Annotated in this window: 51 protein-coding genes, 1 tRNA gene and 1 other RNA gene; 18 read left to right on the forward strand and 35 right to left on the reverse strand. The window is 62.4% G+C overall.

From position 1 onward, the window contains the following. Positions 1–36: 36 nt before the first annotated feature. The 5 genes from nrdE to ACOQFP_RS02485 form a co-directional block, all read right to left on the reverse strand. The gene (gene nrdE / locus ACOQFP_RS02465; RefSeq protein WP_206489983.1) at positions 37–2,199 is read right to left on the reverse strand and encodes a class 1b ribonucleoside-diphosphate reductase subunit alpha; all 2,163 of its coding nucleotides are present in this window, start codon (positions 2,197–2,199) and stop codon (positions 37–39) included. 29 nt (positions 2,200–2,228) lie between these two features. After that, positions 2,229–2,690, reverse strand: coding sequence for a class Ib ribonucleoside-diphosphate reductase assembly flavoprotein NrdI (gene nrdI, locus ACOQFP_RS02470; protein ID WP_421583332.1), 462 nt, complete (start codon positions 2,688–2,690; stop codon positions 2,229–2,231). Positions 2,691–2,710: 20 nt separating this feature from the next. Beyond that, positions 2,711–2,944: a redoxin NrdH gene (locus tag ACOQFP_RS02475; RefSeq protein WP_206489981.1), complete on the reverse strand. Its 234-nt coding sequence runs from the start codon at positions 2,942–2,944 to the stop codon at positions 2,711–2,713. 406 nt (positions 2,945–3,350) lie between these two features. After that, positions 3,351–3,473, reverse strand: a complete 123-nt coding sequence (gene ykgO / locus ACOQFP_RS02480; RefSeq protein WP_037189801.1) for a type B 50S ribosomal protein L36 — start codon at positions 3,471–3,473, stop codon at positions 3,351–3,353. A gap of 43 nt (positions 3,474–3,516) precedes the next feature. After that, positions 3,517–4,083 carry an NAD(P)H-dependent oxidoreductase gene (locus ACOQFP_RS02485; protein ID WP_421583333.1) on the reverse strand — a complete coding sequence of 189 codons (567 nt, stop codon included), beginning with the start codon at positions 4,081–4,083 and terminating at the stop codon, positions 3,517–3,519. A 104-nt stretch (positions 4,084–4,187) separates the two neighbouring features. On the opposite strand from ACOQFP_RS02485, the gene ACOQFP_RS02490 reads away from it, so the two are divergent. Then, positions 4,188–4,787 (forward strand): TetR/AcrR family transcriptional regulator, encoded by a 600-nt coding sequence (locus tag ACOQFP_RS02490; protein WP_206489978.1) that lies wholly within the window; start codon positions 4,188–4,190, stop codon positions 4,785–4,787. A 22-nt stretch (positions 4,788–4,809) separates the two neighbouring features. Here the strand turns inward: ACOQFP_RS02490 and ACOQFP_RS02495 are convergent, their stop codons facing one another. Beyond that, positions 4,810–5,598, reverse strand: a complete 789-nt coding sequence (locus ACOQFP_RS02495) for a fructosamine kinase family protein (RefSeq protein ID WP_421583355.1) — start codon at positions 5,596–5,598, stop codon at positions 4,810–4,812. A 60-nt stretch (positions 5,599–5,658) separates the two neighbouring features. Here ACOQFP_RS02495 and nadE point away from each other — a divergent pair, with 60 nt between their 5' ends. Then, a complete protein-coding gene (nadE, locus tag ACOQFP_RS02500; protein ID WP_341244710.1) occupies positions 5,659–6,504 on the forward strand; it encodes an ammonia-dependent NAD(+) synthetase in 846 nt (281 codons plus the stop codon). Between the two features lie 32 nt (positions 6,505–6,536). Here nadE and ACOQFP_RS02505 read toward each other — a convergent pair whose 3' ends face one another. Together ACOQFP_RS02505 and moaA are read right to left on the reverse strand one after the other, a co-directional pair. Next, positions 6,537–6,821, reverse strand: coding sequence for a MoaD/ThiS family protein (locus ACOQFP_RS02505; protein WP_206489975.1), 285 nt, complete (start codon positions 6,819–6,821; stop codon positions 6,537–6,539). Continuing rightward, on the reverse strand, positions 6,814–7,869 hold the full coding sequence (moaA, locus tag ACOQFP_RS02510; RefSeq protein ID WP_421583356.1) for a GTP 3',8-cyclase MoaA: 1,056 nt from the start codon (positions 7,867–7,869) through the stop codon (positions 6,814–6,816). The genes ACOQFP_RS02505 and moaA overlap by 8 nt, the downstream gene beginning before the upstream one ends. Positions 7,870–8,055: 186 nt before the next feature. Here moaA and glp point away from each other — a divergent pair, with 186 nt between their 5' ends. From glp to ACOQFP_RS02525, 3 genes are read left to right on the forward strand one after another with little or no spacing between them, the layout of a single operon-like run. After that, positions 8,056–9,246 (forward strand): gephyrin-like molybdotransferase Glp, encoded by a 1,191-nt coding sequence (gene glp, locus ACOQFP_RS02515; protein WP_421583334.1) that lies wholly within the window; start codon positions 8,056–8,058, stop codon positions 9,244–9,246. Then, complete coding sequence (gene moaCB, locus ACOQFP_RS02520) at positions 9,234–10,253, forward strand: bifunctional molybdenum cofactor biosynthesis protein MoaC/MoaB (RefSeq protein ID WP_421583335.1); 1,020 nt, start codon at positions 9,234–9,236, stop codon at positions 10,251–10,253. The genes glp and moaCB overlap by 13 nt, the downstream gene beginning before the upstream one ends. Then, positions 10,246–10,659, forward strand: coding sequence for a molybdenum cofactor biosynthesis protein MoaE (locus ACOQFP_RS02525; RefSeq protein ID WP_206489973.1), 414 nt, complete (start codon positions 10,246–10,248; stop codon positions 10,657–10,659). The genes moaCB and ACOQFP_RS02525 overlap by 8 nt, the downstream gene beginning before the upstream one ends. Before the next feature lie 3 nt (positions 10,660–10,662). Here the strand turns inward: ACOQFP_RS02525 and ACOQFP_RS02530 are convergent, their stop codons facing one another. Further along, positions 10,663–11,721, reverse strand: a complete 1,059-nt coding sequence (locus ACOQFP_RS02530; RefSeq protein ID WP_421583336.1) for a CobW family GTP-binding protein — start codon at positions 11,719–11,721, stop codon at positions 10,663–10,665. A gap of 11 nt (positions 11,722–11,732) precedes the next feature. Further along, positions 11,733–12,815 (reverse strand): N-acetylmuramoyl-L-alanine amidase, encoded by a 1,083-nt coding sequence (locus ACOQFP_RS02535; RefSeq protein WP_341244708.1) that lies wholly within the window; start codon positions 12,813–12,815, stop codon positions 11,733–11,735. 499 nt (positions 12,816–13,314) lie between these two features. Here ACOQFP_RS02535 and ACOQFP_RS02540 point away from each other — a divergent pair, with 499 nt between their 5' ends. Beyond that, positions 13,315–13,659, forward strand: a complete 345-nt coding sequence (locus tag ACOQFP_RS02540; RefSeq protein WP_206489944.1) for a histone-like nucleoid-structuring protein Lsr2 — start codon at positions 13,315–13,317, stop codon at positions 13,657–13,659. A 147-nt stretch (positions 13,660–13,806) separates the two neighbouring features. On the opposite strand, the gene ACOQFP_RS02545 is transcribed toward ACOQFP_RS02540, so the two are convergent. The 19 genes from ACOQFP_RS02545 to prfB all read right to left on the reverse strand — a co-directional run bounded on the left by ACOQFP_RS02545 (position 13,807) and on the right by prfB (position 31,561). Beyond that, positions 13,807–13,879, reverse strand: a tRNA-Ala gene (locus ACOQFP_RS02545). A gap of 125 nt (positions 13,880–14,004) precedes the next feature. Then, the gene (locus ACOQFP_RS02550) at positions 14,005–14,751 is read right to left on the reverse strand and encodes a DsbA family protein (RefSeq protein ID WP_421583337.1); all 747 of its coding nucleotides are present in this window, start codon (positions 14,749–14,751) and stop codon (positions 14,005–14,007) included. A gap of 25 nt (positions 14,752–14,776) precedes the next feature. After that, the gene (locus ACOQFP_RS02555; protein WP_206489910.1) at positions 14,777–16,015 is read right to left on the reverse strand and encodes an MFS transporter; all 1,239 of its coding nucleotides are present in this window, start codon (positions 16,013–16,015) and stop codon (positions 14,777–14,779) included. Further along, entirely contained in the window at positions 16,012–17,652 is a 1,641-nt protein-coding gene (pgm, locus tag ACOQFP_RS02560; protein WP_421583338.1) for a phosphoglucomutase (alpha-D-glucose-1,6-bisphosphate-dependent), read from the reverse strand. Before pgm ends, ACOQFP_RS02555 begins: the two co-directional genes overlap by 4 nt. Before the next feature lie 88 nt (positions 17,653–17,740). Then, the gene (locus ACOQFP_RS02565) at positions 17,741–18,472 is read right to left on the reverse strand and encodes a DUF1295 domain-containing protein (RefSeq protein ID WP_241256884.1); all 732 of its coding nucleotides are present in this window, start codon (positions 18,470–18,472) and stop codon (positions 17,741–17,743) included. 56 nt (positions 18,473–18,528) lie between these two features. After that, complete coding sequence (locus ACOQFP_RS02570; RefSeq protein WP_341244860.1) at positions 18,529–19,854, reverse strand: cyclopropane-fatty-acyl-phospholipid synthase family protein; 1,326 nt, start codon at positions 19,852–19,854, stop codon at positions 18,529–18,531. Next, positions 19,851–21,164, reverse strand: a complete 1,314-nt coding sequence (locus tag ACOQFP_RS02575; RefSeq protein ID WP_241256827.1) for an SAM-dependent methyltransferase — start codon at positions 21,162–21,164, stop codon at positions 19,851–19,853. Before ACOQFP_RS02575 ends, ACOQFP_RS02570 begins: the two co-directional genes overlap by 4 nt. Then, positions 21,161–21,940, reverse strand: coding sequence for a DUF1365 domain-containing protein (locus ACOQFP_RS02580; RefSeq protein WP_421583339.1), 780 nt, complete (start codon positions 21,938–21,940; stop codon positions 21,161–21,163). The genes ACOQFP_RS02575 and ACOQFP_RS02580 overlap by 4 nt, the downstream gene beginning before the upstream one ends. Beyond that, positions 21,931–23,202 (reverse strand): NAD(P)/FAD-dependent oxidoreductase, encoded by a 1,272-nt coding sequence (locus ACOQFP_RS02585; RefSeq protein WP_421583340.1) that lies wholly within the window; start codon positions 23,200–23,202, stop codon positions 21,931–21,933. Before ACOQFP_RS02585 ends, ACOQFP_RS02580 begins: the two co-directional genes overlap by 10 nt. Beyond that, positions 23,199–23,891, reverse strand: a complete 693-nt coding sequence (locus ACOQFP_RS02590) for an alpha/beta hydrolase (RefSeq protein WP_421583341.1) — start codon at positions 23,889–23,891, stop codon at positions 23,199–23,201. The genes ACOQFP_RS02585 and ACOQFP_RS02590 overlap by 4 nt, the downstream gene beginning before the upstream one ends. Positions 23,892–24,010: 119 nt before the next feature. Further along, positions 24,011–24,381, reverse strand: a transfer-messenger RNA (tmRNA) gene (ssrA, locus tag ACOQFP_RS02595). A gap of 65 nt (positions 24,382–24,446) precedes the next feature. Then, positions 24,447–25,904, reverse strand: a complete 1,458-nt coding sequence (locus ACOQFP_RS02600) for an SDR family NAD(P)-dependent oxidoreductase (RefSeq protein WP_421583342.1) — start codon at positions 25,902–25,904, stop codon at positions 24,447–24,449. A 31-nt stretch (positions 25,905–25,935) separates the two neighbouring features. Then, positions 25,936–26,790: a DMT family transporter gene (locus ACOQFP_RS02605; protein WP_341244753.1), complete on the reverse strand. Its 855-nt coding sequence runs from the start codon at positions 26,788–26,790 to the stop codon at positions 25,936–25,938. Positions 26,791–26,798: 8 nt separating this feature from the next. Further along, entirely contained in the window at positions 26,799–27,272 is a 474-nt protein-coding gene (gene smpB, locus ACOQFP_RS02610; RefSeq protein ID WP_206489902.1) for an SsrA-binding protein SmpB, read from the reverse strand. 83 nt (positions 27,273–27,355) lie between these two features. After that, entirely contained in the window at positions 27,356–28,261 is a 906-nt protein-coding gene (gene ftsX / locus ACOQFP_RS02615) for a permease-like cell division protein FtsX (protein WP_206489901.1), read from the reverse strand. 66 nt (positions 28,262–28,327) lie between these two features. After that, positions 28,328–29,017 carry a cell division ATP-binding protein FtsE gene (gene ftsE / locus ACOQFP_RS02620; protein ID WP_206489900.1) on the reverse strand — a complete coding sequence of 230 codons (690 nt, stop codon included), beginning with the start codon at positions 29,015–29,017 and terminating at the stop codon, positions 28,328–28,330. 86 nt (positions 29,018–29,103) lie between these two features. Next, a complete protein-coding gene (locus ACOQFP_RS02625; protein ID WP_421583343.1) occupies positions 29,104–29,547 on the reverse strand; it encodes a hypothetical protein in 444 nt (147 codons plus the stop codon). Next, the gene (locus tag ACOQFP_RS02630) at positions 29,544–30,443 is read right to left on the reverse strand and encodes a mechanosensitive ion channel family protein (protein WP_341244751.1); all 900 of its coding nucleotides are present in this window, start codon (positions 30,441–30,443) and stop codon (positions 29,544–29,546) included. Before ACOQFP_RS02630 ends, ACOQFP_RS02625 begins: the two co-directional genes overlap by 4 nt. A gap of 5 nt (positions 30,444–30,448) precedes the next feature. Further along, positions 30,449–31,561 (reverse strand): peptide chain release factor 2, encoded by a 1,113-nt coding sequence (prfB, locus tag ACOQFP_RS02635; RefSeq protein ID WP_206489897.1) that lies wholly within the window; start codon positions 31,559–31,561, stop codon positions 30,449–30,451. Positions 31,562–31,786: 225 nt separating this feature from the next. Between prfB and ACOQFP_RS02640 the strand changes: the two genes are divergently transcribed. Together ACOQFP_RS02640 and hisN are read left to right on the forward strand one after the other, a co-directional pair. Then, on the forward strand, positions 31,787–32,278 hold the full coding sequence (locus ACOQFP_RS02640; RefSeq protein ID WP_421583344.1) for a beta-class carbonic anhydrase: 492 nt from the start codon (positions 31,787–31,789) through the stop codon (positions 32,276–32,278). Between the two features lie 59 nt (positions 32,279–32,337). Further along, entirely contained in the window at positions 32,338–33,129 is a 792-nt protein-coding gene (hisN, locus tag ACOQFP_RS02645) for a histidinol-phosphatase (RefSeq protein WP_341244752.1), read from the forward strand. Positions 33,130–33,139: 10 nt separating this feature from the next. Here the strand turns inward: hisN and ACOQFP_RS02650 are convergent, their stop codons facing one another. Further along, positions 33,140–33,508, reverse strand: coding sequence for a DUF1304 domain-containing protein (locus tag ACOQFP_RS02650; protein ID WP_421583345.1), 369 nt, complete (start codon positions 33,506–33,508; stop codon positions 33,140–33,142). A gap of 142 nt (positions 33,509–33,650) precedes the next feature. Here ACOQFP_RS02650 and ACOQFP_RS02655 point away from each other — a divergent pair, with 142 nt between their 5' ends. The 4 genes from ACOQFP_RS02655 (at position 33,651) to ACOQFP_RS02670 (ending at position 38,165) form a co-directional block, all read left to right on the forward strand. Next, on the forward strand, positions 33,651–35,060 hold the full coding sequence (locus ACOQFP_RS02655) for an acyl-CoA dehydrogenase family protein (RefSeq protein WP_341244754.1): 1,410 nt from the start codon (positions 33,651–33,653) through the stop codon (positions 35,058–35,060). 44 nt (positions 35,061–35,104) lie between these two features. Further along, complete coding sequence (locus ACOQFP_RS02660) at positions 35,105–36,325, forward strand: acyl-CoA dehydrogenase family protein (RefSeq protein WP_421583346.1); 1,221 nt, start codon at positions 35,105–35,107, stop codon at positions 36,323–36,325. Positions 36,326–36,509: 184 nt separating this feature from the next. Then, the gene (locus ACOQFP_RS02665; protein WP_008717629.1) at positions 36,510–36,854 is read left to right on the forward strand and encodes a YciI family protein; all 345 of its coding nucleotides are present in this window, start codon (positions 36,510–36,512) and stop codon (positions 36,852–36,854) included. A gap of 30 nt (positions 36,855–36,884) precedes the next feature. Beyond that, positions 36,885–38,165 carry an RNA polymerase sigma factor gene (locus tag ACOQFP_RS02670; protein ID WP_421583347.1) on the forward strand — a complete coding sequence of 427 codons (1,281 nt, stop codon included), beginning with the start codon at positions 36,885–36,887 and terminating at the stop codon, positions 38,163–38,165. Here the strand turns inward: ACOQFP_RS02670 and ACOQFP_RS02675 are convergent. After that, entirely contained in the window at positions 38,138–38,683 is a 546-nt protein-coding gene (locus ACOQFP_RS02675) for a GNAT family N-acetyltransferase (protein ID WP_421583348.1), read from the reverse strand. The genes ACOQFP_RS02670 and ACOQFP_RS02675 overlap by 28 nt on opposite strands. 69 nt (positions 38,684–38,752) lie before the next feature. Here ACOQFP_RS02675 and ACOQFP_RS02680 point away from each other — a divergent pair, with 69 nt between their 5' ends. Then, on the forward strand, positions 38,753–38,941 hold the full coding sequence (locus tag ACOQFP_RS02680; RefSeq protein ID WP_042939873.1) for a hypothetical protein: 189 nt from the start codon (positions 38,753–38,755) through the stop codon (positions 38,939–38,941). On the opposite strand, the gene ACOQFP_RS02685 is transcribed toward ACOQFP_RS02680, so the two are convergent. Beyond that, positions 38,904–39,491, reverse strand: coding sequence for a putative immunity protein (locus tag ACOQFP_RS02685; RefSeq protein ID WP_008717634.1), 588 nt, complete (start codon positions 39,489–39,491; stop codon positions 38,904–38,906). The two genes, ACOQFP_RS02680 and ACOQFP_RS02685, sit on opposite strands and share 38 nt — an antisense overlap. Before the next feature lie 51 nt (positions 39,492–39,542). On the opposite strand from ACOQFP_RS02685, the gene ACOQFP_RS02690 reads away from it, so the two are divergent. The 4 genes from ACOQFP_RS02690 to ACOQFP_RS02705 all read left to right on the forward strand — a co-directional run bounded on the left by ACOQFP_RS02690 (position 39,543) and on the right by ACOQFP_RS02705 (position 42,798). Further along, complete coding sequence (locus ACOQFP_RS02690) at positions 39,543–39,875, forward strand: helix-turn-helix domain-containing protein (protein ID WP_421583357.1); 333 nt, start codon at positions 39,543–39,545, stop codon at positions 39,873–39,875. Between the two features lie 114 nt (positions 39,876–39,989). Continuing rightward, positions 39,990–40,835 (forward strand): RCC1 domain-containing protein, encoded by an 846-nt coding sequence (locus ACOQFP_RS02695; protein WP_421583349.1) that lies wholly within the window; start codon positions 39,990–39,992, stop codon positions 40,833–40,835. Positions 40,836–41,797: 962 nt separating this feature from the next. Continuing rightward, positions 41,798–42,106, forward strand: coding sequence for a helix-turn-helix domain-containing protein (locus ACOQFP_RS02700; protein WP_421583350.1), 309 nt, complete (start codon positions 41,798–41,800; stop codon positions 42,104–42,106). A gap of 383 nt (positions 42,107–42,489) precedes the next feature. Continuing rightward, positions 42,490–42,798, forward strand: a complete 309-nt coding sequence (locus ACOQFP_RS02705; RefSeq protein WP_421583351.1) for a DUF2834 domain-containing protein — start codon at positions 42,490–42,492, stop codon at positions 42,796–42,798. A 21-nt stretch (positions 42,799–42,819) separates the two neighbouring features. Here ACOQFP_RS02705 and ACOQFP_RS02710 read toward each other — a convergent pair whose 3' ends face one another. The 3 genes from ACOQFP_RS02710 to ACOQFP_RS02720 are packed head-to-tail and all read right to left on the reverse strand — an operon-like array spanning position 42,820 to position 44,600. Further along, positions 42,820–43,341, reverse strand: a complete 522-nt coding sequence (locus ACOQFP_RS02710) for a hypothetical protein (RefSeq protein WP_421583352.1) — start codon at positions 43,339–43,341, stop codon at positions 42,820–42,822. Positions 43,342–43,347: 6 nt separating this feature from the next. Then, positions 43,348–44,037, reverse strand: coding sequence for a hypothetical protein (locus ACOQFP_RS02715; RefSeq protein ID WP_421583353.1), 690 nt, complete (start codon positions 44,035–44,037; stop codon positions 43,348–43,350). Further along, positions 44,034–44,600, reverse strand: coding sequence for an abortive infection family protein (locus tag ACOQFP_RS02720; RefSeq protein WP_421583354.1), 567 nt, complete (start codon positions 44,598–44,600; stop codon positions 44,034–44,036). The genes ACOQFP_RS02715 and ACOQFP_RS02720 overlap by 4 nt, the downstream gene beginning before the upstream one ends. 145 nt (positions 44,601–44,745) lie before the next feature. Between ACOQFP_RS02720 and ACOQFP_RS02725 the strand changes: the two genes are divergently transcribed. Then, positions 44,746–44,908: transposase (locus ACOQFP_RS02725; protein WP_421583358.1), on the forward strand; the 163-nt coding region annotated here is incomplete at its 3' end.

Genomic DNA, 44,908 nt, shown 5'->3' on the forward strand with positions numbered 1-44,908 from the left:
CCTCCAGGTACGCAAAAGGCGCACGACGGGAAAGCGCTAGAGCATGCAGGACACGCAGCCCTCGACCTCGGTGCCCTCGAGAGCCATCTGCCGCAGACGGATGTAGTACAGCGTCTTGATGCCCTTGCGCCATGCGTAGATCTGCGCGCGGTTGATGTCGCGAGTGGTGGCGGTGTCCTTGAAGAACAGGGTCAACGAAAGACCCTGATCGACGTGTTGCGTTGCAGCAGCGTAGGTGTCGATGATCTTCTCGTAACCGATCTCGTATGCGTCCTGGTAGTAGTCCAGGTTGTCGTTGTCGAGATACGGTGCCGGGTAGTAGACGCGGCCGATCTTGCCTTCCTTGCGAATCTCGATCTTCGACGCCACCGGGTGGATCGACGAGGTGGAGTTGTTGATGTACGAGATCGAACCCGTCGGTGGCACGGCCTGCAGGTTCTGGTTGTAGATGCCGTGCTCTTGCACCGAGGCCTTCAACGCAGTCCAGTCGGCCTGTGTCGGGATGGCGACGCCGGAATCGGCGAACAGCTTGGCCACCTTGGGTGTTGCCGGCTCCCAGACCTGATCGATGTACTTGTCGAAGAACTCACCCGATGCGTACTTGGAGTCGGGGAAGCCCTTGAAGTACTGACCGCGCGCCTTCGCCAGCTGGTTCGATGCCTGGATCGCGTGGAACACGACGGTGTAGAAGTAGATGTTCGTGAAGTCGATGCCCTCGGTCGATCCGTAGTGAATACGCTCGCGCGCGAGGTAGCCGTGCAGGTTCATCTGCCCCAGGCCGATCGCGTGAGAATCGTTGTTGCCCTGCTCGATCGACGGCACAGAGAAGATGTGGGTCTGATCCGAGACCGCAGTCAGACCACGGATGGCCACCGCGATGGTCTTACCGAAATCGGGCGAGTCCATCGTTTTGGCGATGTTGAGCGAGCCCAGGTTGCACGAGATGTCCTTGCCGACATGGCTGTACGAGAGATCGTCGTTGAACGTCGACGGCGTCGAGACCTGAAGGATCTCCGAGCACAGGTTCGAGTGAGTGATCTTGCCCTTCACCGGGTTCGCGCGATTGACGGTGTCCTCGTACATGATGTACGGATAGCCGGACTCGAATTGCAGTTCGGCCAGAGTCTGGAAGAACTCGCGCGACTTGATCTTGGTCTTGCGGATCCGCTTGTCGTCGACCATCTCGTAGTACTTCTCGGAGACGTTGATGTCTGCGAACGGCACGCCGTAGATGCGCTCGACGTCGTACGGCGAGAACAGGTACATGTCCTCGTTCTTCTTGGCCAGCTCGAACGTGATGTCCGGGATGACGATCCCGAGCGAGAGCGTCTTGATGCGGATCTTCTCGTCCGCGTTCTCACGCTTGGTGTCGAGGAACTTGTAGACGTCGGGGTGGTGCGCGTGCAGGTACACCGCGCCCGCACCTTGACGGGCACCGAGCTGGTTGGCGTACGAGAACGAATCCTCGAGCAACTTCATGATCGGGATGACACCCGAGGACTGGTTCTCGATGCGCTTGATCGGAGCCCCGGATTCGCGAATGTTGCTCAGCAACAGTGCAACTCCGCCGCCGCGCTTGGACAGCTGCAGCGCGGAGTTGATCGACCGACCGATGGACTCCATGTTGTCCTCGATACGCAGCAGGAAGCAGGACACGGGCTCGCCGCGCTGCTTCTTACCGGAGTTGAGGAAGGTGGGCGTCGCGGGTTGGAACCGGCCGGCGATGATCTCGTCGACGAGATCGGTGGCCAGCGCCTCGTCTCCGGCCGCGAGCGTCAGGGCCACCATGCAGACGCGGTCCTCGAAGCGCTCGAGGTAACGCTTGCCGTCGAATGTCTTGAGCGTGTAGGAGGTGTAGTACTTGAACGCACCGAGGAAGGTGGGGAATCGAAACTTCTTCGAGTACGCGTGGTTGATCAGGAACTTGACGAACTCGCGCGAGTACTGATCCAGCACCTCGGGTTCGTAGTAGTTCTCCTCGACGAGGTAGTCGAGCTTCTCGTCCAGATCGTGGAAGAACACGGTGTTCTGGTTGACGTGCTGCAGGAAGTACTGATTGGCAGCCTCGCGATCCTTCTCGAACTGGATCTCGCCGTTGGGGCCGTAGAGGTTGAGCATCGCATTGAGCGCGTGGTAATCCATGTCGCCGCCGCCGTGGACGGTGGGCGCTGGTGCTGCGTCGGTGATGGTCGGTGCCACGGCGAGTGCTCCTAATGTTGCGTGGTGGGCTAGTGAGTGTGGGCGGCGCGACGAACCTCGCGCTCCCAGAAGTCTTCGAGTCCCTCGCGAACCCGAAGAACGTCCTCCGGGGTACCCATCAACTCGAACCGGTACAGGTACGGGACTGCACATTTCTGCGAGATGACATGTCCCGCGAAACAGAACGAATCACCGAAGTTGGTGTTTCCGGCAGCGATGACCGCTCGAATCAACGACCGATTGTGCTTGTCGTTGAGAAACTTGATCACGCGCTTGGGGACGTAGTTGGTGTCGCGCCCGGTGTAGGTGACCCCTCCCCCGTACGTCGGCACGATGAGAACGTAGGGGGAATCGACACGGAACGTGCCTTCCGGATCACGGAGCGGAATTCGTGTTGCAGGAATGTCCAGTTTCGAGACGAAGCGATGCGTGTTCTCCGAAGCGCTGGAGAAGTACACCAGTGAGTTGGAGGATCGCGGTTCCACGCTCACCGCTCACTTTCTCGCTCTGTTCAAGCGGCGTTCACGGCGAGGGCCTTGATGCGATCCGGGCGGAATCCGGACCAGTGATCCTCACCGGCGACGACGACGGGAGCCTGTAGGTAGCCGAGAGCCATGACGTAGTCGCGGGCCTCGGGGTCCTGGGAGATGTCGACGACGGAGTACTCGATTCCCGCCTTGTCGAGAGCGCGGTAGGTGGCATTGCACTGAACACAGGCAGGCTTGGTGTAAACGGTGATGCTCATGGGTGTCCCTCTTTCCCTTGTCGCCATCGGATGCACCGATGGCGACCGATGTGCTCTGCGTGTGGCACCGAGAACATCCCCCACTCAGGGCGACTTCGACCTGCTCGAACCCGCATTCTCAGGCTCTTCGAGTTGTGGCCTCTCGGTCGGACAAACACTACACCTTGTGTCCGACATCTGCCTACAACACGACATGTTGCGAACAACATTCATGGTATTCGCTGGTCACAGGGTTGCTCACGGGAAAAAATCGCGTCAGTTCGGCGTGTCGTACGTCACAGTCGAGGCATGTTGTCCATCACAACGAGAGTCGACGCACATAGTGACGATCGTCATCGCGGTGAACCGTGCACGACGAGGGCCCCCGGATCATATCCGGGGGCCCTCGTCGTCGATGACGTTCGCGTCAGCGCTGCCGGGCCTTGAACCGCGGCTCCTTCTTGTTGATCACGAACACCGTGCCGCGGCGACGAACCACCTGCGCGCCGGGCTTGTTCTTGAGCGATTTCAGAGAATTTCTCACCTTCATGAGCCGAGACTACATGAAAACGATTCCCGATACCATTTAGGCGTCAGGCGCTGACGAGTTCATTCGAGGCCTTGACCAACTCGGCCACCACATGGCCGATTTCTCCGGACACCTCGGCGTTCTCGCGCGGGTGAGCCGAACCGAATTTGTCGCCGGTGCCGCCGATGGAGAGCTGTACGTCCTCGAGCACCGATCCACCGGCGATACGGACCGCTTTGCTCGCGTCCTCGTGTGCCCACTTGGCCCCGTTGCCACTCGGCGATGCGCTGATGACGACGACCGGCTTGCCGACCATCGCGCCGGCTCCGTAAGGACGCGAGAGCCAGTCGATGGCGTTCTTCAAGACGGCAGGAATGGTGCCGTTGTATTCGGGCGTGACCAACAGCAGGGCCGACGCCTTCTCGGCCGCTGCGCGCAGATCGAGCGCGGCGGCGGGGACGGCCCCCTCCACGTCGACATCCTCGTTGTAGAAGGGGACATCTCCCAGACCGTCGTACACCACGACCTCGGCACCGGAGGGTGCCACGGTGACGGCGGTCTCGGCGATCTGCCTGTTCATCGATTCGGCACGCAAGCTGCCGACGAGAACGAGTACCTGAGCGTCTGACATGAGATCTTCCTTCGAAAGTTCGGATGACGTGATCGTCTGATCGATTCTAACCATGAAAACGGACTGTGGTCCATTTATGTTCCCGCCGGGGTAAGCTGATCACTGTGACCCGCCCCATGCTGCCCATTGCGGGTGAAGACACCGAGCGATGCGACGCAGCACGCAACCGCCGCCTGCTGCTCGATGCCGCAACGGATCTGGTGGCGACCATCGGGGCCGACGCCATCACCATGGACGCGGTGGCGCACCGGGCCGGCGTGGGCAAGGGCACAGTGTTTCGCCGCTTCGGCAACCGGGCCGGGCTGATGCGAGCCTTGCTCGACCACACCGAGCAGAAGTTGCAACACGCCTTCATGTTCGGCGACCCGCCACTGGGCCCCGGTGCCGATCCGGTCGACCGGCTCGTCGCCTTCGGACGGGCGCGCCTCGAATTCGTCAGCACCCAGGGTGAAATACTCCGCGCCGCCGAGACATCGGCCGACGGTCGATACTCCGCCCCGGCGCACATGGTGAACTTCACGCACGTGGTCTCGCTGCTCCGCGCCGCCGGCGTGGACGGAGACATCCCGCTGCTCGCACATTGGCTCCTCACACCACTGGAAGCAACGTTGGTGTTGCACCAATACCGCGATCTCGGAATGACCAAGGAGCGGCTGGCCGACGGCTGGGAAGACTTGGTACGCAGAGCAACTCGCGTCGGCTAGCCCCGCGGATCGACAGTCGGATTCACAGTCTCTCGACTGCGACGGCCGCAGCGTGCAGCGCCTCACCGTAGGAACGGCCGTGTCCGGCAGCGTGAATGGCGAGCGGGTGAAGCTGATGCAGTGGGATGCGCTCGCGCCAACCGCCTCGCAGTGACCGAACGTCGTGGTAACCCTCGATGACCGCGTCCAGTCCCGGACATCCGAACAGGGCCAACATCGCCAGATCGGTCTCGCGATGCCCGCCGTGGGCCGCCGGATCGATCAGCACCACGCCCGCCTCGGTCCAGAACACATTGCCGTTCCACAGATCCCCGTGCAGCCGACTCGGCGGTTCGCCATCGTCGAACTCCCCCGCTGCCACCCGTGCGCAGGCCGATTCGACCGTCGACGCCTCCGCCGCAGTGACGTTCCCGGCATCGACAGCGATGCGCAGAAAAGGCAGGACTCGTTCTGCTGCGTAGAAGGCTCCCCACGTGCGATGCACCGTGCTGCTCATGGGACGGGAGCCGATGAACAGTTGCCCGGGGAACGGTGTCCCGTCGGAGCCTGTCGGCGGGGCACCGAAACCGAGCGCTCCCGCAGCGTGCACGCCTGCCAGCTCTCGCCCGAATCTCTCGGCGGCGGAGCGCGTGGGACGGGCCGCAACCAGGCGTTCGAGCTCGATGTACGTCGGTCCGAGCCCGAGCACCCGCACGACCGGCGCACCTGCCTCGCCGAGCCAGCGCAGCCCGGTCGCCTCGGCCGCGAAGAAGTCCGGATGCGCGTCGGGGTCACGTTTGACGAAGATGTCGGAGGGTGCGCTCACGAACACCGACACTACGCACGGCGCGGGTGCGGGCGGCTCCCGTGCACCCGTCATTAGGATGACGTGATGGGACTCATCAACTCGGAACTGCGGACCGGAATCATGCGCGAGCTGGCTGTGCAGTCGACCATCGACCCGGTCACGGAGGTCCGCCGGCGGGTGGATTTCCTCAAGGACTATCTGACGTCGACGCCGGCCTCCGGATATGTGCTCGGGATCAGCGGCGGACAGGACAGCACACTCACCGGCAAGCTCTGTCAGCAGGCCGCAGCGGAGCTGCGGGCCGACGGTCACGAGGCCGAGTTCGTTGCCGTTCGACTCCCCTACGGCGTGCAGGCCGACGAGGACGATGCGGCCATCGCACTGCGGTTCATCGAACCGGACCGGACGGTCACCGTGAACATCAAGGAAGCGGCCGATGCCGCCGCAGCTGCGACGGCAGACGCGTTGGGCACCGCTGAGGTGCGCGATTTCGTGCGCGGGAACGTCAAGGCCCGGCAGCGAATGGTTGCGCAGTACGCCATCGCAGGCGAGCTCGGCTACGTCGTCGTCGGTACCGACCATGCCGCCGAGGCGCTCACCGGCTTCTTCACCAAATTCGGCGACGGCGGCGTCGACCTGACGCCGCTGACGGGCTTGAGCAAGCGGCAAGGAGCCGCTCTGCTGCGCGAGCTCGGCGCACCGGAGAGCACGTGGCGAAAGGTCCCCACCGCCGATCTCGAAGACGATCGCCCGGCTCTACCGGACGAGGAGGCGCTCGGTGTGACATACGAGCAGATCGACGACTACCTCGAAGGCAGAGAGGTCGCCGACGAGGTGGCCGAGAAGCTGGAGAAGATGTTCATGGCGACCCGTCACAAGCGCGCGGTACCGGTGACGCCGTTCGACGATTGGTGGAAGACCGGCCGCTGAGCGCTGCGGCAGGTGGCTGAACCGAGCGCAGGTCAGCCACCTGCGAACGGCGGCAGGACATCCACTCTGCTGCCGATCGCACGATCGAGATCGCGGGTGAGATCGTCACCGACGAGATACGCCGATACTCGCAGGATCGGCTCCATCGGCGCACCGTGACGCGATCGGATCTCGTCCCGCAGATCCTTCAGAGTTGCCCCGGAAGGCACGGTGATGTACTCGCAGTCGCAGCCCGAGGCATCCACCGCGGCGGCGAAATAGCGCACCTCGACACGGGTCGACGGCACGGCATCGCTCGTCGACTGCAGATCACCCACCGATTGCCCCCATACTGCGAGCGGGCGGAACGAAGCCCTCGGCGTCGATGCCGTGGCCCGCCCACTTGTTCCACATCGCTCCGCGCCACACGTCGGCCAACTCGTCATCGGTGGCACCGCCGCGAAGTGCTGCGCGCAGATCGGTCTCGTCGTCACTGAACAGGCACGACCGAATGGTCCCTTCGGCGGTGACCCTCGTTCGGTCGCAGTCCCCGCAGAACGAGCGCGTCACCGACGCGATGATGCCGACTGTGGCGTCCGTACCGTCGACGCTCCACTCCTCGGCGGGCGCGGACGGATCCGCGCGACCCACGGAGCGCAACTCGAACGCCGTCGACAACTCGTCGATCAGAGTCTGGGCGTCGATCATGTTGTTGCGGGCCCATTCGTGATCCGCGTCGAGCGGCATCTGCTCGATGAAGCGAAGCGCCACCCCTTCGTCGAGACACCACCGCAGCAGATCGACTGCCCCGGACAACGTGTCGTGCATCAGAACTGCGTTCACCTTGACCGGCCCGATGCCTGCTCGCTTGGCTGCTCGGATGCCTGCGAGCACCGAGGGCAACCGGTCTCGACGGGTCAATCGCGCGAAATCCGCCCGGTCGACCGAATCCAGAGAGACGTTGACCCGGGTCAACCCGGCGTCGGCCAGGGAGCTCGCCCGATGCTCGAGTCCGACCGCGTTGGTCGTCATCGACAGTGGCACGCCTGCCGCCGCATCGGAGCACAACCGCAGGATCTCGTCCAGGTCGCGGCGCATGAGCGGCTCGCCTCCGGTGAAACGCACGTCGCGGATACCCAGCAGACGCACCGACACCGAGACCACGCGGGCAATTTCGGCAGGGGTGAGAAGGTTCGCTGCAGGAATTGCCGGAAGACCCTCCTCCGGCATGCAGTAGGTGCAGCGAAGCGAACACTTCTCGGTGATGGAGATACGTAGATCTCGTGCGACGCGCCCGAAGCGGTCGATCAGATGGGGTACGTCCGGTCGATCCTCCACGGAATTCGCCTGCCCGGGCGAACTGCCGCGCGCAGTTCCCCCGATCACCGGGATTCCGAGCGAGGTGACACTGTCCACCGTCACCTCGTACCTCGCCTTCGTCGATCTCGATCACGCCTGCCGTGAACCTGTCTACCCAGTATGCCGCAGCCCACACTCGACGGTCTGATCGGCGTGCTTAGGATGGTCACCCATGACGGCTCAGCACACCTGCGCGATCACCGGACCTGCGCAGTGAGCGCCACTTCCGTCGAGGAGCACGCCGCGGCCGTCGAGGCTCTGCTCGCGGCACTGGCGACCAGACCTGCGCAGCGCATTCCGCTGGCCGAGGCACTGGGTCGAGTCTGCTTCGAGGACGTACGTTCGCCGGTCGATCTGCCCCTGTTCCGCAATTCGCAGATGGACGGTTACGCAGTCGATTCACGTTCGGTGAGCACGACTCCGGTGACTCTCCCGGTCTCGACCGTCATCGCGGCGGGGCCGGCGGCATCGGCCGTGCTGGCCTCGGGTAGCGCGGCGAAGATCATGACCGGCGCACCGATTCCCGAGGGAGCCGACGCCATCGTCCCCGTCGAGGACACCACGGTGACCACCGAGGGCTCGGTGACGATCGAACGAGGCCGCGCCCCAGGTGAATTCGTTCGCGAACAGGGCAGCGACGTTCGCATCGGAACAGTGCTGGTCGAGGCGGGTCGAGTGCTCGAACCCCGGCACATCTCGGTGCTCGCGGCCGTCGGCTACGCCGAGGTCGACGTCCGCTCACGCCCGCGAGTGGCTGTGGTGACCACCGGTGCAGAACTCGTCGATGCCGGATCGACGCTCACCCCCGGCCAGATCTACGACTCGAACGGCATCACTCTGGCCGCGCATCTGCGAGCCAGTGGTGCCGAGGTGGTCATGGTCGCGCGCAGCTCGGACGATCCGAGCCGATTTCGACAGGTTCTCGACGAGGCAACACAGTCGGCGGAGCTGATCATCACCTCCGGCGGAGTCTCGATGGGCGACTTCGAGGTGGTCAAGGACGTGCTGCGCCCACTGGGCGGCACCTTCGGTTCGGTCCGCATGCAACCGGGCGGGCCGCAGGGCATGACGATGTTCGACGGCGTTCCTGTCCTCAGCTTCCCCGGCAACCCCGTCAGCACGGTTGTCTCGTACATCATGTTCGCGCGCAACATCGTTCGCAGGGCCGCAGGCCTACCTCCGATATCGTCCGGTACGGCGCTGCTGCACGACGCGATCGTGTCCCCTCCGGGCAGACGACAGTTGCTGCGCGGCAGGCTACGCGACGACGGACGAGTCGAGCTCGTGGCGGGCCCGGGCTCTCATTTGGTCGCTGCACTGGCCTGGGCCGATGTTCTGATCGACATCGACTCCGAGACAACCGAACTCGCGGCGGGATCCAACGTGGAAGTATGGCCACTGTGACCACCGATGCCTCGCACTCCCACCTGTCCCATCTCGACGATCAGGGCCGCGCTCGCATGGTCGATGTTGCACACAAGAAGCAGACCTCCCGAACGGCCGTCGCTGCCGGGGAGTTCGTCACCACCGCCGAGGTCATCGCGCTCGTGCGCGCAGACGATATGCCCAAGGCCGATGTCCTGGCCACAGCGCGCATCGCGGGCATCTCGGCGGCGAAGCGAACCTCGGAGCTGATTCCTCTGTGTCATCAGCTTGCGCTCTCCTCGGTGAAGATCTCGTTCGGATTCACCGACTCGACCATCACGGTCGAGGCCACAGCGCGCACCACCGGCCGCACCGGAGTGGAGATGGAGGCACTGACGGCCGTCGCGGTGGCCGGGCTGACCTTGCACGACATGGTCAAGGCAGTCGACCCTGCCGCAACGATGAACGGCGTTCGGCTGATCACCAAGGACGGCGGCAAACACGGCCATTGGCAGCGCGATCAGGAGCAGGGCTTCGCTCCTGAGTCGGCCGCACCGAGGGCGGAGTCGGCACGATCGGCAACGGTGTTGGTGGCTTCCACCGGTGGCGCGCGGGGAACACGACCGGACACCACCGGCCCGGCGATCGCCGGCTGGTTGACCGATCGAGGCTTCACCGTGCGGGGGCCGCTGGTGTACGCCGATGCCGATATCGCGGCCGGACTGCAGGACTCGCTACGCGGGGAACCGTCGTTGATCATCAGCACCGGAGGCACCGGAGTCTCCCCGACCGACGCGACGCCGGAGGCCACGGCAGCGCTCCTCGATACGGACATGCCCGGAATCGCCGACGCGATCCGGACCCGCGGAACATCTGCGACGCCGCACGCGGTGCTCAGCCGAGGTGTGTCGGGGCTGATCGGACGCACGCTGATCGTCAATCTGCCGGGTTCGCCCGGCGGCGTCAAGGACGGTCTCGCCGTACTCGATCCATTGCTGGACCATGTGTTGGCCCAGATCGCCGGAGGAGGACCCCACGATGAGTGAGCTCGTTGCACGAATTTCCAGTGAACCACTCAGTAGCGCCGAAGTAGAAGCGGCAGTGCAGGATTCACGTCACGGCGCGGTTGTGCTGTTCAGCGGGATCGTGCGTGATCACGACGAGGGCCACGCCGTCGAGACCCTCGAATACCGCGCCCACCCCGACGCGGAGCGCTTCTTGAGCCGATGCTGCGCGGAGGTCTCGGCCGAGACCGGTCTCACCGTGGCGGCGGTACACCGTGTCGGCGACCTGCGGGTCGGCGATCTCGCCCTCGTCGCTGCCGTCGGTTCGGCTCACCGCGCCGAGGCCTTCGCGGCCTGCGCCCGTCTGGTCGAGCGCATCAAGGCCGAGGTTCCGATCTGGAAGCGGCAGGGATTCGAGGGCGGACGTACCGAGTGGGTCGGACTGTAGGAGCTACGCCGTGTCGAGGTAGCGATGGACCGGGAGCATCGACGAGGCATCGCAGCGCTCGGCCGGTTCCCGCACGCAGGCCCGCAGCCGTTTCTCCACTACCGATGTGTCGAGTTCGGTACCGATCAGCACCAGCGAGGTCTGTTCGGTCTCACCCCTCGACCACGACGTCGCTTCGAGCCGAATGTGGCGGCCCACGGTATGGACGATGAATTTCTGCATGTAGCCCGGTATCGCGAAGTACACGACACCTTTGATGCGGTAGAGATTTCCCGAGGGATTCTCCAGGAACTCGATCAACCGTCGCGGTTCGATCGGATCTGTGGTCACGAACTCGGTGTGCGAGTACTGCGCGTGTAGGTGGTGGTCGCAGTCGTGGTGTTCGTCGTCATGCTCGGAATGCTGCTGACGGAGGAGCTCGTCGAGTGACAATTGCACGGCGATCGTCGACTCGACAGCACGATCCTCACGACGGTCGAACAGCAACAGTGGGTCCACCCGACCGAAGGCGACCGGTACGACGGGCACCTCACCTACAACGCCGCGCACCGTGGACTCGAGTTCGGAGCGTTCGGATGCCGAGACGGCGTCGGACTTGTTCAACACCACGAGGTCGGCCAACTGCAGGTGCTGGTCGATTTCGGGGTGCAGTACACGGGTCTGTGGGAACTCCACGGCGTCGACCACTCCGACGAGCCCGCCGTAGACGATGAACTCGTTCTCGCTGCCGCGCACCATTCGAATCAGGTTGCGGGGTTCGGCCAGCCCACTTGCCTCCACCACGATCACGTCGATGCTCGAACGCCGATGTGCGAGCGCATCGAACATCGCATCCATGTCGTCGAGATCGACCGCGCAGCAGATGCATCCGTTGCCGAGCGAGATCATCGAATCGACCTGCCCTGCCACCAGCATGGAATCGATGTTGATGGCCCCGAAGTCGTTCACCACGACGCCGATTCGAATCCCGGCGTCGTTGCGCAGCAGGTGATTGAGCAGAGTCGTCTTCCCGGCGCCGAGGAAGCCCGCGATGATCACCACCGGGATTCGTCGACGCGTCACGGCGTCCGAGCCTACCGGTCGGCGAGCATCTGCTTCAGCAGGCCTTGCGCGAAGTTCGACACACTGGCGACGTTGTCCTGGGTCACCAGCGAGGCCAAACCGTCGACCCCGAAGGAGTCGATGTACGGAGAGACGCTCTCGAGCAATCGCGACAACGCACTACGGCCCTCGACGGCAGTCCCCGCTCCTGTGGGCGAGGATGTCGCCGGTGCCGGGGTGTCGGTGCTCGTCGTACCGGCCGGTGCAGCTGCCGGGCTCGCTGCGGTCGTAGCGGACGTCTCGGCACCGAGCAGGTAATCGATGATCCCGGTCGATATCGCGATCGCGTGCTCGAGCTGGCCTTCCGAGCTTTCCAGAAGTGCCGCATCGTCCGGGTTCGATCCGTTGCCCATTTCCACGAAGACGAGGGGCACCGTGGTCAACGCCGGGCCGGCGACATCGGATCGCTCCTGAATTCCGTCGTCGACGCCTGCGTAGTTGGCCGGATCGAATCCGGCACGCACGTACGAATCTCGCATCAGCTTCGAAGCCGTGCGCCCACCTCCGGACTGGGCTGCATCGGCCGCCGCGTTCGGAATCGGTAGCGTCGGAACGATCAGATGAAATCCGTGCTTACCGGTATCGGTTGTGGTGCTCGTGGAATCCGCGTGGATGCTCACGGCGAGATCGGCCCCGGACTCGCTCGCAGCGCGTGCTCTGTCGTCGACGCATCCGCCCCACCCGGTGTCGTCCGCTCGGCTCGTCTTCACCGTCGCACCCAGACTTTCCAGGCTGGATCGAACCAGTTCACTGACTTTCCAGTTGATGGTGTGCTCGGGCACGCCGTCCAGTGTGGTCATGCCGGTGGTCTGACAGTCCTTGGTTCCGCCGCGGCCATCGTCGACCTGACGCTGCAGATTCTCCGAATGCCCGGTGCCTTGGTGGCCGGGGTCGAGAAAGACGGTCTTACCCGACAATTCGCTTCCGGCCGCGGCCGATGGACTATCCGTGGCAGGTGCCGCCCCGGCCGGTGCGGATACCAGGATGCCCGCGCCGAGAATTCCGGCACACATCAGTGCTGTCGTTGCAGACCTGGAGATTCGTGCTGATTTCATACAGTCCTTTGGCACCCCGTGACGCTGGCGGGCGCTACTCCCCTCTCGACCCTCGTATGCCACTGATCGGACGTGTCACCGAACTCACGGGACATCAGACGTCACAGCAGACACTTGCGCCTCAAGTGAAGCAGAGATTGCAGATCGAACGCAGCGGTCCATCTTTCGTTAGCGAAACGACTGCGTTTCGTAACCGGTTCGTTGCCGAACAGCGTCGGTAATCCCATCGAAAACGAACCAGCGTCAGGACGGCAAAAGAAATGCAAACCGGTCAGTTCGTCCGTCCATTCGAGAAAAGACAAGTATCCCGACGCGTCGATTGCTACTCGCGCACAACTCTCCGGATTCGGTGAACGATCGATCCGATTCCGCGGCAATTCTGCGAATCGAGTAACAATCCCCCGGCCTGCATGGATAAACACTTTGTCGGGCCGTATAGTCGGGTCCGTTCGATCTGGACATCCCCGCATCATTCCCTGCATCATTGGAGAGTTTCAGCATGGCCAGAAAAGTCTATGTGCAACTAGTCGACGACATCGACGAAAAACCGATCGAATCCGGTGGCGAACACATAACCTATTCGGTCAACGGAGTCAGCTACGAAATCGACCTGAGCGACAAGAACGCCAAGGAGTTTCACCGCAAGCTCGACTATTACATCGAACACTCCACCAAGCTCGGTGGAAAGCGGACGAAGAAGTCGGGTGCCTCGGCGGCCGGCGCAAAGCGCGACGCGAATCAGACCAAGGCCATCAGAGAATGGGCGAAGGCGAACGGCCACACCATTTCCGCGCGCGGGCGAATCCCCGCAGAGGTGGAGCAGGCTTTCGACGCGGCGCACTGACGCGTAGACACAGACGCTACAACGAAAAAAGCGCCGCTCGAGAGCGGCGCTTTTTTCGTGACTTCCACGGATGGTCGACCACGCAGATCAATTCGGTCGAGCCAGTCCATCGGTGGAGCTTGAACATCGGTGGAGCTCTTACATCGGTGGAGCTAAGGGGACTCGAACCCCTGACCCCCACACTGCCAGTGTGGTGCGCTACCAGCTGCGCCATAGCCCCGAGTTACTGCATGCTCCCGCTCATGCGGTTGCTCGAACGAAGTTACACCATCGGTCGCAGCAGCAACAAATCACCTGGTGCGGACGGTTCGAAGACCTCGCGACCGACCGCACCTGCCCGGGTTCTCAGTTGATGTTCGCCAACCACTCCGAGTCACCCAATGCGTCGATCACCTGACCATCCACCAGCACCCCCGGCGTCCCACGCGCACCCGACGCCGCCAGCGCCTCACGTCCGGTGTTCGAGTCCGCTATCGCAGCATCACGCTGCGCGCCGCTGACGATGCACTCCTCCGTCGGATCGCCTGCGCCGTTCGTTCGAGCGAGATCGGCGAGATCTGCGTCACTTCGGTCGGAGTCACCGCCTTCCTCGGGGCGAAATTCCGGGTCGAACAATCCGGCGTGAAAAGCCGAGTACACGCGCGCATTCTCCGATGCCGCCACGCAGTGCGACGCTGCGACAGCACGCGTCGAATAATCACCCGAAGCCGACCGCCCGTCCAGAAAGTTGACCAGGTGGTAATTCACCCCGACAACACCGTCGTCAATTTTCTGAGCCAACTCCTGACCGTGTTTCACTTCCAGATCTCCGCAGAAGGGGCACATCGGGTCCTCGAACACATCGATCACATGTTGCGCTCCTGGACGCGCCAACTGGACCACGCCGTCACCCGGTAAGGACAATTCGACCTCGGGGTTCTTCACGGTCCCGTAGCCGTCGTTGCGGGGCGCGTCGGATCCGCTCTGCCAGCGGATTGCGACCACGATGACGACCACCACCACCAGAAACGCGATGCCGCCCAATACATAGGTCACCGTGTTCGATGTGGCCTGCGGCGTATGTTTCGTGCTCGATATCTTCTTCTGGCTCACACAGCGAATACTACGGTCGCCGCCGTCAGGTGCGCTCGCGCTCGAGGGTGTCCGGAACACGTGACCACCACAACCCGGCCAGCAGAAGCAGTGCCCCCGTGACAGCGAAGGCCGGTCCGAACGAGGACTTCTCCACGATCAACCCCGCCATGATCGGGCCGATGACCGCGCCGACATCGGAGGCCATCTGGAAGACAGCCAATACCGGCCCGCCCCGCGCAGTCGATCCGATCACATCGGCAACCGATGCCTGCTGCGCAGGACTCATCAACCCCGATCCGATTCCGGCGATCAATGTCACAGCAAGAAAGAGCACTGGATCGTGGACGTATCCCATCACCACGGTTCCCAGACCGCACACGGCCAAACCGCCGACCACGAACGGCTTGCGCCCGCGCACATCGGACAACCGACCGGCGCTGGTGAGCACAATTGCATTACCGACCGCGAATACCGTCAGCGCAATACCGACGAACACTTCGGATTGTTGCATCGCTTCGACGACGAACAACGGGACCAGCGCTACTCGAACGCCGAACACCGCCCACCCGTTGGCGAAGTTCGACGCCAATGCGGCTCGATAAGTCGGAATACGCAGCCCGGACCGCAGGGACATCGTCGGCGGGGCCGATCCCTTCTCCGGCCGGACGAGATCGGAATTACCCAGGGTGAAGTACACGACAGCAGCGGCGATCACGAGGGCGATTGCGTAGATGACGAACGGTACCCGCAGACCGAACCCGACCAGCGCGCCGCCGACCAGCGGACCACCGATGGTTCCCAGTAGAAACGCGGTGGCGTAGAGACCGGATATGCGGCCCCTGCTCGTGGGTGGACTGATTCTGATCAGCAATCCCAGGGCCGACACCGAGAACATCGTCGACCCGATTCCGCCGAGCCCGCGAAACACCAGCAGCTGCCAGTACGTCTGGGCCAGAGCGCATGCACCGGTGGACGCCGCGACGATCAGCAGTCCGATCAGATACACCGGCCGTTCACCGAGCTTCTGTACCAAAGATCCGCTCACCGGTGCGAACAACAACCGCATCAACGCGAAAGCACTGATCACGGCAGACGCGGCCGCCACTCCCACCCCGAATTCACGGGCGAACTGCGGCAGAGCAGGAGCGACGATGCCGAATCCGAGGGCGATGACGAACGCCGCCGACACCAACACCCAGATCTCGGGTGGTAGAGCGTTCCCTGACTTCGGTGTCGGCTCGGAGCTCGAACTGTCGTGATCGGGTGTCGGAGTATCGGTCACGAGCTCTCGAGCGCAGAAGACACCAGAGCACGCGCCGCATCCTGCACCTCGGCGAGGTGCTCCGCACCGTGGAACGATTCCGCGTAGATCTTGTACACGTCCTCGGTTCCGGACGGCCGAGCCGCGAACCAGGCGCTGTCCGTGGTCACCTTCAGCCCGCCGAGCGCGGCTCCGTTTCCGGGGGCCTCGGTCAGCGTCGCCGTGATCGATTCGCCGGCCAACTCGGTGGCGGTGATCTGATCGGGCGACAACTTCGCCAGCACCGCCTTCTGCTCGCGAGTCGCGGGTGCGTCGACCCGGGCGTACGAGGGATCGCCGAACCTCGCGGTGAACTCCGCGTAGCGCTGCGACGGCGTCGATCCGGTGACGGCGGTGATCTCGGACGCGAGCAACGCGAGGATGATGCCGTCTTTGTCGGTGGTCCATACTCGGCCGTCGTGCCTGAGGAACGACGCCCCGGCACTTTCCTCACCGCCGAATCCGAGCTCACCGGCGAGCAACCCCGGCACGAACCACTTGAATCCGACCGGTACCTCGAGCAGTCGGCGGCCGAGACCTGCGACGACGCGGTCGATCATCGACGAGCTCACCAGAGTCTTGCCCACCGCCGCCGTCGGAGACCACCGCGGGCGATGAGTGAACAAGTACTCGATGGCAACCGCGAGGTAGTGATTCGGGTTCATCAACCCACCGTCCGGGGTGACGATGCCGTGGCGATCGGAGTCGGCATCGTTACCGGTCGAGATGTCGAATCGATCGCGCGCAGCGATGAGCGAGGCCATGGCGTTCGGCGACGAGCAGTCCATCCTGATCTTGCCGTCCGTATCGAGCGTCATGAAACGGAACGTGCCGTCCACCAAAGGGTTGACCACGGTCAGATCCAGATTGTGCCGCTCGGCGATGGCATCCCAGTAGTCGACACTTGCGCCCCCCAACGGATCGGCACCGATCCGCACGCCGGCCGCGCGGACGGCATCGATATCGAGGACGTTCGGTAGGTCGTCGACGTATGTGCCGAGGAAGTCGTAACGGGACACGCTTCCCGCGAACGCCTGCGCGAGCGTCACCCGCTTGATCCCCGAAATGCCTTCGCGCAGAATCTCATTGGCACGAGAGGCGATCACGGATGTGGCATCGCTGTCCGCTGGGCCGCCGTGCGGCGGATTGTATTTGAATCCGCCGTCTCGCGGCGGATTGTGCGATGGCGTCACCACGATGCCGTCGGCCTTCGCTGCCGGTCCGGACTCGTTGTAACGCAGGATCGCATGGCTGACGGCCGGGGTGGGTGTGTACCGATCTCCGGAATCGACGAGTACGTCGACGTCGTTGGCAGCCAACACCTCCAGAGCCGTCGTCCACGCCGGCTCGGACAACGCGTGAGTGTCTCGACCGATGAACAACGGCCCGGTGATGCCCTGCGCGGAGCGGTACTCCACGATCGCCTGCGTGCTCGCCACGATATGCGCCTCGTTGAAGGCCGAATCCATGCTCGACCCTCGATGCCCGGACGTACCGAAGACCACCTGCTGACTCGGCTCCGACACATCGGGAACACGCGAGTAGTACGCCGTCACAAGCTGGGAGAGATCCACGAGATCCTCCGGCAACGCGGTGGTTCCAGCCCTGTCGTGCGCCACGATGCGCCTCCTCATGTGTGGACGAACCGAATTCGATCGATGAATCGAACTTCTCGATCAACCCTAACGCTGCCGGCCCATCGACGTTCTACATGCTGCTACGTTTCGGCGGGAGCGGGAAGAAATAGCTCGTTCGCTGCTGGTATTCCCGGTACCCCGGACGCTTTTCCATGCTCCGCTCCAGCAGCCTCGCGCCCGTGGCGAACACCAGAAAATACGTCATCGCAATAGGCGAGAGAAGGGTGAACACCCCGGGCCACGCCGACGCGGACACCAGGAACAAGCCCCACCACACAGCCGAGTCACCGAAGTAGTTCGGGTGCCGAGTCCAGGACCACAATCCCCGATCCATGATCTTGCCCTTGTTCGACGCGTCGGCCTTGAAGGCTTTCAACTGTGCGTCGCCGACTGTCTCGAACGTCCACCCGAGCAGCCAGAGCAGCACACCGACCACGACAACCGGCAGGACCGACCCGTGCGCCACAGCAGAGACCTGCAGCGGCAGGGACACGAACCACAATGCGAGCGCCTGCGTCAGATAGATCTTCCGCAGGGCATAGAGGGTTCGGTTGCCAGGTGCCTTGGACAGCAGTTCGTCGTAGCGCGGATCCTCGCCGTGCCCGCGTGAGCGTTGAAAGACGTGCAGCGCGAGGCGAAGCCCCCACACGGCGACGAGTACGAGCAGCAGTATTCGGCGCCAGCCTTCTCCGGTGCCGGTCACGGCCGAGATCAGCGCGATCAGCACGAAACCGCCGCCCCATGTCACGTCCACCACGTTGTGGCGTCCGATCCGCGCGCCGATGACCGCGGTGACGATCATCAACAGTGCGACTGCGCCGAGGCTCGCCAGCGATACGGTCAGGAAGTCGGACCAGTTCACCGTGCGGACACCCAGTCCGGACGAACCGGTTCCATACCCGACGAGCCCCCGTCCGGACGTACGGAGAGAATCTGGTCGACGCCCATCCTGTTGTCCCGGAATGCCATTGCGCCACCGATCAGATAGAGCCGCCACACGCGAGCGACCTCTTCGCCGACCATTGCCACCACCTCGTCGAAGCGGGCCTCGAAACGCTCGGTCCAGACCTCGACGGTGCGGACGTAGTGCTCTCGCATGGCATGAACGTCGCGCACCTCGAGTCCGGCCTCCTCGATCATCGCGACCGTCCGCCCGACCGGGCGCATGTACATATCGGGGGCGATGAACGACTCGATGAACGCGCCACCGCCGGGATTGTCGCCCTCTTTTCGCGACATCTGCTGAATCAGTACGCGCCCACCCGGCTTGACGTTGGCGTACAGCGCGGCCGTGTAGGTCGGGTAGTTGTCCTCCCCCACATGTTCGCCCATCTCGATCGACGCCACCGCGTCGAACGGCCCGTCCGGGATTTCCCGATAGTCCTGGATTCGAATCTCGACATTGTTCTGTAGCCCTCGATCGGCGATTCGCTTGTCGATGAAGGCTTTCTGCTCGCGCGAGATGGTCACGCCGACGACCTGCGCCCCGTACTCCGCAGCGGCATGCAGACTCAGTGAGCCCCAACCACATCCGACATCGAGAAAACGCTGCCCAGGCTTCCTGTCGAGCCCGATCTTGCGACAGACGAGGTCCAGCTTGTCGCGTTGTGCATCGTCGAGGGTGTAGTCCGGCGAGTCCGAGGTCCAGTACCCCGACGAGTAGGCCATGTGTGAATCGAGCACGAGCTCGTAGAAGTCGTTGGACAGGTCGTAATGGTGACTGATCGCTGCCCGGTCCCGCATCAGCGAGTGCAGTCGGCCTTTCACCACCGCCTGAGACGCAGGCGGCGGCAACGGCCGGCCCAGCACCCCGAGGTCCTTGGCCAGTGCTGCCAACTGCAACAGAGAGCGCGGCTTCGGTCGAACCGCCGAGAGTTCTCGTGCGCGGACCACCGCCCATACGTGGTCGAGGGCTGCTCCTACGTCCCCGGCGATGTCGAGCTCACCGGTGACGTAGGCCTGCGCCGCTCCGAGTTCGCCCGGACTCCAGAGCAATCGGCGCAGAGCATCGGGACTGTGCAGGCTCACATGAGGAGCGCCCGCATCACCGGCGACCGATCCGTCCCAGGCCTGCAAGCGGACCGGCAGTGGGCCGCCGATGAGGGGTTCGATGATGGCGGCAAGTCGAGGTGCCACGCCCACACCGGAGTCGAGCACGGGTTCGGCGAGTGTCGACGATGTCATTTCTCGTCCCTTCGATCGAGCACGATCTGCTGAACATCGAGATACCCGGAACGAAATCCGGCCGCCGAGTAGCAGAGATAGAAATGCCACATGCGGGCGAAAACCTCGTCGAAGCCCAGATCCTCGGCCTCGCTACGGTATTGCGCGAAACGCGCGTCCCACAGATCGAGGGTTCGCGCGTAGTGATCTCCCATGGAGAGCCGCTCCCGAACCCGAAGCGAGGTGTGCTGCTCGGTCACCTCGTCGATGGCCCGCACCGACGGCAGAAATCCACCGGGAAAGATGTATTTGTGCACCCAGGTGTAGGTGTTTCGGGTGGCGAGCATTCGATCGTGCGGCATCGTGATCGCTTGGATGGCAACGCGCCCACCCGGCGCAAGCAGCGAGTCGATCGTCTCGAAGTACGTTCCCCAGTACTGATGCCCGACGGCCTCGATCATCTCGACCGACACGATCGCGTCGTACTCACCGTCGACCAGACGGTAATCCAACAGGTCGATCTGGATCCGGTCGCCGTAACCGGCAGCGGCGCAACGCTTGCGCGCCAATTCCTGCTGTTCGATCGACAGGGTCACCGACCGAACGGTTGCACCTCGTGCAGCTGCGCGGATGGCCAGCTCGCCCCACCCCGTCCCGATCTCGAGCACCCTGGTTCCCGCACCGACGCCTGCGCGGTCGAGTAGCCGGTCTATCTTGCGGCGTTGCGCCTCGGCCAGCTCCTCACTGTCGTGCTCGTTTCTGGGATCGCTGAACAGGGCGCTCGAGTACGTCATCGTCTCGTCGAGGAAGAGCTCGAAGAGATCGTTCGACAGATCGTAGTGACGCGAGATGTTCGATCGCGTGTTCTTCGTCGAATTACGCTCGTTGCGTGGTGGCTTGGGGATGTAGAGCCCGCGCAGTCGCTGCAGGGACTTCGGGATCAGCGAGGCCATTCGCCGCGCGAAGACCTCGAGCACGGCGGTGAGGTCCTCGGCATCCCAATCGCCTGCCATGTACGCCTCACCGAATCCGATGAGCCCACTGTCGCCGACTCGGGCGGCGAATTCGCGTGGCCGATACACGGTCATCAACGGAGCATCCTCGGACCCGCCACCGATCATCGCGCCGTCGGGCATCGAGACTCTGACGGGCAGTCGCGCGACCGCACGACGAAAGAGGAAGTCTGCGACCGGCGCGGCGGCAGCAACTTTGACGCCGCCGGGAACGCGCGCGATCTGGGGCCACACCCGGGGGTCGACGACCGGGCGGGGACCGACAGCGGTCCGATTGTGGACGCTGGACACAGAATTGGGTTTCGACACTGTAGTCATCTGTTGGCCCTTTCCTTCTGTAAGCTTCGTGCCCCCGGAGGGGCAGGCTTGTGCACGATCTTCAGACCACGCGCCCAGAGCCGAATACCCTGCCAGCGAATCTGTACCACCACTCGTAGCGGTGCAAACGGAATCGCCAGTGCTGTGCGAATAATCGACCGGGTCGTCACCTCTCGCCGGTGACCGGTGACGGTTGCCACGAACGGGGGTTGGCCGGTGCGTTCGAGGACGATCGAGAGCCGAAGCGAGGCGTCGGGTTCGGGCAACCGCATGGAGTACTCGCCGTCGACGTCGTTGAACGGCGATACGTAGAACTCTTTCGGCGTGCGCGCCGCACCGCGGTGGTCGGTGTGCAGTAGATACCGGTGTCGTTCACCGTAGGTGTTGTGCACCTCCGCAACGACACAGCGGAGGTCTCCGTTGCGCTCGTGACACCAGTACACACTCAGCGGGTTGAACGTGTGACCGAACACCCGGGCGCTCGCCAGCATCATGACGCGTCCGCCCGCGAGGTCGATGCCGTGTTCTGCCAGAAACGCATCGATGTTCTGCCGAATGGTCGCGGTGGGGTCACCGAGGTGATCGCGCGACTGAAACGACGCCAGGGGGCGAAGCAGCCTGGGCAACTCGGGCAGTGCATCGAGGTCGACGAACCAGCTGTAGCTCTTGTACGAGAACGAGTTTCTGATCGGAGCTCGTCGAACGTGGTCGATTCGGGTGAGATACAGCGCCGCCCCACGGGCACGGGTGGTCGCCAGATTCGGGGTCACAGCCACCTCGCACCTACTCGTCCGGCCGCGCGTGCTCCCGACAGCGCACCGTCCTCATGGAATCCCCAGCCGTGGTAGGCCCCGGCGAAAGCGAGCCTGTCGGTATCCAATTCCGGTAGCCGGCTCTGCGCGGCCACCGATTCCGGGGTGTATTGCGGGTGCTCGTAGGTCATCTCGTCGAGCACGGAATCGGGATCGATGCGATCGGCTCCGCCGAGGGTGACCAGCATTCTGCGGTCGGTATCGGCCAACCGCTGCAGCCTGGTGAGATCGTAGCTGACCAGAACCCGATCGGGCTTGGCGTCACAGGCCGGGAGGTGATAATTCCACGACGCTCGTGCCCTGGTGTTCTTCGGCAACACCGACGAATCGGTGTGCAGTGCGGTGTGATTGACCGAGTACGGCATCGCCCCGAGGACCTCGTGCTCGAGCGCCGTGGGTTCTGCGAGCATCTTCAGCGCGGTACCCGGATGAACGGCGATCACTGCGGCGTCGAACGTGCGTAGGTTGTCTCTGCCGTCACGGATCTGTACCGAGTCCTCGGACCGGTAGACCGCACGCACCGGGGTGTCGGTCAATACTTCGTCGATGTGTCGTGCAACCCGCGACACGTACTCGATGGATCCTCCGGTGACGGTACGCCATGTGGGAGATCCGGTGACGGTGAGCATTCCGTGGTGCCGAAGAAATGTGAACAAGTAGCGCGCCGGGTACGCGAGAGCCGTCTCGGGGTCACACGACCACACTGCCGACACCAGCGGCGTCATGAAATGTGACTCGAAATACGGCGAGAACGAGTGCTCGGTGAGAAACCGACCGAGGGTGATCTCGGAATCCGTGGGGTCGGACCGGTCGAGCAGTTCGGTTGCCAGCCGATGAAAACGCTTGACGTCGAGCAGCATCGAGACGAAACGAGGCCGGAACACCGCTGTGCGTTGCGCGAGGATCCCGCGCATGCCCTGGCCCCCGGAGTACTCGAGGCCACAGCCGTCGCAGCGCACCGACATGCTCATGTCCGAATCCTGTGTCGGCACGTCGAGTTCTGCGAACATTCGAAGCAGGGTCGGATACGTCCGATCGTTGTGCACGATGAACCCGGTGTCGACTCCGACCTTTCCGCCGGGACCGTCCACGTAGTGGGTGTCCGCGTGGCCACCGAGGCGAGAATCGGCCTCGTACAACGTCACCGACGATGTCTTCGACAGTGCGTACGCTGCCGTCAGACCGGCAATTCCGCTTCCTACTACAGCTACCCGACGGCGGCTCACGATTGCCCGCCCGAGCAGGTGGCCGTCGAATCGGAGGCCGAACGATCGTCTCGGCGCTCCAGGGCGTCGGCGATGCCGAGAACCATCTCACGCGTTGTCCGTGACCACATCCGAGGGTTGCGCAGCATGAAATGCCCACCCGGTACCGACAGGTATCGAGCAGCTGCCCCCGCCGACGCGGCCCGCTCCGTCGCGGCGCGCGAGCTTCGCGGATCGGTCCACCGGTCTGCCTTTCCGTGCACGACGAGCAACTCGTGGCGCTCGTCGAACGAGTCTGCCTCGGTGCCCTCGGGCCACCACGGTGCCAAGGCCACCACTCCCACAATTGAAGGGTCCTCGATCAGGGCAGCGGCGGTACGGCCACCCATCGAATGGCCGACGACCACGACGTGAACGTCAGGATGCTCGGTGTGGATTCGGTTCAGAGCCCAACGGGCGTCCTCGACGGGGGTCCGCTCCGGAGCGTTCCAACCACGGAACCGATATTGCAGTTGCTGAACCGAGATGCCGCGGCCCCGTCCGGCGCGGCGAAGCATCCAGGTGAATTGCCACATTCGTAGACCGGCCAGGTGCCACGGCCTACTGCGCGCCCGGCTGACGTCCTTGCCGCCGCCGAGGACCAACACGACCAAGGCGGGATCGGCTATCGGCCTGCCTGCGCGCAGAACGGGAGTCGGCTCGTTGCTCATGATCATTATTCGACACCGCTTCCAGTTCGGGTGGGATCGGTCTCCTCGGGCCCATTGTGACCTGCCCGACAGAAGAAAGAAGACCGGACCGAGAGCGTGTCTCTCGGTCCGGTCTTCAGCGGTGGAGCTGCCGGGAATCGAACCCGGGTCCTCTGCTGCATTGCCAGGGCTTCTCCGTGTGCAGTCCGCTATGTCTCTGCTTGGATCTCCCGATCTCGCGAACAAGTCAGGATGACGATCCCAGCCACTGTTTGATGTTCCTCATCATCCCGCGGCCGGATGAATCGGTAAGCCCTCTAGCTGATGCCAGTACCCGGGCCGAGGGCAAGCCCGGACTGACAGACACGCAGTCGCTACTTAGGCAGCGAGTGCGTAGTCGCGCTGATTGGAATCGGCGCTTATAAGGTTGCGATGACGCTTACGGTGGTCTCTCGCCTGCACCGACACGCTTCCCCTGACTCAACATACAAAGTCGAAACCGTTCAGCCCCGTATGTTCCCGAACACTCTGTCCGGGCTGTTCAGTGTAACGCCTCGCATGGCCACATTCATCCCATTAACTGCCGGCCCGGCGATCCGTCACGTGGGATGCGGCATCGGCCTCCACACGCTGCACCACCGTACGTAACATTCGGCGCGCCAGGACCAGCCGTGCGGGCAGGGAGGCGTACCAGACGGCACGGCCGGCCAGACCACGCGGGAAGAACACCAACCGCTGCTCGATCGTCGGCTGCTTCGCCGTGCCGCCGACCGTCAGGTCCAGCCAGGCCTCACCGGGAAGTCGAGTGGCGCACTCGAGCCGAGTGGTTCGTTCGGTGCCCGACGCGGATGCGTCGGGTCCGGTGGCGTCGCGGCGCCAGCCGGTGAGAACGTCGGCGTCGGCCAGCCTCTCGAGTGCGGGTCTGATCGCGGTCGACTCCGCCGCGATTCGGGCGACCCTGGTGTCGGTGTAGACGACCTCGCCTGCCCAATCCGGATCCGAGGGCAACGGATCCGAGGGTGCCGAGGTACCGGTGGCGTCGGTCCACCTCGTCTCGACCTCGCCGTCGTCGATCTTGCGCAGAGCCAATCTCACGGAGTCGCGGTAGCCGGTCAGGCCGCCGTCCGGACGCGGTACCACCGCATCGATGTCCATTTCGTGGCCGACGGCGTCGTACTGCAGTGATTCGATGAGCGGCATCGCCAGTCCGCGAGGAATGGGAGTCACCAGCCCGATCCAGTGGCCGGCCAGTCGCGGTGTCAGTACCGGTAACACGATGATCCGACGCTGTCGAAGCCCCGCGACATCGGCGTAGATGTTCATCATCTCGCCGTACTGCATCACGTCCGGACCACCGATGTCGAATGTTCTGGATTCGGTGATCGGCGCACTCGCCGCCCCTATCAGGTAGTGCAGCACGTCGCGCACGGCGATGGGCTGAATGCGGTTGTGCACCCACCGCGGAGTGGTCATCACCGGAAGACGGTTGGTCAGGTGACGGATCATCTCGAACGACGCCGATCCGGATCCGATCACCACGCCGGCCTGCAGCACGATCGTCGGTACACCCGAGTCGATCAGAATGCGTCCCACCTCGGCACGGGACTTCAGGTGCGGGGACAGCTCACCGGTCGGTGGATGCAGTCCGCCGAGGTAGACGATGCGCCCCACACCGCATTCGGCCGCCACGGCTGCGACGTTCTCGGCGCTGTCTCGTTCGGTATCGGCGAAATCGGAGTGCCCGGCGGTTCCCATCGAGTGCACCAGGTAGTACATGATGTCGACGCCGGCGAGCGCTGCCTTCAACGATTCCCGGTCACTGAGGTCTCCTTCGGCGATCTCGACGTCGGCCGCCCACGGGACGGCGTCGAGCTTGGCCGGGGTGCGCGCCAACACCCGAACGCGGTAACCCTCCTCGAGCAGTCGCGGAGCCAACCGCCCGCCCAGGTATCCGGTGGCACCGGTGACCAGGACGCGAGGCCGCGACGCGGCCTCGGAGGTGGGGGCATCGGAGGCAGAATCGGAAGCTGTCATAACCGGGGGCATTACCCGCGTGCGAGAGTGTTCAACCCGCGAGCGCGATCATGGCGATGGCACCGAGCGCCAACGCCATTCCCACTTTCTGCAGAGTTCCGACGCGCTCCCCGAGCATCACCATCGCCAGCAGCACAGTGGCTGCCGGATACAGCGAGGCGATGACGCTCACCAACGACAACAGGCCGCCCTGATACGCGTAGATCATCGCCGCATTGGCAACCACATCGAGCACACTGACGAAGGCGGCGAGTCTGAGCACGCTGCCGTGCGGGGGCGCGAAGTGACCGGACGCCAACGCCACGACCCAGACCACGGCCGTCGCCGACGCGCGCGAGGCCGCCAGCGGCCACAGGCCGCTACCGCCGCCGATCTGGTGCAGAAAGATGAAGGCGAAGGCGAACGTCACGCCCGAACCGACCGTCAGCAAAGCCACGGTTCTGGTGAACTTCATCTCGCGACCACCGGCCACTTCACCGGTCAACTCGTCGGGCGACTCTTTGCTGACGAGCACCACTGCCACCAGCGCCACCGCAATGCCGACGAACGCGATGATGCCGGGACGCTCCCCCATCGACAAGCCCACCAGCACCGGAATCCCGGCAACCAGCACCGCGGTGACCGGGGAGACGACGGCCATCGGCCCGGCAGCGAGAGCAAGGTAGAACCACCAGACCGCGACACCACCGGCGACACCGGAGGCCAGACCCCACAGCATTGCCGAAAGCTCGATCGTTCCGCCTACGAACGGTGCAGCGAGCAGCACGATCACCAGCGACAGTGGGTAGGAGACGATGACCACTCGCAGGGCGGCGACCCGGCGGGATGCGACGCCGCCGACGAAATCACTCACCCCGTAGCCGACGGCTGCCACGAGAGCGAGCAGGACTGCGGTCAGCGCATACCCTTCACGCGACGCCCCAGCTCACGGGTCACTTCGCGCTCGGCGGTGCGCTTGGCCAGCGACTGTCGCTTGTCGTAGTCCTGCTTGCCCTTGGCCAGTGCAAGTTCCACCTTGACCTTGCCATCGGAGAAGTACATCGACAGCGGCACCAATGTCAGATTTCCTTCTTTGACCTTGCCTGCCAGGCGATCGATCTCGCGGCGATGCAACAGCAGTTTGCGGTTTCGACGCGGCGCATGGTTGGTCCAGCTGCCGAGCGTGTATTCCGCGATGTGCAGCCCGCGCAGCCAGATCTCACCGTCGTCCACGGTTGCGAAGGCGTCCACCAGTGAGGCTTTTCCGTCGCGCAGGCTCTTGACCTCGGTCCCGACGAGGGCGACTCCGGCCTCGAAGACGTCGAGGATGGAGTAGTTGTGCCGCGCCTTGCGGTTGGTCGCGATGGCCTTACGGCCCTTCTCTCTCACTGCAGGGCCCTTTCTCGAGCGTTCGCCGGGTGGACCGGTTCCACGGGCAACCGCTCCAGCATAGAACCGATGAGCAAACGCTTTTATTCGCGCACGTACAGACGCAGCGTGATGTAGGCCGTCACAGCGGCCATTCCCACGCCGACCAACGCCAGGAACGGTGAGACCAGTAGCACGTCGCTGTTCGATATTCGGGCCAAAATATTGGCCTGATACACGTCCGAGAGCACATCGTCGATGAACATGTTCTTCGCCGTGAACAGCCCGGCAATGGCCAGTGCGGATCCGATCAATGCCGCCACGACGGCCTCGAGCAGGAACGGCAGCTGGGTGTACCAGCGAGTGGCACCGACCAATCGCATGATCCCGACCTCGGTTCGCCTGGTGAAGGCGGCGATCTGGACCATGTTGGCGATCAGGAGGATGGCCGCGATGGCCTGCACCGTGGCGATCGCGAAGGCAGCATTGCGCACACCGTTTAGCACACTGAACAAGCGCTCGACCAAGTCACGTTGATTGAGCACGCTCTGCACACCCGGCCGGTTCTCGAAGCTGTCGTTGATCACCCCGAACCGCTCGGGATCGCTCAGGCGCACCTTGAACGAGGCCGGAAAACTGTCTGCGCTGACCAGCTCCGCCAGCTCGGGCTGGTCCTTGAACACTCGCTCGGTGGCGTCCTTCACCGCGTCCTCGCGGTTGAGATACTGCACCGACACGACCGACGGTGTGTTCTCGAGATCCGAGCGCAGAGTTGCGCAGGTCTCCTGGGTGCAATCGGGATCGGATGCCGAGATGTCGTCGGTCAGAAAGATCTGCACTTCCACCCGATCGAGAAAGATCTGTTGAGTTTTCCCTGCCATCTGCACTACCAGCAGTCCACCGCCGAACAGGCCGAGGGAGATCGCCGTCGTCAATATCATGGCGACCGTCATGGTGATGTTGCGACGAAGTCCGGTGAAGACCTCACTGAAGATGAAACTTGCGCGCATCGCGGAATCCGAGCCCTTCGATTCGTTCGGTGGAGAAGTCTGAGCGGTTCAGTCCGGTCGAGGGCGTTAGCGCCCGACGCCGTAGACCCCGCGGGCCTCGTCCCGAACGACTCGTCCGTTGTCGAGTTCGACGACGCGACGGCGCATCGAGTCGACGATGTGGTTGTCGTGGGTGGCCATCAGCACCGTGGTTCCGGTGCGGTTGATGCGCTCGAGCAACAGCATGATGTCTTGACTCGTGTCCGGATCGAGGTTTCCGGTCGGCTCGTCCGCGAGCAGAACCAGGGGGCGATTGACGAAGGCCCGCGCGATGGCCACCCGCTGCTGCTCGCCACCGGACAGCTCGTTCGGCAGACGATCGGATTTGCCGCCGAGTCCCACCAGGTCCAACACCTCGGGGACGGTTCGCTTGATCATCGAACGAGGCTTTCCGATCACCTCCAGCGCGAACGCGACGTTCTCCACCACCGTCTTCTGTTGCAGGAGGCGGAAGTCCTGGAACACACACCCCATGCTCTGCCGCAGCCGCGGGACTCGTCGGGCGGCGAGCCTGTTGACGTGGAAGTCGGCCACGTGGACATCGCCCGAGGTAGGCGTCTCCTCCTTGAGGAGCAGACGCATGAACGTCGACTTACCGGATCCCGAGGGGCCGATCAGGAACACGAACTCACCCTTGTCGATGGAGACCGTCACTTTGTCCAGGGCGGGCCTGGTGGAGGTCTTGTAGGACTTGGAGACATTCGAGGTGCTGATCACGGGTCGCCAGTGTAGTCCTTACCCACCGGTAACCGCTCGAACCTCGAGGGCACAGCGGCGAGTCCCCAGAGACGGTAAAGACCGCGTCAGCGCGACGATGTCGGCGCAGGTTGGCTGGGTACCAGCGACTGAATCGCCGGTGGAATCGGCAGACCGAATGGCGCTGTCGTCGTGGGCGGTGTGGTCGTCGAGGGCTGCTGACCGGTCCCTGCCACGCCCGTCGGCTGTTCGGCTGCACCCGTCGCGGTGGGCGTCGACGACACGCTGGACGTCGCCGACGGAGTCGTCTGATTCTGTGGCGAGGTGTACGGCGTCGGCGCGTTCGGGTCCACCGCTACCGGCCCCTGGACCGCTTCTTCGTTCTGCGCCTTCAACTCCGCACTGACCTGGGCGTAGAGCATTGCAGTGAGAGCGAAGCAGATGCCGAACGCCACCGTCGACGTACGGACGCGGCCACCGATCGTCGCCGGAATACGCCACTGTCGCCAAGTACGCCGGGGCGGCTCGGTTCCGGAATCCGGTGTGGTCATTTCTTCTCGATCCTCACGGGCCCGGAGGCGTCGGGGGCAACGCCCGCCGTGCTGAGGTCCGGCGCGACGCTGATTCCTTCGGGTTGCAGGGCAGCAGCCACCCGCACCCGGATATCGCGACCGACCTGGAACTGCTTACCCGGCAATGTCCGCGCCACGAGACGGACATTGACCTGGCCCACCTCGATGCTCTCCACACCCATCACCGTCGGTTCGTCGAGCAGCAGTGGGCGCAGTCGAGCGTCGGCGAACGCGTCCCGACCCACCGCCCGCAGCAGCGCGTTGACCTGCGTGAGATCGGCGGTACTCGGCACAGGCACATCGACGACGGCGCGGGCCCAGTCCTTGGAGAGATTGATCGACTTGACGATCTGCCCGTTCGGGATAGTGATGACCTCACCGTCGACGCTCCGAACGCGAGTGACCCGCAGCGTCACGTCCTCCACGGTGCCCTGGGCGTCCTCCGCGGACCCGAGCACCGCAATCTGCACTACGTCACCGAATCCGTACTGGCGTTCGGTGATGATGAAGAAGCCCGCGAGGATGTCCTGCACGACGCGTTGAGCTCCGAATCCGAGAGCTGCACCGAGGACAGTCGCCGGTGCGACGAGGCCGCCGACACCGAATCCGAAGCGGCGCAGCACCTCGATGGTGACCAGGGTGTAGATGAGCGTGACCGCCACCCAGGTGATGACCTGAGCCAACGCATGACGATGTTTGGCGGCCTCGGACCGAACGAGCGCATCGCTGTGCTGATAGTTCGCATCTATTCGAGACGTGATTCTGGACCCGGTCCAGGTGACGAATCGCGCAGCCAGCAGACCTCCGAGGATGTACAGCACGATTCCGAGGCCGTTGAGTTTGACCTCGAGCGTCGGATCGAGCCAACTTGCCATCGGATCTACTGCTCCCCTCGCATTCGCCAGCGAATTCCCGACTCCAGAAACCCGTCGATGTCCCCGTCGAGAACAGTAGCCGGATTGTTCACCTCGTACTCGGTTCGCAGATCCTTGACCATCTGGTACGGGTGCAATACGTAGGAGCGCATCTGGTTACCCCAGGAGCTACCACCGTCGCCCTTGAGGGCATCCATCTCCGCCCGCTCTTGCTTGCGCTTGACCTCGAGGAGCTTGGCCTGCAGCACGCGCATGGCCGAAACCTTGTTCTGCAGCTGGGACTTCTCGTTCTGACAGGTCACCACGATGCCGGTCGGGATGTGGGTCAACCGGACCGCGGAGTCCGTGGTGTTGACCGACTGTCCACCCGGTCCGGACGACCGGTACACGTCCACGCGCACATCGCCTTCGGGGATCTCGATGTGATCGGTGGTCTCGACGACCGGAAGTACCTCGACCTCGGCGAAGGAGGTCTGTCGACGCCCCTGGTTGTCGAACGGGCTGATCCGAACGAGTCGATGTGTGCCCTGCTCGACCGACAAGGTTCCGTACGTATACGGGGCCTTGACGGCGAACGTGGCGCTCTTGATACCCGCCTCCTCGGCATATGACGTGTCGTAGACCTCGACGCCGTACCCGTGCTTCTCGGCCCAGCGGATGTACATCCGCATCAACATCTCGGCCCAGTCGGCGGCATCGATCCCACCTGCACCGGACCGAATGTTGACCAGGGCATCGCGGGCGTCGTACTCGCCGGACAGCAGGGTCCGCACTTCCATGGCGGCGATGTCCTCACGTAGCGCTGCTCGTTCGGCGTCGGCGTCGGCGGTGGCCGCCGTGGCCGCCTCGCCCTCTTCGCCCTCGGCCAGCTCGTACAGAACCGGCATGTCCTCCAGCCGTTGCCGAAGCTCTTCGACGCGGCGAAGCTCGGCCTGCGCATGGGAGAGCTGGCTGGTCACCTGCTGGGCGTGCTCCTGGTCGTTCCACAGGTCCGGTGACGCCGCTTGATGCTCGAGTTCGTCGATGCGCCGCCGCAGTTCCTCCACGTCGAGCACCGACTCGACGGTGGACAGAGTGGTGTCTAGCTCGGCCAGGTCTGCTGAAACGTCGGGATGCACGAGAGTCAAGGTTACCGGCAGTCGAAGCCGAGCCCGACCGCCCCCGACTCCGCCGATCCACACGAGCCGGACGGAGTCCGACGTCGAGGGTTCGAATCGCGCTGATTTCAACTCTCGTCGGACCAGCCGGTCGGCCACTAGGTTTCGGATCATCGACATATTCGCATCTCGACACGCCTGCCACCGCTCGGCGGCGGCCACACCCGCAGCACACAGGAGCCCCGTATGACCGTCACCGATCAGTACCTCGAGAACAACAGGGCGTATGCCGCGACGTTCGACTGCCCCTTGCCGCTGCCGCCGTCGAAGCACGTCGCAGTGGTGGCGTGCATGGACGCTCGACTCGACGTCTATCGAATCCTGGGATTGGCCGACGGTGAAGCCCACGTCATCCGGAATGCGGGCGGTGTGATCACCGACGACGAAATTCGGTCGCTGGCCATCAGCCAGCGCCTGCTCGGCACGAAAGAGATCATCCTGATCCATCACACCGACTGCGGAATGCTCACGTTCACCGACGACGAGTTCGCGAAGGCTCTGCGGGACGAGACCGGAATCGAGCCGAACTGGGCCGCGGAAGCATTCCCCGATCTGGACAGTGATGTTCGCCGGTCGCTGGCACGCATCGAGCAGAGTCCGTTCGTCACCTTGCACGAATCCATTCGAGGCTTCGTCTTCGATGTGGCCACCGGAAAGCTGAACGAAGTCGGCGGATAGGCCCGAGGACACTGGTCGCCACATGCGAGAGGCCGCGTGCACGGCGATAGTCTTCTCCGGTGACCGATTACGCCGCTGATCTTTCTCTCGCCCTCCGACTCGCCGACGAGGCCGACGCGATCACCCGTCGACGTTTTCTGGCCATGGACCTCTCGGTGGATTCCAAGCCCGATCTCACACCCGTCAGTGACGCGGATCTGGCCGTGGAGACGATGATTCGCGCAGAACTCGGCTCGGAGCGTCCGGGCGACGCGTTGCTGGGCGAGGAATACGGCGGCACTGCGACGTTCAGCGGCCGCCAGTGGGTGGTCGATCCCATCGACGGGACGAAGAACTTCGTGCGGGGCGTCCCGGTGTGGGCAACGTTGATCGCACTGCTCGACGATGGAATACCCCGCGTCGGGGTTGTCAGCGCGCCTGCATTGCAGCGCCGCTGGTGGGCAGCGCGAGACCTGGGGGCCTGGACGGCCTCGGACGGGGCCGCGGGGCGACGGATTTCCGTCTCGAAGGTCGATGCACTGTCCTCGGCGAGCCTGAGTTTCTCGAGCCTGTCGGGTTGGGCCGACCGTGGCGCTCGGGACCGGTTCCTGGATCTGACCGACGCCGTGTGGCGGGTACGCGGGTACGGCGATTTCTTCTCGTACTGTCTCGTTGCCGAGGGTGCGGTCGATATCGCGGCCGAGCCCGAGGTTTCGCTGTGGGACCTCGCCGCGCTCGACGTGCTCGTTCGCGAGGCCGGTGGCGATTTCACCGCACTGGACGGTGTTGCCGGTCCGCACGGCGGCAGTGCGGTCGCCACCAACGGTCTGCTGCAGCGCGAGGCACTGCGCCGACTGTCCCCCGAATCCTGAGTTCGGGTCTCTACAGCACTGCGGCCAGTACCAGTGCAATCAACGGTGTGATCCCCTGAATTGTGGCGGCCCTGAAGTACTTTGCGCCACCGGTGGCCAGCACGAGCGCCGCGCCGACGATGCTGGCGCATGCGAAGTAGACGATGGCGTCACCCGCGGATCCGCCCATGACGATACCGACCACGATGCCGATGGCGAGAAACAGGTTGTAGAAGCCTTGATTGAAGGCCATGGGTTTGGTGATGTCGGCATCGTTCTGGCTCGCGAGCCCGAACCTGGACCATACGGCCGGCTTCGACCACAGGACGCTCTCCATGACGAAGATGACGACGTGGAGCGCCGCTGCGAGTGCGGCGAAGATTTGAGCTGTCGGATGCACGGGACAAGCCTGACACACAGCTGCGCCGGAGGGTACGAACTCGGGGTTCGGTGTCGTGCGCCACGCAAACTTACTCGATAGTAGACAGCTAACTTACTCGGGAGTAAGATTCATCTGGTCCGTGACCGATGCCGAGGAACTGGTGATCATGAGCAAGCAAGACAGTGTGGTCGACGCGCAGCATCCGAAGGTGCCCCGCGATACTTCAGCGGTTGGCCTCAATCCGTTCAAGAGAGACGCGATCGGAACCGCCATGCGTGTTCTGACTGCGATCACCGGATCGGAACTGGCGGAGAAGTACAACCTCCGTCAGACCATCGACAGGGTGACGTACGAGAGCACCAAGACCGGGTTCAAGACACTCGGCGCGGCCAATCGGACGTTCTCCAAGGTCACCGGTGGCGGTAAGCCCAAGCGTCTCGACGACGGTGCCGCCAAGAATCTGAGCTACTTCGATCTGACCCCGGACGACGAGCAGCGCATGATCGTCGAGACGGTCAAGGAGTTCGCCGAGGAGATTCTGCGTCCGGCCGCCTTCGACGCCGACCACGATGCGTCCTCACCCGAAGATCTGGTGCGCCGCTCGGCAGAGCTCGGCATCACCTTGATCAACGTTCCCGAGGAACTCGACGGCGCGGCCACCGAACGCGGAGCCGTGACCAACGCTCTGGTCGCCGAGGCACTCGCGCACGGAGACATGGGCCTGGCACTGCCGATTCTCGCGCCCAGCGGTGTGGCCGTGGCCCTCACGCAGTGGGGAACGGACGCGCAACAGAAGACGTACCTCCCGGCCTTCGTCGGCGAGAAGGTACCCAACGCCGCCGTTGTCGTGAACGAGCCCCGCGCGTTGTTCGATCCGTATGCACTCCAGACCAAGGCCGTACGCTCCCCCAGCGGCTACAAGCTCAACGGCGTCAAGAGCCTCGTGCCCGCCGCCGGAAGCTCCGAGCTGTTCATCATCGCCGCCGAACTCGAAGGTCGTCCGGCATTCTTCATCGTCGAGTCCGGCTCCAATGGACTCGTGGTCGAGGCCGACCCGAGCATGGGCTTGCGCGCAGCGGGTCTCGGCCGCTTGGTCCTCACCGATGTCGCCGTGCCCGAGTCGGCTCTGCTCGGCGACGGGGACGCGGACCAGCGCGCCGCCGAGTACAGCGCCGCTATCGGCCTCGCGCGTCTGGGCTGGGCCTCGTTGGCCGTCGGTACCGGTCAGGCCGTCCTCGACTACGTGGTCCCCTACGTCAACGACCGCGTTGCCTTCGGCGAGCCGATCAGCAACCGGCAAGCCGTCGCCTTCATGGTCGCCAACATCGCCATCGAACTCGACGGCATGCGGTTGGTCACGCTGCGCGGCGCTTCGCGAGCCGAGCAGGGACTGTCGTTCGCTCGTGAATCGGCACTCGCGCGTCGACTCGCCTCCGAGAAGGGCATGCAGATCGGTTCCGACGGTGTGCAGCTGCTCGGCGGCCACGGCTTCACCAAGGAGCACCCGGTCGAGCGTTGGTACCGCGATCTGCGGTCCGTCGGCGTCGCCGAGGGCATCGTTCTCATCTAGCTTGCCGCCCCGAATTCCATGGCACTCACCCAAGGACACATACGATGATCAATCTTGAACTTCCCAAGAAGCTTCGGGCGCAGGCGAATCAGGCTCACCAGGTCGCTGCCGAGATCTTCCGCCCCATTTCCCGCAAGTACGACCTCGCCGAGCACGAGTACCCGGTCGAGCTCGACACGATGGCCTCGATGGTCGAAGGCATGTCCGACGCCGGTGGCCAGATCGGCGGAGCCGCCGGTGGCCGCGAAAAGGACAGCGAGTCGGCCAAGCCCAGCAAGACCGCGAACGCCAACGGCGGAAACATGTCCGCTCTGGTGAACGTGATCGAGACCTGCTGGGGCGACGTCGGCCTCACGCTGTCGATCCCCTACCAGGGACTCGGCAACTCTGCCATCGCCGCAGTGTCCACCGACGAGCAGCTCGAGCGCTTCGGCAAGGTGTGGGCGTCGATGGCCATCACCGAGCCCGGGTTCGGCTCCGACTCCGCTGCGGTGACAACCACGGCCGTGCTCGACGGCGACGAGTGGGTACTCAACGGCGAGAAGATCTACGTCACGGCCGGTGAGCGTTCCACCCACGTCGTCGTGTGGGCAACAGTGGACAAGTCTCTCGGTCGTGCGGCCATCAAGTCGTTCGTCGTCCCGCGTGACGCACCGGGACTGTCGGTTGCCCGCCTCGAGCACAAGCTGGGCATCAAGGCCTCCGACACCGCAGCATTGCTGCTCGAGGATTGCCGCATTCCGAAGGACAACCTGCTCGGCACCGCCGAGGTGAACGTCGAAAAAGGCTTCGCCGGCGTCATGCAGACCTTCGACAACACGCGCCCCCTGGTGGCCGGCATGGCCATCGGCGTGGCACGGGCAGCACTCGAAGAGCTGCGGTCCATCCTGGTGGACGCCGGAGTCGAGGTTTCGTACGAGACCCCCGCCTACAACCAGCACGCGGCGGCCGCAGAGTTCCTGCGCCTCGAAGCCGACTGGGAGGCAGCTCATCTGCTCGCACTGCGCGCGGCGTGGATGGCCGACAACAAGGAGCCCAACTCGCTTCAGGCCTCGATGTCCAAGGCCAAGGCCGGTCGTTCTGCGGTCGACATCACTCTCAAGGCAGTGGAACTGGCCGGTACCTACGGGTACTCCGAGCGCCCGCTGCTCGAGAAGTGGAGCCGCGACTCCAAGATCCTCGACATCTTCGAGGGAACGCAGCAGATTCAGCAGCTGATCGTTGCTCGTCGTGTACTCGGAAAGTCGTCGGCAGAGCTGAAGTGACACCTGGCTCGTCGTCGAGCCGAGAAGTATCCGCGAAACGGCATCGGACCTCGCGTCCGGTGCCGTTTTCGTGCGTCAGAAAGAAAATTCCGGCACCGGTGTCGATATCGTGGCCTGTCGAACGTCGTCATCGTGTACGGCGATACACGCCGTGACTCCGACGTACCGACACCAGGAGCGCACCATGAAGTACATCCTCTTGATCAATGCCGACACCGCGCCCGGAGCAGCACCGGGCTGCAGCAGTGTGGAGGACTGGATGACCTACGAGAAAGAGATGAAGGAAGCGGGCGTGTTCGTCTCCGGGCACGCGATGGCCGATCTCACCACTGCCACGGCGGTGCGCGTCGATCCCGGCACCGGGGAGCGCACCGTCACCGACGGACCGTACGCCGAATCACACGAGGTACTCGGCGGCTACGACGTGATCGACGTGCCCGACCTCGACGCTGCGCTCGAGTGGGCGGCCCGATGCCCGGGTTCCAAGGACGGCGGCGCAGTGATCGTGCGGCCCCTTGCCGAGTTCTGAACAGCCGAATTCCGACCTGCACGATTCTCGATGAACGAGTCCGAGGCCCATCGATCGATCGAATCGGTGTTCCGAGCCGAGCGCTCGGTGCTGCTCGCCTCGTTGGTTCAGCGGTACCGCGACCTCGACCTCGCTGAGGAAGTGACGTCGGACGCCATCGAATCGGCCCTTGAACACTGGCCGATCGATGGCGTTCCGTCCCGACCCGGAGCCTGGTTGCTCACCACCGCCCGCCGAAAGGCGGTGGATCGCCTGCGCCGCGACAAGACTCTGGCGGCGAAACTGGCAGTGCTTCGAGCGGATTCGGATCGAGCCGAACCAGCTCACTCGAACTCACTCGACGACGCTCTGCCCGACGACCGTCTGCAGTTGTTCTTCACGTGCGCGCACCCAGCTCTCGCTGCCGATGACCGCCTGGCGTTGACGCTTCGATGCCTGGCCGGTCTTTCCACCGCCGAGGTCGCCCGGGCGCTGCTCATCCCTCCGGCCACCGCAGCTCAGCGAATAGTGCGAGCCAAGAACAGGATTCGCGTCGCGCACATCCCGTTCCGTGTTCCGGGGCCGGACGAGTTGGCGGACAGAGTGCCGATGGTGCTCGGGGTCGTCTACTCGATCTTCACCGAGGGGTACTCGGCGACGTCCGGTGAGCGGGTCGGGCGAATCGATCTCGTCGACGAAGCGATCGGGATGGGTCGGCTCCTGCACACGGCACTGCCCGCCGAGACCGAAGTGAGCGGGCTGCTGGCGCTGATGCTGCTGATCGACGCCAGACGCGCCGCTCGGATCGGGCCCGACGGCCAGATCGTGCTGTTGGCCGATCAAGACCGTCGACTCTGGAACGCCGAATTCATCGCCGAAGGTACTGCGCTCGTGGTCGAGGCACTCGGGGGTGGCCCGAGCGGTCCCTACGCCGTGCAGGCAGCCATAGCCGCAGTGCACGACGAGTCACTCGAGTCCGACCGCACCGACTGGCCGCAGATCTTGGCCCTCTACGACGTGCTCACCACTCTGATACCGAGCGCGATCGTTGCACTGAACCGGGCGGTGGCGCTGGCCATGTGCGACGGCCCCGCCGCGGGTCTGCAAGAGCTCGACCGGCTTGCCGACGAGCCCTCGCTGCGCCGCTATCACCCGTATCCCATGGCGAAAGCCGATCTGCTGCAACGGCTCGGACGACTCGACGAGGCAGCGGTCCACTATCGACGGGCACTGGATTTCGCCCGAACCGCACCGGAAAAACAACTGCTTCACCGTCGCTTGGCCGAGGTGAACGGCGGTGTCGATCAGGCCGACAGAACCGATTCCAGCTGATCGGCGCGCAACGGTCGATCCGCGTACACCAGACGAATTGCGTTCGGATCCGGGTTGCCGGTATCGGGTCCGCGAGCAATGAGCTCCAGACCCGCGCGTTCGGCCACTCGCGCCGACGCGACGTTGTGTTCGAGGAGGTACGCCACGATCGGCAATTCGGGTTCGGTTCGGTGCGCGCACTCGACTGCGATCTCACACATCTCCGCGGCGTATCCGTTGCCCTGCGCGTCGGGATGGAGGCGATAGCCGAGATTCCAGAAGGCGTTCTGCCGCTTCGAGCACCCGCCGTAGCCACTGATCGTGCGGCTGCCGCGCTCACGAATGATCCACGTGGCCAATCCATCCCGCCGCCACTGCTCCACCCAGCCCAGCAACATTCGTTCGGTTGCACCGGGATCGGTATGCCGAAGGCTGGGAAAGTGGGTCCACGACTGCGGGTCGCTGCAGATCGCATACATCGCATCGAGATCCGTGATGAGCGGCTCGTCGAGATCGAGTCGCGAGGTTCGTGTTCGCACACCGTGGATCCTAGGGGGAAGAAGTCTGGTAGACCGGTGGTACACGATCGAGTGAAGGGTGTGACCGTCATGGCCGAGTGGGTCAAGAAGATCGAAGAGAACACGAAGGGCCTCATCGCGGAGGCAGAGCAGGAACTGACGGCACTCGAGGGCGCAGACACGGTCGACCTCACTGCCGACGATTCCGACGACACTGTTCACAACGCCAACCCCGAGACAGTCACCACCGACGATGCCCGCGAGCAGGTCTCGGACTGATTCCGGCGACTTGCACACGAGAAGATCCGGCGTGTCGGTCTTCGAATACGTACCAGCAGATACTGTTGCGTCTCTTCTGATCCTCCAGAACGAGCTCTCGCACACTGCTCGGTAGGCGATCTCTCTGCCACTCGAGTTCTCGGCGACCCGCGACTCCCTCTGCGCCGGCAGGAGCGGCAGCCCGAACCGCCTTGATGGCGTACGCCGCTGCTCCGAGGTCGTGCTCGGGTACGTGGGCCACACATGCTGCTTGGCCGGCCGCGTACGCGGCGAAGCGGGCCGCACCGCGCAGCGGACGTGCCGCGCCCATGCTGTGGCCGCCGAGGGCGCGGGTCGCCATCATCGCGAGTTCGCCGCGCACCCACGCATGGGTGGCATCGATCGCGTCGCGGGGGCGGCTGTCCGACGGTTCGACGCCCTCGAACAAGCCGAGCACGTGGCTCGCACACTCGGCTGCCCACAGCGCCAGGCTTCGATGGTCGGCGTCGGACAGCAGGCCGCCTCGGTGCACGGTGATCAGTCGGGGATCTCGGACGGAAGGAAGAATCATCGGACTCGCCTCCGTAGGCACGGCGGGACGCCACATCGGATCATGACGGATATGACAGCACAAAAATGGCCCAGGACACATGTCCTGGACCATTTTGCAGTGGTAGCGCTGGAGCAACTTAACTTGAGCGAATACAGTGATCTTGCTCACAGATCGGCGGTGAATGCTCGACCCGATGCCACTACGTTCATTGGCACAGACGACCGTCGGCCGCGAACACGCACCCGCCTGACCGAACGACTGAAGGATCGAGTCGTGGAGCTGTACGAGACTGGGTCGACGAGTCGGATGGTTGCCGAGGAGGTTGGCATCGGGAAGGCGACGGTTCTCAAGGTACTGCGCGAACGAGAGGTAACTGTTAGGCCATGGGGCGGACGGTATTGAAAGACAGATCCCGACGCTACTACACTTAGCCTTGTCGTATTTCCGCAGCGATGAGAAGCCGCAAATCTTATGGAAACTTCCGAGCGCAATTGAAATCGCGGTATAATAGTGGCAATGAGCACACGAGCATACAAAAAGATTGCTGCAGGCAGGCGGCACAGCGTATTTGTCCGCAACGACCAAACGGTTATCGCTTGCGGCGACAATAAGAGTGGACAATGTGATGCAGGTAGCTGGGAAAACATCGTCGAAGTCGCTGTCGGCAATGTTCATATGGCACCCAATACTGGAAATGCTCACACAGTTGGACTCACCGCAGACGGCGAAGTCCTTGCCATTGGATGGAACAATGACAGCCAATGCAACGTGTCCGATTGGCAGAATGTCGTTTCTATTGCCGCAGGTTGGCGTCGGACAGTGGGACTGAGAGCAGATGGCACAGTGCTTGCCGCTGGCCGTAACGCTGAGGGACAATGCGACGTACAAGATTGGCAAGATGTCACAGCGATCTCAGCCGGTGACTGGCATACCGTTGGCCTCACGTCCGAAGGTACAGTATTGGCGACTGGCAACAACAGACGCCGTCAATGCGAAACAAGTGACTGGAGCGACATTGTCGGCATCGGTGCAGGATATCTTCATACGGTTGCACTTCGATCGGATGGAACCGTTGTTGCTGCAGGAGACAACAATGAAGATCAGTGCGAGGTAAGTACTTGGAACGATATTATTTCCATTGAAGTCGGAAGTAGTCACACCGTAGGGCTTAGGTCTGATGGAACCGTGGCTGCTACCGGCTGGAATGAATTCGGCCAATGTGACGTCACTGAGTGGCGCAACATCGTCGCAGTCGCGGCAGGATGCGCGCATACACTCGGCCTTCAAGCTGACGGCAGCGTCGTAGCTACGGGTAACAATGAGTTTGGCCAATGTGACGTCATAAACTGGAGGAATAAGTAGTTTCTCGTACGTTCAGCACAGCCGACCGCTCATTTCGGCCAGTCAAGCATGTCGTTCTGCTCGATGCCGGCAGCCTTTTCAGCTTCCAAGATAGCAATCTCAAGAACAGCTCGGGCAAATCGATCGAGATCGGGATTCTCTAGCCGCACAGCGCGAACGGTAATGTTGCGAGGTTTTCGTGGTGACGATTTTGATGGAGTGGTACGTTTCTTTGGTTGGGGGTTTTGCATAAGTACTCTTAGAATAGCCCCCCCCCCCCCAGAAAGTCAAAAATGTGCATAAACACGCAATTTTAGCGCGTTTTATGCAGAAAAACACCACTTTTGTATAAATTATGTATTCAAAACTCTTGACGGCGCCGGATCCCGCGCGTTAAACTAAACATACAAGCATAGCTTGCGCGGCACGACTTTTTGAAAGTGTGCTTGTACTTTCATCCTTCGGTCTAAGGCAATCTCACCGATCATCACGATCGGTGTTTTTGTTTTGAGTAGATTACAAATAAAGCGATTAACGTAATAATTGAAAAGGAGGCTCTCATGGAGAATGAGTATGCCTCCTTATTGAAATTCGAGCTGCTGCAGTTTTGGTTAAGATAACCTTCATCCTTCGGTCAAAGTACGTCGCAACAGGTTATAACTTTCGAATTTCCACCGACTACGTTAACATAGTTGATTATTTACCAATATACTGCCAAAAACTTTCATAATCAACACATTCTAAGTAATCGTTGTAAATAGCACAAGCTTGTCAAGCATTTATGGCCCACATTATCCAGACTTTGCATACAATACCTGCAACCATAGAGAGGTAGCATCGTTTGATTTGTGTTCCGATTTGCACCCATCAATTAGCGGTTCAAAACCTTCCCACCCTGATCAGGACCTGCACGGATCTCGACGAAGTGCCCACCAAGGGAAGATGACAATGTTAGAACCACAAAAACACCCCTGGTCAGAGGGATGTTTTTGGGTTTGATAATCATTTTGGTAGCGCTGGAGCAACTTAACTTGAGCGAATACAGTGATCTTGCTCACACATCTACTGTAAATGCTCGACAAGACGCCACTACGTTTATTGGTACAGACGATCGTCGGCCGCGAACCCGCACCCGCCTGACTGAACGACTGAAGGATCGTGTCGTGGAGCTGTACGAGACCGGGTCGACGAGTCGGATGGTTGCCGAGGAGCTTGGCATCGGGAAGGCAACAGTTCTCAAGGTACTGCGCGAGCGAGAGGTAACGGTTCGGCCATGGGGCGGACGGTACTGAGCCAGGGCTAGTTAGGCAATCTTGGCCAGTCGAGCTTATCGTTCTGGTCAATATCGGCAGCCTTCTCGGCCTCCAAGATAGCAATCTCAAGGACAGCTCGGGCAAACCGATCGAGATCAGGGTTCTCTAGCCGCACCGCGCGAACGCTAATGTTGCAAGGTTTTCGTGGTGATGATTTTGATGAAGTGGTACGTTTCTTTGGTTGGGGGTTTTGCATAAGTGCTCTTAGGAAAGCCCCCCCCCCCCCCCAGAAAATCACCCTCTTTTTGAAGGCTCGTTCTAGTATTTTAAACAGAGAAGTTCAGACTCGACTGCAAGGTGTGCATTTGAATCAATGAAAGTTTAGCCGTACACAGATGCGATAATTTGATATTATAGCTACTATGAATAGACCCACGCTTATAGCACTGTCCGTAATAGGAGCCATAGTTCCGTACGCGATTCTCATAGCCTTCATTGCACAACATGGATTAGACATCCCGCTACTGCTCCAGCAAGTGTTCGCGTCGTATGGTTCAACGTTTTTCGCTTTAGATGTAATCATTAGCGCCATTGTGGTGATCGCATTGAGCATCACGAACAAGTCTCTCGGAAGTAAGCGCTACTACACGATAGCCGCATCACTGCTTATCGGACCTAGCTGTAGTTTGCCTCTGTATGTTTTGCTAGCCCAAGATGCACGAGCGAAATAAAGTGCACGGTGGAGTCAGTATCTACTTTGCGTCTACGACGGCAAACATGACAGCCAGTTGAATCTCCCGCTCAGGATCTTCGGGGTGACCAAGAACAAAATTTCGTCGCCTTGTGCCATCTGACGATGCTTTCCCGACCCGCTTGCATGCAGAGTGTTCCTTCACCGCGGTTTCAACCTTATCCAAGACTGCGCTGGCATCCTTATTGTCTATGAAGATGATAAGCGAAGCCTTTACGTCACGCCATGGTAAGTAACCGAGCAATTGGTCGATTGCTGCATCGAGCGCCTTTGCGCCCTTCCACCACTTGCATTCACCGACAAATACATGTCGATCCTCTACACGAATTAGAACATCGGTCTTACCCGACTTAACGAATGTCTCGCCCGTGGCCGATCCTTGGAATGTGCCGTTTAGCATAGAAAGAATGTAATCGCGAAGATCTTCTTCATTTTTCCCCGCAACTACAGACGGCGTGCGCTCCATCGAGAGCAGAGCAGACGAAATGACAGATACGGCATCTTCATACTGCGCTTCGGTCAAAGCCGGCTAGTCTTTGTAGGGCAACCGCGGATTAGCAGAACTTGATCGACTGACACCCATAGCCTTGCGGTGTAGTGGGACCGGAGCGGGCGCATCGCTTCTCTTTTTCAACGGGAAACCAAGAGCACCAGCTAGATCGCGCCTGTTTTGAAAAAATTCTTTGCGACGCTCAACAGCTGGTCGAATTTGAGTATCAAGCGTCGCGTTAAAGGCCGTAATGTCCGTAGAAGCATGCCCGGCCATAGTTCTGATCTGGTCGATCTGACGATTAATAGCATCCTTGGCCGCAGTCGGGTTGGGGGTCGATCCCGCCTGCTCGGTTTTCACTGTGATGGTATTACTTCTTATTTCTGCATTGAAGCTTGTAAGAATCCGTGTGGACGGACGATAGTAAAGAACTTCCGTACTGCCAGAGTACTCGAACACAGCATGTATTTTCAGCCCAGCCATCATATAAGACCGTCCATCAAAGCGATCGTATGACTCGACTTTCGTTTCGGCCACACCTCCATCTACGGCATCCGATCCAACTTTTACAGGCTCAACATAGGCAGCTTCAGCGAGTTCTGCGACGATATCGTCGGCTGATCTCGCTAAGACCTCGTCCTCATGCATGGCCTCCAGCCGACCCAGACAAGACCTTAGCCGACTTGAAAGATAGTCGCTTAACTCTCCTCGATTAAAGAGCTGACTCATGCCTGCACCTTCGAGTCAAGATACGCAAAGACTGTACGAGCTGAATTAATCGCTAATAATGCTTCGTGGTCACCAAGTAACGACTCATTCGGGTGAGCCGCAGTAGCATTGTTGCGCAAAGTCGTAAGAGCGTCTAGCGTCGCAGCCATTGAATACAGTATCCGACTTACCTCACCAGCACGCTCACCGGTTGGAACAAGGAGCGGATGGTTCTCACGTAGACGCTTCACCGCAACCTGCAACGTCGGACGGTCGGGAAGTGCTATCCCTGCAGCGTCACACAAAGCCTTGACATGCCCATGCAGCGCAGTATGCACCCTATCTACCGCACTTGCAGGTCCACTCGTCCGAATAAGATTCTCAGCATCAACCAACGCTTGTCGAACAACTGCACTCATCGACTCAATTGCCTTTGGACTGTCAACAACAGGCGCTCCCTCAAGCTGCCTGACCCAGGCTTCAATAGTTGGAAGGAATTTTCGTCTAGATTCGTTGTTTGCTGGGTACTTTTCCAGAACACCACGCAGAATCTTTGCCTGCCTGTCCGGCGACTGTTGAGTCAAGATCGAAATGAATCTTTGACGTGTCGTTCCTTCGAGCTCGTCAGGAAATATATCATATATGCCGCAGCAACTATTGGGGACTGCCCCAGGTTTGGTTGACATCTGATCTGTGAGGATCGCTCCTCACGGTGGAAGGATGTTCACCATGCCGAAAGCGTTCCCCGAGAAGTTCCGCCGCGACGTCATCGCTGTTGCACGCAAGGGCGAGGCCCCATTGCGTCAGATCGCAAAGGACTTCGGAATATCCGAGGGCTGTCTGCATCGGTGGCTGAAGATCGCCGACCGCGACGACGGCATCGAACGAGGCA

This window comes from Rhodococcus sp. MALMAid1271 (genome assembly GCF_049195265.1).
Taxonomy (GTDB): domain Bacteria; phylum Actinomycetota; class Actinomycetes; order Mycobacteriales; family Mycobacteriaceae; genus Rhodococcoides.

Bases quoted from the DNA above. Each gene is read 5' to 3' on its own strand.
- ACOQFP_RS02475 (WP_206489981.1), bottom strand. From the start codon at position 2,944: ATGAGCATCACCGTTTACACCAAGCCTGCCTGTGTTCAGTGCAATGCC.
- ykgO (WP_037189801.1), bottom strand. From the start codon at position 3,473: ATGAAGGTGAGAAATTCTCTGAAATCGCTCAAGAACAAGCCCGGCGCG.
- ACOQFP_RS02485 (WP_421583333.1), bottom strand. From the start codon at position 4,083: ATGTCAGACGCTCAGGTACTCGTTCTCGTCGGCAGCTTGCGTGCCGAA.
- nadE (WP_341244710.1), top strand. From the start codon at position 5,659: ATGGGACTCATCAACTCGGAACTGCGGACCGGAATCATGCGCGAGCTG.
- moaCB (WP_421583335.1), top strand. From the start codon at position 9,234: ATGGCCACTGTGACCACCGATGCCTCGCACTCCCACCTGTCCCATCTC.
- ACOQFP_RS02525 (WP_206489973.1), top strand. From the start codon at position 10,246: ATGAGTGAGCTCGTTGCACGAATTTCCAGTGAACCACTCAGTAGCGCC.
- ACOQFP_RS02535 (WP_341244708.1), bottom strand. From the start codon at position 12,815: ATGAAATCAGCACGAATCTCCAGGTCTGCAACGACAGCACTGATGTGT.
- ACOQFP_RS02540 (WP_206489944.1), top strand. From the start codon at position 13,315: ATGGCCAGAAAAGTCTATGTGCAACTAGTCGACGACATCGACGAAAAA.
- ACOQFP_RS02565 (WP_241256884.1), bottom strand. From the start codon at position 18,472: ATGATCGTCACCGCGGTCATCGGCGCGCGGATCGGACGCCACAACGTG.
- ACOQFP_RS02570 (WP_341244860.1), bottom strand. From the start codon at position 19,854: ATGACATCGTCGACACTCGCCGAACCCGTGCTCGACTCCGGTGTGGGC.
- ACOQFP_RS02575 (WP_241256827.1), bottom strand. From the start codon at position 21,164: ATGACTACAGTGTCGAAACCCAATTCTGTGTCCAGCGTCCACAATCGG.
- ACOQFP_RS02590 (WP_421583341.1), bottom strand. From the start codon at position 23,891: ATGAGCAACGAGCCGACTCCCGTTCTGCGCGCAGGCAGGCCGATAGCC.
- ACOQFP_RS02600 (WP_421583342.1), bottom strand. From the start codon at position 25,904: ATGACAGCTTCCGATTCTGCCTCCGATGCCCCCACCTCCGAGGCCGCG.
- ftsX (WP_206489901.1), bottom strand. From the start codon at position 28,261: ATGCGCGCAAGTTTCATCTTCAGTGAGGTCTTCACCGGACTTCGTCGC.
- ACOQFP_RS02625 (WP_421583343.1), bottom strand. From the start codon at position 29,547: ATGACCACACCGGATTCCGGAACCGAGCCGCCCCGGCGTACTTGGCGA.
- ACOQFP_RS02630 (WP_341244751.1), bottom strand. From the start codon at position 30,443: ATGGCAAGTTGGCTCGATCCGACGCTCGAGGTCAAACTCAACGGCCTC.
- ACOQFP_RS02640 (WP_421583344.1), top strand. From the start codon at position 31,787: ATGACCGTCACCGATCAGTACCTCGAGAACAACAGGGCGTATGCCGCG.
- ACOQFP_RS02660 (WP_421583346.1), top strand. From the start codon at position 35,105: ATGATCAATCTTGAACTTCCCAAGAAGCTTCGGGCGCAGGCGAATCAG.
- ACOQFP_RS02665 (WP_008717629.1), top strand. From the start codon at position 36,510: ATGAAGTACATCCTCTTGATCAATGCCGACACCGCGCCCGGAGCAGCA.
- ACOQFP_RS02670 (WP_421583347.1), top strand. From the start codon at position 36,885: ATGAACGAGTCCGAGGCCCATCGATCGATCGAATCGGTGTTCCGAGCC.
- ACOQFP_RS02680 (WP_042939873.1), top strand. From the start codon at position 38,753: ATGGCCGAGTGGGTCAAGAAGATCGAAGAGAACACGAAGGGCCTCATC.
- ACOQFP_RS02685 (WP_008717634.1), bottom strand. From the start codon at position 39,491: ATGATTCTTCCTTCCGTCCGAGATCCCCGACTGATCACCGTGCACCGA.
- ACOQFP_RS02690 (WP_421583357.1), top strand. From the start codon at position 39,543: ATGACAGCACAAAAATGGCCCAGGACACATGTCCTGGACCATTTTGCA.
- ACOQFP_RS02695 (WP_421583349.1), top strand. From the start codon at position 39,990: ATGAGCACACGAGCATACAAAAAGATTGCTGCAGGCAGGCGGCACAGC.
- ACOQFP_RS02700 (WP_421583350.1), top strand. From the start codon at position 41,798: ATGTTTTTGGGTTTGATAATCATTTTGGTAGCGCTGGAGCAACTTAAC.
- ACOQFP_RS02705 (WP_421583351.1), top strand. From the start codon at position 42,490: ATGAATAGACCCACGCTTATAGCACTGTCCGTAATAGGAGCCATAGTT.
- ACOQFP_RS02715 (WP_421583353.1), bottom strand. From the start codon at position 44,037: ATGAGTCAGCTCTTTAATCGAGGAGAGTTAAGCGACTATCTTTCAAGT.